This is a genomic window from Xanthomonas vasicola pv. musacearum NCPPB 4379 (genome assembly GCF_000277895.2).
GTDB classification, from domain to species: domain Bacteria; phylum Pseudomonadota; class Gammaproteobacteria; order Xanthomonadales; family Xanthomonadaceae; genus Xanthomonas; species Xanthomonas vasicola.
Map to the genome: position 1 here is coordinate 4,448,969 of NZ_CP034655.1, position 56,944 is coordinate 4,505,912.

Below are 56,944 nucleotides of genomic sequence, written 5' to 3' on the forward strand. Positions count from 1 at the left end.
TGACGACGGCCAGCGCCTTGCTGCCACCTAGCTGCTTGGCCAGGCGGTAGTTGTGGCGCAACGCCTCCAGATCGATCAACGCTTGCGCAGGACGCACTACGCGGCCTCCCGCTGCGGGCGGGCGCTGCGTGGCGACAGGTACCGGAACACGTCCAGACCTTCGGTATCGATCTCGGGCGCGCGGCCTTGCATGAGGTCGGCCAGGTAGCGCCCGGAGCCGCAGGCCATGGTCCAGCCCAGCGTGCCGTGGCCGGTGTTGAGGAACAGGTTGGCATACGGGGTGGCGCCGACCACGGGCGTGCCATCCGGGGTGGCCGGGCGCAGGCCGGTCCAGAACTCGGCCTGGGCCAGATCGCCGCCGCCTGGGAACAGGTCGTTGACCACCATTTCCAGGGTGGCGCGACGACGCGGATTCAACGACATGTCGAAGCCAGCCACCTCGGCCATGCCGCCCACGCGAATGCGATCATCGAAACGGGTGAGCGCGATCTTGTAGCTTTCGTCCAGCACGGTGGAGGTCGGCGCGCGCTGCGCATCCACGATCGGGATGGTGAGCGAGTAGCCCTTGAGCGGGTACACCGGAAGATGCAGACCGAGCGAGAGCAGCAGGTCGGCCGAATAGCTGCCCAGCGCCAGCACGTAACGGTCGGCGGTTTCGATGCGGCCATCGATCTGCACGCCAGTGACCTGGCCGCCAGCATGCTCCAGCCGTTCGATCTGCTGCCCGTAGCGGAACGTGACGCCTGCCTGCGCAGCCAGTTCGGCCAGGCGCTGGGTAAACAGCCGGCAATCACCGGTCTGGTCTTCGGGCAGGCGCAGCGCGCCAGCCATCTGCGCGCCCCCGCCGGCCAGGCCGGGTTCGAATTGCGCAATCTGCGCAGGGCTCAGCAGCTCGTACGGCACGCCGTACTGGGCCAGCACTTCGATGTCCTGCGCGGCCGCGTCGAGCTGCTGCTGGGTGCGGAACAACTGCGTGGTGCCAAGCTGGCGGCCTTCGAATGCGATCCCGGTTTCGGCACGCAATGCATTGAGGCAATCGCGGCTGTAGTCGGACATGCGCACCATGCGCGCCTTGTTCACCGCATAGCGCTCGGCAGTGCAGTTGCGCAGCATCTGGCTCAGCCACGCCAGCTGGCGCAGGTCGCGGGTGGGGCGGATCGATAGCGGCGCATGCTGCTCGAACAGCCACTTCACCGCCTTGCCGGGCACGCCGGGCGCGGCCCAGGGAGAGGTATAGCCGAACGACAGCTGGCCGGCGTTGGCGTAACTGGTCTCCAGCGCGGCGGCAGGCTGGCGGTCGACCACAGTGACTTCGCAACCGGCCTGCGCCAGGTACCACGCAGTGGTCACGCCAATGACGCCGCTGCCGAGAATGAGCACACGCATGTCGTTCTCCTGAAAAGGGCATTCCCCCACAACCAAGCGCTGAGGGGGACAGTTAGACGCAGTATATTGCGAGCCAGCCAGTGCCATTTCTGGAATCGGCGCGCCTTTGCAGTGAAACTTCCTGTCAAACCTTGCAGAAACAAACCCCATGACCACCCGCGCCCGCGAGTTGGACAAGATCGACCGCAAGATCCTGCGCATCCTGCAGCAGGAAGGGCGGATTTCGTTCACCGAACTGGGCGAGCGAGTGGGCCTGTCCACCACACCCTGCACCGAGCGCGTGCGCCGGCTGGAGCGCGATGGCGCCATCACCGGCTACTACGCGCGGCTGGACCCGCACTATCTCAAAGCCAGCCTGCTGGTCTTCGTGGAAATCAGCCTGGCCTACAAATCCGGCGACATCTTCGAAGAATTCCGCCGCGCCGCGCTGAAGCTGCCCAACGTGTTGGAGTGCCACCTGGTCTCCGGCGATTTCGACTACCTGCTCAAGGCGCGCATCAGCGAGATGGCCTCCTACCGCAAGCTGCTGGGCAGCACTTTGCTGACCATGCCGCATGTGCGCGAATCCAAGAGCTACATCGTGATGGAAGAGGTCAAGGAAACGCTGGCCTTGCCGATTGCCGATTGAGGCGGGGATGGGGGATCGCGGGTACTGGCGACACAGTGCGGGCAGCCCGCTAGCGGCGTCGGCCGGATGCTTGGGAGTCGATGGACAGGAGATCGCAGCGCCGCTATCAGCGCACCACACGCATACCATCGCCCGCCGGCACCGCGTCGTAGTAGCGACCGGTCTTGGTATCCAGCACCCGGTTGGCACCGGCCGGCTGCATGCCCTGCAGCAAGCGGCCGTTGCGATCGTAGATCATCGGCTTGGTGGGAGCCACCTGGCTGCCGGCAGGCGCGACAGGGGTCTGTGCCGGCCCACGTGTAGGAATGGTTGGCGCGACCGGGCGTTGCCCCAGCTGCGAGGGCACGGGTGCGGCGGAAGGCGCCGGCTGCAGCGTGCGCGGCGGCGCAACGGTGGGCTGCACCGGTGTTGGCGTGGTGATGGGTTGCAAGGTATTGGACGAGCGCGTCGTTGTGGCCGACTGCGCCAGCGCCGTACCGGCCAGTGTCAGCAAAACGCACAGCAGCACGCCGCGCGTTGAAGAATGGTTTGCCATGACAGGCACCGTAAGTGTTCGAGGGTTCTTAGTCGATGGGGGCGCGCACGTGCTGCGGCAATGCGCGCAACCGGCCGGGGGATGAACGCTTTCGCCAGGTCGTTGCGGCGCGAAGAATGTCACTACGCAGCGCAGTGGCGCACGCCAGCGCGTTTTTGCATGCAGCGATAACACCGCCGCAGCACCAGTTGATCGCGCTTACCGGTTAAACCACCGCGACAATGCCCACATCACTGGGACAGGCGCCGGCACCCCGCTGGCGAGCGCATGCGAGAGCCTCATGAGCCAGTTCGATCTGACCCCTCCCTCCCCCGCCCAACGCGATGCCTTGATCGCCGGGCTCAGCGATGAGGAACAGCGCGTGCTGCTGCACCATGGCACCGAGGCGCCGTTCTGCGGGGTGTTTTTGGACAACAAGCTGGACGGTGTCTACACCTGCCGGTTGTGCGGCCTGCCGCTGTTCCGGTCCAGCGCCAAGTTCGAGTCCGGAACCGGGTGGCCGAGCTTCTTTGCGCCCTATGACACTGCCCACGTGCGCGAGATCCGCGATACCAGCTACGGCATGATCCGCACCGAAATCGTCTGTGCACGCTGCGACAGCCATCTGGGCCACGTGTTCCCGGACGGCCCGCCGCCCACCGGCGAGCGCCACTGCCTCAACTCGGTCTCGCTGGGCTTCACCGAAAACGGCCAGGCCTTGCCCAACCCGCTGCACCGCGAAGGCGCGGAGGCGCAGCCGGCCTGATCGCACCGGGTAGTGGCACAGGCTACGGCCGTGGCGGCGCATGGGAGGCGTTGAACCACGTCGCCATGCGTTCTTGATCGACGCGTAAGGTGGCTTCGAGCACGCGCAGTTGCTTGATTTCCAGAAGTGCGGCCACACTCAGCCCAGGTTTCAGGCCCACCGCAACGCTGTAGGTTGTTCAGTGGCGCCCACGCAGCCCAGCCGGGTCCGGCGCTCCTAGCGTGCATGGGCAGCGCCGAGCCCCAGCCCTCGCTATTCCAACCGTCGCCAACACGGCGGCGACCCGATCCAGGCAGGAGTACGCAGATGCATTCGTCCTCATCCCTGATGCTCGCCGGCCTGCTGGCTGCCGCCCTCGCCGGCTGCAACGCAGGCACCCCGCCGTCGGCAACGGAGGCGGCCAAGCCCGCAGGCGCCCAGCCGGCCATAACCGACCGCCCCGATGTTCGCCCGCCTCTCGCTGGCACCGACGCCAGCGTCACCGGCCCGCTGCCGCGTCCCGGCAAAACGTCCGCTCCAACCGCGCCTGGTACCGGCCCGGCACTTCCCGCGCAGGCGGTGGCCTGGCGCTGCGGTCAGCGCCTGATCACCACACGGTTCGACGCGGCCGCCGATGCCTTAGAGCTGACGCTGGAAGACCGCAGGCTGCTCCTGCTCAGTGCCCAGGCGGCATCCGGGGCGCGTTTTGCCGATGCCCAAGGCAACCAGTTTTGGGAACACGTCGGCGAAGCGACCCTGGCGCTGGCGGGCGGCGAGGCGATCAAATGCGTGCATGAGACCGCCACAACAATCGGCTAAATGTTCAGTTACAGCGCACGTCTTCACGCCGCGCGCTTCAAGAATCGGCCGCGCAAGCCGAAACCATTAGCAACCCCAGTTTGCTTCCGGCTGCGCCATGCTCATCATCGTTGGCTTCATCGTCGTCATCGTCAGCGTCCTCGGCGGCTACGTGCTGTCGCACGGAAAGCTGGGCGCGTTGTGGCAGCCATACGAACTGATGATCATCGGTGGCGCGGCGTTGGGCGCGTTCCTGGTCAGCACGCCGGGCAAGATCGTCAAAGAAACCTTCAGCGGCATCATGGGCGTGTTCAAGGGCCCGCAGTACAAATCCGACGACTACAAAGACACCCTGAGCCTGATCTACGAACTGTTGAACAAGGCCCGCCGCGACGGCTTCATGGCGCTGGAAGACCATGTCGAAAAGCCGCAGGACAGCACTATCTTCGGCAACTACCCCAAGGTGGTGGCCGACCATCACTTGCTGGATTTCATCACCGACTGCCTGCGCCTGATGATCGGCAGCAACATCGAGCCGCATGAACTGGAACCGCTGCTCGAACTGGAACTGGAAAAACACCATCACGAAGCCCTGGCGCCGTCGCATGCGCTGAGCAAGGTTTCCGACGGTCTGCCGGGCTTCGGCATCGTGGCCGCGGTGCTTGGCATCGTGATCACCATGGGCGCCATTGGCGGGCCGATCGAAGAGATCGGCCACCACGTCGGCGCCGCGCTGGTCGGTACCTTCCTCGGCATCCTGCTGGCCTATGGCTTTGTATCGCCGTTGTCAGCGGCCATGGAAGCGCGTGCTGAGCAGGACGGGCGCATCTATGAAGCGGTCAAGACCGCGCTGCTGGCCTGCCTGCGTGGCTACAACCCGAAGATTGCGCTGGAATTCGCGCGCAAGACCCTGCCGTCCAATGTGCGTCCGAGCTTCGGCGATTTCGAAACGCACCTGAAGACGATCAAGTAGGGCCGCGGTCATGGCCGAGGCCAAATCCACCGTCATCATCCGACGGGTCAAGAAGGTGCAGGGCGGCGGCCATCATGGCGGCGCCTGGAAGGTGGCGTTCGCCGACTTTGTGACCGCGATGATGGCCTTCTTCCTGGTGCTGTGGCTGATGGCGGCCACCACCAAGGAACAGCGCGCGGCGATCTCCGAATACTTCCGCAATCCCAGCCCGCTGTCGGGCAAATCGCCGGCGCCCTCGCCCGGCATGAACGGCCCCGGCGGCGCCAGCACCTCGATGATCAAGCTCGGCGGCACCGCCGACATGGCCAAGGGGCAGAAGGACGAAATGGGCCGCAAGCGCGACAACGCCGCGGACACCACCGAAGACAGCCGCAGCAAGGACAAAAAGCGCTTGGAAGCGCTGATGCAGGACCTGAAAGAGGCCATCGACAAGAGCCAGGCGCTGGAGCCGTTCAAGGACCAGTTGCTGCTGGATCTCACGCCGGACGGCCTGCGCATCCAGATCGTGGACAAGCAGAACCGCCCGATGTTCGACATCGGCCGCGACCAGCTCAAGCCGTACACGGTGGCGATCCTGCGCGAGCTGTCCAGCTTCATCAATCAAGTGCCCAACCACATCAGCATCACCGGCCACACCGACACCACCGCCTACAGCAGCGATGCCGGCTATACCAACTGGGAACTCAGTGCCGACCGCGCCAATGCCGCGCGCCGCGCGCTGGTGGGCGGCGGCATGTCCGACGCCAAGGTGACACGCGTGGTGGGGCTGTCGTCGTCGGTGCTGTTCGACAAGATCGACCCGCAGAATCCGATCAACCGCCGCATCAGCATTGTAGTGATGACCCAGGACGCCGAAAACGCGGCCCTGGCCGGCGCGGACCAAGGCGTGGCGCTAGGCAAATCGGTGCACGATGCCGACACCCAGGTGCCGGATCTGAGCGGCGCTGCAGCCACCGGCACGGCCACCGTAGGGACGCCGGTCAAGCAAGCGGCGCCAACAGCGGCCTCGCCTGTGGCTGCCGTCGCGGCTGCTGTTCCTTCTGCGGCTCCGGCATCCACCGGTACTGCCGCGGCACGGCCGGCAGCACCGCGCGTGTCTTCCAGCGCGCAGGTGGCCTCTGCCGCCGCGCTCGCCAAAGCTGCCGAAGCAGCGGTGGAGAAGCAGTAATCCGGCGCGGGCAAGCGTGGAGGTGCAGGCCGCGCTTCGGGATTCGGGATTCGCCAGGAAATCGCCGCTGGAACATGCCTGCCGCTGTCCGGCTAGGCCCGCCGGTGGCGGCGCTTGGGTCGGGCCCGTGAAGACGCTGCACGCCCGGCGGCCGGTCATCTCCCGGTGCCAATTCCCGCCACGCATCGCATCGTGCGGCGCACGCTCTAGAATGGCCGCCCATTCCTAGCGTCGAGAACACCGTGTCCCGCAATTCCAAGGCCAAGCGCGACAAGCGCAAGAAGCAGCAGCCCAAGCGCCCCTTCGCCCGTCTGGGCCAGGCGCCCCAGGTCACCAACCATGCCGTGCTGCAGGACGCCGATGGCCGCGTCGTGGCGGCGATCGGTCTGCAGGGTGGCAGCGAGTGGATGTTGTCGATCGGCGGCCAGACCATGGGCAGCGCCGACAACCCGGTCCCGATGCTGGCCATGCTCAAGCACCTGGCCAATCTGCAGGAGGCCGAAGGCAAGACCATCTCGCTGGAATATTCGACCCAGCTGCAGCAGATGATCGACGACCTGGCCGCCGACGAAGGCCAGACCGCCGAGGAATATCTGACCAAGCTGGTGTCCGAGTTCCAGAACGCCGATGCGGATGAAGACGGCGACGACGACGGCGATGCAGAAGACGCTGCTGACGATGCCGGCACCGACGCCGTTGCGGAAGACACTACTACTGAAGACGCCAGTGCCAGCGCCGATGACAGTGCAGCCGACGCAGAAGCGAGCGACGACGCCGAGGGCGACAGCGCCGGCAAGAAGCCGAAGAAGTCCAAGAAGGCCTGACCCGGCCGATGGCTGTCTACGTCGACGATGCGGTGCACCTGTGGCGCGATCAGCGCTGGGCGCACCTGCTCGGCGATACGCTGGACGAGCTACATGCCATGGCGGCGCGGCTGGGCATTCCCCGCCGCGCCTTCCAGAACAAACTCAGCGGCGCGCACTACGACGTGCCCGCACCGCTCCGCCTTGAGGCGATTGCCCTCGGCGCCATTGCCATTTCCCGCCATACCGACCGCGCCTTGCTCAAGGCATTGATCGCCAATGCGCGAGCGCAGGCACGCGGCGAGCACGCATAAGCGGCGCCTGAAACGCACGCAAGCTGCGCGCCGTCACACGCGTCGGTACACCTGCCCACCCGCCAATCACACTCTCGCGTCGCAATGACAGACATACATTGCGTGCCGCGCGTGCGTGTGGTGTTGTACGACACCGTCGGCTCGCCACATTGCAACGTGGCTGGGAGAGTTGTCTTGTCCATCCGTGCTTCCACACCCGATGCAGACTGCCTGTTGTCCGTCGCCGTGTTGGAAGACGACGCGCTGTTGCGCGAGGACATTCTGGTTCCCGGGCTGCGCGACTTCGGCTTTCGCGTCAGCGGCGCCGGCACCGCCGGCGAACTGTATCGGCTGATGCTGCAGCAGAGCTTCGATCTGGTGGTGCTCGATCTCGGCCTTCCCGACGAGAGCGGGCTGAGTGTGGTGACGCACCTGCGCTCATTGTTCGCCGGGCTGGGCATCGTCGTGTTGACCGGCAATCGCGGTCGCAGCGACCACGTCCGCGCCTTGCACGGAGGTGCCGACGCTTTCCTGCGCAAACCGGCCGACCCGGAAATCCTCGCGCTGACCTTGCGCAACCTGGCGCAGCGCCTGCGCACGGCCAACATCGCCAACACGGCGCCCAGGCAAGCCTGGCGGCTGCAATCAGATGGCTGGTGCCTGTCGGCGCCGGACGGCACGGTGATGGTGCTGACGTCCATGGAGCGTTGCTTGATGCGCTGCCTGGATGCGCAGCGCGGCCAGGCGATCGAGCGCGAAACCCTGGTATCGGCACTGGAAGCCACCACCGGCGACTTCGATCTGCACCGGTTGGAAATGCTGATCCATCGTCTGCGCCGCAAAGCCGCGCGCATCGCCAGCGATCAGACGCCGGCACTGCCGCTGCTGTCCTCGCGCGGCATGGGCTATCTGCTGGCCGACTGAGGCGGTGCCGCTGCCAGCGGCAATTGCAGGCACAGACAGGCCCCGCCCTGCGGGCGGTTGCTCGCCGTCACTTGGCCACCGGCCGCGGCGACGATGCCTTGCACCACCGACAAGCCCAGACCGGTGCCCTTGCCGACCGGCTTGGTCGTGTAGAACGGCTCGAGAATCCGCGCCAGCAGATGCGGGGCAATGCCCGGACCGGTATCGCAGAAGCGCAGGCACACCGTGGCCTCGCGCAGCTCGCCCTCAATGTGGAACACGCCCTGCCCCTCCATCGCATCGCGCGCGTTGGCGGCGATGTTGAGCAACACCAATTCAAGGTCATCGCGATCCATCAGGACCCACAGCGGTGGCCCGGCGGCGATGCACTCCAGCCGGATCTCGTGCCCGAATAACTGACGCAAGGTGGGTTCGGCATCGCGCAGTGCGACGCGGGCATCGAACAAGGTCGGCAGGCCGGGTTCGGCGCGGCCGAAGTTGAGGATGCGGCGGCTGACAGTCAACGCGCGTCGCGAGGCGGTCTCGATGTTTTCCAGCGTTTTGAGCAGTGGCGCTTCGCCGTAACCCTCCAGCGCATCGCGCCGTTGCGCATAGCCGATGATCACGTTGATCAGGTTGTCGAAATCGTGCGCCACGCCAGCTGCCAGACGCCCCAGCGCCTCCATCTTCTGGGTGTGGATCAGTTGCTCCTGCACGCGTTCGCGCTCGGCCATTTCCTGCAGCAGACGGCGATTGAGCTGCTCCAATTCGCATCGGCGTTGCTCTGATTCGAGCAGGCTGTCGCGCAATGCAGCGATGGTGCGATCCAGGATCAGGGTGATCAACAGATAGGCACCGACGGTCACCAGGCCCAAGCTGATGTTGCCGCGCACCGAGCGCCAGGGCACCGGCCAGATCACCTGTGCAAGCACGCCCAGCAGTGCAGCGGCAGCCAGCAACAGGAACACCCGCCACAGCGCCTGCCGCCCCAGCACCATGCCGGCGAGCACCAGCGCCAGCAAGGGCATGGGGTTGGTCAGCAGGTCGTAAATGTCCACCCGCACATAGGTGATCAACACGCCGATCAGCGTCGCCGTCACATACGTACGCACCGCAGCTGCATTGTCGCCGCGCCGCACGTGCCATACACCACACGCCGCGCCTGCCGCAGCGAGCACGCTACCGACCAGGGCCAATAGCAGGTCCGTGTGGCTCAGCAAGCGCGCCGCGCCAGCCACGTAGAGAAACAGGCCGATATCGCCAGCGGTGTAGAGCACGATCGCCGCCAGCAGCACTTGCAAGAAAGGCGCATGCCGCTGGTCGCTGGCACTGGTGGCCACCGGCGGCTGTAACCAGCGCAGAACAGTGATGAGTTTCACAAGATTGGTGACAGACGACCTCGACAACTCCGGATGCTCACATCGGTGGTGAGTGGATGCAATCGTCGTTTGGTGACAGCCCCCAGGTGGCGTGACAAATTTTTGACGCACTTCGCGCATGCCGACAGAACTCCGCATCGACAGGGGATGTCTTGGGTTCGGGCCGCGCCAGTTGCTCCTCCCACCACTCCCCGGGGATATCGATGAGCTTCCTGCCTGACCATGCACTGGGCCCGCACCGCGCCCACGTCTGCGTTTTCCGCCCCACTGGCAGCACTGCCTGCATCGCACCACCACCGCGGCGGTCGCGCACACGCGCCATCCTCACGGTTCTGGTCGTGGCGGGTGGTCTATCTGCTGCACACGCCGCCACACCCGCGCGAGCGGCCGCAAGCCCGACCAGCCAGGCAAGCACTGCCGCCAACACGCCGCAGGACGGCGCCACGGCGCCAGCAGACGCGGCCGACGATATCGGCAAGCAATTGCAGATCGTCGGTGGCAGCGACCCGTCCGAAGACGTCGGCGCGTTCGCTGGCGAACCTTATGCGGTGGCCATCGGCGAGGCCAGCAATGCGCTCGGCGAAGGCGGCATCGCATTGGGTGCCGGTGCCACGGTGACGGCCAAGAACGCCATCGCCACCGGCTACGCAGCGTCAGCGAGCGGCGAATCGGCCGTCGCCATCGGCGGCACGACCGAGGTATTCGACTACAACGAGGCTGGCGAAATCATCGGCAGTCACCAGGATTCCACCGAGGCCAGCGGGTTCGGCGCGGTGGCGCTGGGCGGCGGCGCCAAGGCCACCGCGGCGCTGACGACTGCGGTGGGGAGCGGCAGCGAAGCGCGTAATGTGCAAAGCACAGCGCTGGGCTACCGTGCCCGCGCGTTCGAAGACGGAGCGACCGCGGTGGGCGGCTTGTCGGTGGCTTCGGGCTATCTGTCGACCGCCAACGGCTACTTCGCCCGCGCCACCGGCACCAGTAGCGTGGCGATCGGCAACACCGCCCTGGCCAGCGGGATCGACAGCGTGGCCATTGGCGGCGTCAGCACTGCCGCGGCGGCGGCCGGCAACAGCAGCAGCCTCACCGCGGCCACCGGTGTCGGCAGCGTCGCGCTGGGTGCCGGTGCGGTGACGCAATCCGATTACGCGATCGCCATCGGCTACAACTCCAACGTGTTCCCCAATCTGCCGGGCAACACCGATTCCGTGGCGATCGGCCACAGCGCCGGCTCGTTCGCCCCCAACACGGTCTCGTTGGGCGCCCATGCCCTGGCAACGGAGCAGGACGGGATCGCCGTGGGTCACAACAGCTCGGCCTTCACCGCCAGCAGCGTGGTCCTGGGCTCGGGCGCCGTCAGCTCCTGGTTCAACCCCAACAGCACCGCGCTGGGTGCGGCCACCCGCACCGACGGCGTCGATGCCACCTCGATCGGCTATGGCGCCAAGGTCGGCAACTGGGTGGACGATGCCTGGAACCGCGCTCCGGTCAGCGCAGTGGCGCTGGGTGCCTATTCGCACGCTACCCGCAGCTACAGCGTGGCGGTGGGCGATGTGGCATCCGGATTGACGCGACAGATCACCAGCGTGGCGGCCGGCACCGAAGCCACCGATGCGGTCAACAAGGGCCAGCTCGATGCGTTGGCTGCCGATGTGCAGGCCACCAGCGGCGTGGTGCAAGCCAACGGCGAGGGCACTGCCAGCGCCACCGGCGCGCGCAGCACGGCGGCCGGGGCCGGGGCCTCGGCCAGCGGCGCGCGCAGCGTGGCCGTGGCGGCGGGCAGTCGTGCCAGCGGCGCCGGCGCCAGCGCGCTGGGCGTGAACAGCAACGCCATCGGCGTGAACAGCACGGCAATGGGCTACAACAGCTTCGTGCGCCAGAGCGGCGTCAACGGCGTGGCCTTGGGTGCCAATGCCGGTGCCAGCGGAGCCGATTCGGTGGCACTGGGCTCGGGTTCGCGGACCTACGAGGCCGACACGGTCTCGGTGGGCAGCGGCAACGGTCGCGGTGGTCCGGCAACGCGGCGCATCGTCAATCTAGGCGCCGGCGCGATTGCAGACGGCAGCAGCGAGGCGGTCACCGGCGGACAGTTGTTCCAGTCGCTGAGCAACGCCGCCAGTTTCCTCGGCGGTGGCGCCGCCATCGGCGCACAAGGCGTGTTCGTGGCGCCCAGCTACGTGATCCAGGGCGCCAGCTACACCAATGTCGGCGCCGCACTGACCGCGCTGGACAGCAAGGTCAGCGCGCTGGATGGACGCATGGCGGGCACGACGTCGTTGCGGACGTCCGCGTTGCGCAGTGCCGGCGTGTCGGCAGTACTGGCGCCTGCAACCTCCACCGAGGGTAGCGATAGCGGGCTGCAGGGAACGTCGACTGCGGCGGGCGCCAGCACCAGCACCAGCACGGTGGCCGCCACGTCCACGGCGTTGGGGACCGCGGCAGTGGCCAACGATGTCACCGGCACGGCGGTCGGTGGCAGCGCGTACGCGCACGGCCCCAACGACACCGCGATCGGCAGCAATGCGCGGGTCAATGCGGATGGCAGCACCGCGGTCGGCGCCAACACGCAGATTGCTGCGGTGGCGACCAATGCGGTGGCGATGGGCGAAGGCGCACAGGTCAGCGCGGCATCAGCCACGGCCATCGGGCAGGGCGCGCGCGCCACCGCGCAAGGCGCTGTCGCACTGGGCCAAGGCGCAGTGGCCGATCGCGCCAACGCGGTCTCGGTAGGTAGCGCCGGCGCCGAGCGGCAGATCATCAACGTGGCCGCCGGCCGTTCCGATACCGACGCGGCCAACGTCGCCCAGGTCTCTACGGGCGACGCACGGACGTTGAGCTCGGCCAATAGCTATACCGACAGCCGCGTCTCGGCCCTGAGCGACAGTTTCAGCCAACTGCACGACGACAGCGTACGCCGCTTCCAGAACATGGATCGGCGCATCGACCGCCTCGGCGCGATGAGCGCGGCGATGCTCAACATGGCCATCAATGCGGCCGGTACGCAAAGCGAACGTGGACGCATCTCGGTCGGCGCCGGCTTCCAGAGCAGCGAGCATGCACTGTCGATCGGTTACGCCCGCAAGATCGGCGAGCGCGGCTCCTTCAGCCTGGGTGGCGCCTTCAGCGGCAGCGACTCCTCCGCCGGCCTGGGCTTCGGCGTGGATCTGTGAGCCTGCCCGCACGCATCGCCATCCCCTTCTTCTTGGAATTTCGCCCATGAATACCGCCTCTCCGCCGCTCCGGACGCTGTTACTAAGCGCCCTGCTCGCCACCTCCCCCTTCCAACTGCATGCGGCCAACGATCTGCTGGAACAGCGAGGCCTGGTCGATAACCCGGAGCCCGCCGGTTCACCCGCCGCCGGCCGCCTCATCGTCAAGTACAAATCCAACATCGGCTCCAACGCGCTGCGCGAGTCCATCCTGTCGTCGGCCGCGCGCCGCGCCAATGTGTTGCCTGTCAGCAGCAACGCCGGCCGTGGCGCGCCGATGGCCGCGCGTGTCCTGCGCACCACCGGCACCGGCGCCAGCGTGCTGCGCCTCACCCGCGCCATGAGCGCTGCCGAGCAAACCAAGCTGCTGACCGAATTGCGTGCCGATCCGGCAGTGGAATACGCGCAATTCGATCGCATGCTGCAACCGGTGCTCGACCTGGTTGGATCTGCCGCACTGCCGGTAACGGCGCGTGCAACGGCGCAGGACACCAATCCGGCAGTGCCCAACGACAAGCTCTACGCCCAGTATCAATGGCATATGCAAGACAGCGCGGGCGGGATCCGCGCGCCCAAGGCCTGGGAGACCTCCACTGGCAGCGGTGTGGTGGTGGCGGTGATCGATACCGGCATCCTGCCCGACCACCCGGACCTGAAGAACAACGACCACATCCTGCAGGGCTACGACTTCATCAGTAGTGCAATCGTGTCTCGTCGTGCCACCGACGACCGGGTGCCTGGCGCGCTCGACTACGGCGATTGGATGACCGATGACGCCCCCTGCCTGCAAAGCGCGCGCGTTAGCTCCTGGCACGGCACTCACACGGCCGGCACGATCGGCGAACTGACCAACAACGGCATTGGCGGCGTTGGCGCCGCGCACGATGCGCAGATCCTGCCGATCCGTGTGCTCGGGCAATGCGGCGGCATGAACTCGGATATCGCCGATGCAATCGTGTGGGCGTCGGGCGGACACGTCGATGGCGTGCCGGACAATACTCATCCGGCCGAAGTGATCAGTCTGAGCCTGGGCGGCCCCGGCAGTTGCGACAGCAATACGCAGCAGGCGATCAATACAGCCGTTGCCAACGGCACCACGGTGGTAGTGGCCGCCGGCAACAATTCCCTCAATGCGGCGCAATCCACTCCGGCCAACTGCAGCAACGTGATCACCGTGGGCGCGACCCGCATCACCGGTGGCATTGCGTACTACTCCAACTTCGGCTCGGTCGTGGACCTGGCGGGACCGGGCGGCGGCGAGAAGGAAGACACCGGTAACGGCGGTTGGGACGGGCTGGTGCTGTCGACCGCCTACAGCGGCACGACCACACCGACATCCGGCGAATACAACTTTCGCGGCTATGCCGGAACCTCAATGGCTGCGCCGCATGTCGCGGCCGTGGCTGCATTGGTGCAAAGCGCGTTGGCGAGCGCCGGCAAGACACCGCTGAGCCCATCGCAGCTGCAGGCGGTCTTGCAGCAGACCGCGCGCGCGTTTCCGGTGCCGCCGCCGGCAGCGACACCGATTGGCAGCGGCATCGTCGATGCGACCGCGGCGATGGACTATGTGCGAACCAGTTGCAGCGGCACCACCTGCAAGCCAGTGACCACCGCACTGAGCAACCGCACGCCGCTCACCGCGCAACGTGCCGGCGTCGGCGAGGAGCTTTTGTATAGCTTCACCGCCACCGCGGGGACGCCGTTGAACGTGCTCTCTTACGGCGGCGGCGGCAATGTCGCTCTGTACGTGAAGTTCGGCGCCGAGCCCACCACCAGCAGCTACGACCTGCGTTCGGTGCGTGCCGGCAATGCGCAGACCGTGCGACTACCCTCGCCACAGGCCGGCACCTACTTCATCAAGCTGGTCAGCGGAGACGGTGGTTTCAGCAATGTGTCCTTAATGGCCCGGCAGTGATCTAGCGAGCATCTCTCCAGCACGCCGGGCGTGGCGCAGAACGCGTCATGCCTGCCGTACGGCAACGCTGTTCTCATCCGCAACCGAGGATTTCGCTATGCAGAAACGTTCTGGATTTCATCGCGTGCCGTTGCATCTGGCCGGCCTTGCCGTTCTCGCTGGTATTGCCGCACCGGCCATCGCCGCGCCGTCGGCCACGCCGGCCGCACGTCAAACCGCCGCCCCACTCGCCCACCTGCCTGCGCAGCTGCGCAGCGCGCGCAAGCTCGGTGCGCTGGCACCCAGCACCGCGATCAGCCTGGTGATAACCGTGCCGTTGAAGGACGGCGCGGGCGCCTACGACTATGCAATGCGCGTCTCGCATCCCGGCGATGCGCTCTATGGCCACTATCTGACACCGTCAGAATTCACCGCCCGCTTTGGTGCGCGCGAGGACGACGTCGCCGCGGTCAAGGCCTTCGCGCAGGCGCATGGGATGCAAGTCAGCAGCGTCGGCGGCGCGGGCTCGTTGATCACTTTAAAGGCACCGGCGGCCACGTTCGCACAGCATCTGGGCGTGACCTTCAATCGCTACCAAGCCAGCGACGGCAAGACGTTCTTTTCGGCCGATCGGCAACCGCAGCTGCCCAGCGCACTGGTCGGCCATGTCGGCGGCATCGTCGGGCTGCACGACGCCGTGCGCTTCGCACCCCTGGCCATCCGCGCACCCACCCGTCCGACGGCACGCGCCGCGATTGCCGAACAAGGCGCCCGCCGCGGCCGGCCGGACGCCACCCAGGCCATCGGCCACGGCCCCAATGGCGGGCTGAGCCCGCAAGACTTGCGTCGTGCCTATGCCATTCCCGAGCAGCTGGCCGCAGGCAAGCTGGAGACCCTGGCGCTGTTTGAGGGAGGCGGCTTCCTGCCCGGCGACATCGCCACCTACATCAAGCAGTTCGGGTTGCCGAACGTGCCGGTGAAGGTGCGCAACGTCAATGGCTATGCCGGTGCGGTCAACGATGCCGGCATTGCCGGGGAAGCGGCGCTGGACATCGACATGGCAATCGCCGTGAATCCACAGTTGCGCCAGATCCAGGTTTACGAAGAAGGCGACGATCCGTTCCCGGTCGCACTGCTGGCGTCCTTGGGCGCCATGGCCGACGACAACACCGCGCAGACGGTCAGCATCTCCTATGGGATCGACGAGGAATCCATGGGCGACGCTGCGCTGGCCGCAGAAGGACAGGTACTGACGCAGATGGTGGCGCAGGGCCAGGGGGTCTATGTCAGTTCGGGCGATCAGGGCGCCTATGGGCGCAGCGGCAGCGGCCTGCATGTCACGGATCCCGGTAGCCAACCACTGGTGACCTCGGTCGGCGGCACAACGTTGTTTACCGGGCGCACCGGCGGCTACGGCGGCGAAGAGGCCTGGAACCTGCTGGGCGCAAACCTCGGCGCCACCGGTGGCGGCATCAGCAGCTACTGGCCACTGCCAGACTATCAGCTGATCACCGGCACCGATGGCAAGCCGGTGTCGATCGCTGCAGCGAACCAGGGCTCGTCCGCGCGCCGCAATGTGCCCGACGTGGCTGCCGTGGCCAGCCCCACGACGCCGGTGGCGGTCTATTCGGAGCTGGAGGGCGGCTGGATCAACGTGGGCGGCACCAGCGTCTCGGCGCCGATCTGGGCCAGCTTCATGTCCATCGCCGATCAGGCGCACCAGGCCGCCGGCCTGGGCCGCATCGGCTTCGCCAACCCGTTCCTGTATGAGGATCTTGAGGCCACGGTGTCCCTGGACACCAATGACGTGCTTGATGGCAGCAACGGCAATGCCAACCTGTATAACGGCGTGGCGGGTTTCAACGCCGGCCAGGGCTACGACAATGTCACCGGCCTGGGGTCGATGCTGCCGTCTTCGCTGCTGATCGATTCCTTACTGAACGTTCATGACGGCAGCACGCCCCCACCGAACCAGGCACGCGGTGTGCACGCCAGCACCACCGCCACGACGAGCACGGTGCAATGGACCGCCACCAACACGGCAACCGGCTATGCGATCGTCGCCCAGGACAACGCCACCGGTGCATACACCTCCTATGCGGTCTCGCGCAGCACGCGCTACACACTCGGCGGACTCAAGCCGAACACGTTCTACACGATGTATGTCGTCGCATTGAACAAGGGTGGAGCCACCGTGAGCTCGCCGGCGATCGTCAAGACCGCCAAGAGCTGACCTGCGCCGCAAACGCCGCCCTGGCCACGGCCCGGACGGCAGTCGTACCCAAGAGTTTGGAGCGGCTGACAAAACGTAGCGAGCGGCCGTCAGGTAGGCGTGGACGGCGCGGAGGAACGCAGTACGAGTGGTACATGCCGATTCCGAGCACTGGCCACGCCTGCCTGGCGGCTGCGCAGCAGTTTTGTGAGTTGCTCTTAGAACGGATCGCTGCCTGGGCGCAGATCCGCGCCCAGGATCGCTGCCAGCCGCTGCATGTCTTCGTCGTTGCGGCTGAGCGCCATCCAGCCGGCACGGTCGTCGCTGCCGGTATCCCAACACCACAGCGTGTAGCCGTATTCGCGCAGGCGGTCGTAGGCCACGGTCAGCAGTGCGGCGGTGTCGTTGGCGGCCAGGAAGTCGTCATCGTCGATGTCGCCGCCCCAGTCGATGCGCAAATTCCAGCGCGCGGCCAGTTCGTCGATCGCACTGATCAGCGTTTCGCTGTCGCTGCCATCGACATAGAACCCCGAGCTCCAATCGATAGCATCCTTCAGTGCCCACAACCATTCATCGCCGTCGGTCTCGCAGGCGCTCTCGCGATAGGCATCGAACTGGCGCAGCGCGGTTTCTTCGTCGCCCGGATTGATCAGCAGCAACAGGTTCCAGACCAATCCCTGATGGGTGTCCGGATCGTCGTCGTTGTCGGCGCTCAGGTCATCCGGCTCATCGTAGTCGGCGCTGTTGTCGGGCATCACGGTCTCACTTCCACAGATTGCAATGCCGAAGTGTGAGGCCTGATGGCGCGCAAGCAAACCGATTGACGCGCGCAACTGCGTCGCCGGGGGCTGGTCTTCACGGCGCAGGCCCGTATCCTGTGCGGCCGAAGACGGCTCTCCCGGCCGCCATGACGCCTTTCCCATGAGCGATACCCCTCCCGATCACCTGGCCATCGACGCGCGCAGCCCGTTCCATAATGCCGAGGCCCTCAGCCGCGGCGTCGGCGTGCGCTTCAACGGTGTCGAACGCGACAACGTGGAGGAATACTCGGTCAGCGAAGGCTGGATCAAGGTGCAGGTCGGCAAGGCGCGCGACCGTCGCGGCAACCCGATGACGATGAAGATCAAGGGCGAAGTGGCGGCCTATTACCTGGACACCAAGAACGGTGCTAAGCCGGCTGCCGAGTAAAAGCGGCTGATAAAACGACTTCGCGCCAGGCTGCTGCAGGCCGGCTGATCTGTGCCCTGCCTGCAGTGCCCTCGCCCGCCCGCCCATCGAAGATGGTCGGCGCATTGCTTTCAATAAAGCAGCCGGCCACCTGTGTAGCGCGGTGCCCTCGCCGCTTGCGGGACCGCTGGGGCCATGGATGCCGCCAGCGAGCCCCAGGGACGGGTTAACGGCGTGTCTCGCAAGCGGTGAGGGCAGCGCACGCGACCCACTCACGTTTGACCTGTGATTGCGACGGCATCCACCAGGATGCAGCCGACAAAACCAGGGCACTCACCAGTCAGGCCTTGAGCCGATACCCGCTGCGGAAGATCGCTGCCACCACGCCCAGGCACACCAACAGGAACAGGAACGTCATGCCGGTACTCACCGCGATATGCACGTCGGCCTTGCCGTAGAAACTCCAGCGGAAACCGCTGATCAGATACACCACCGGGTTGAACAACGTGACCTTCTGCCACAGCGGCGGCAGCATGTTGATCGAATAAAAACTGCCGCCCAGGAAGGTCAGCGGCGTTACCACCATCAGCGGAATCACCTGCAATTTTTCGAAGCCGTCGGCCCAGATGCCGATGATGAAACCGAACAGGCTGAAGGTCAGCGCGGTGAGCACCAGAAAGCCCAGCATCCACACCGGGTGCGCGATCTCGTACGGCACGAATAGCCGCGCAGTGAGCAGGATCAACAGCCCCAGCATCACCGACTTGGTTGCCGCCGCGCCTACGTAACCAATCACGATCTCCCACCACGCCACCGGCGCGGACAACACCTCGTAGATGGTGCCGGCCCAGCGCGGCATATAGATGCCGAACGACGCGTTGGAAATGCTCTCATTAAGCAAGGACAGCATCACCAGGCCAGGAATGATGAAGGCGCCGTAGCTGATACCGTCGACATCGCCCATGCGCGAACCGATCGCCGCGCCGAACACCACGAAGTACAGCGAGGTCGACAACACCGGCGAGGCAATCGACTGCGTGAGCGTGCGGAACGCGCGCGCCATTTCGAAACGGTAGATCGCCGCAATCGCATGTACGTTCATGCGCGCGCCTCCTGTTGACGTGCGCCATGCACCAGGTTGACGAAGATCTCTTCCAGCGAACTCTCGCTGGAATGCAGGTCCTTGAAGTCGATGCCCTGCTCATTGAGCCGGCGCAGCAACGCACCGATGCCGGTCTGCTCGGCCTGGGTGTCGAAGGTGTAGATCACACTGTTGCCATCGGCAACCAACTCCAGCGGCAGATCGGCCAGCGCGGCGGGTAGCGCCTGCAGCGGCGCTTGCAGGCTCAGTGTGAGTTGCTTCTTGCCCAGCTTGCGCATCAGCGTGTGCTTGTCTTCCACCAGCACCAGTTCGCCGCGGTTGATGACGCCGACGCGGTCGGCCATGTCTTCGGCCTCTTCGATGTAGTGCGTGGTCAAAATAATGGTGGTGCCCTGTTCGCGCAGCCGCCGCACCATCTGCCACATGTCGTGCCGCAGCTCCACGTCCACACCGGCAGTGGGCTCGTCCAGAAACAGAATGCGCGGCTCGTGGGCGAGCGCCTTGGCGATCAGCACCCGCCGCTTCATGCCGCCGGACAGCGTGGAAATCTTGTTGTTGCGCTTCTCCCACAGCGACAACTCGCGCAGGATGGTTTCCAGATACTGCGGGTTGGCCGGCTTACCGAACAGGCCGCGGCTGAAACGCACCGTGGCCCACACCGTTTCGAACGCGTCGGTGGCCAGTTCCTGCGGCACCAGGCCAATGCTGGCACGCGCGGCGCGGTAGTCGCGCACGATGTCGTGCCCGTCGGCCAGCACGGTGCCGGTGCTGGGGTTGATCAACCCGCAGATGATGCTGATCAAGGTGGTCTTGCCGGCGCCGTTGGGGCCGAGCAGCGCAAAGATCTCGCCGCGCTGGATTTCAAGATCCACCTGTTTGAGCGCCTGGAAACCGCCGGCGTAGGTCTTGCTCAAGCCCTGGATGGAAACGATCGAAGTCATGGGTCTGGCACTGGGACGATAAGCGCCACAGGGTAGGCGTGCGCCGTGACGATGGGAGTGGGTTAGATGGGATGCTGTCTCCCGACGTGCATCGCACGTAGGCCAACACGCAGGTCAGCCGGAGCGCGGAGCGCGCCATGCAAGATAGGCGTCAATACGAAAGCGCCATCGCGCGCAGGCGCGCTCCTGCACAACGACGGCCCCGGGCTTTTACGATTCCCCATTCCCGAATCCCAATTCCCGCGCGTCAGCGCGCTCAAGCACGCTTACGCGACTCGATCAGATCCAGATTGCGCACCAGCCGTCGCGACAAGTCGTCGGAAATCTCGCGCCGTCGAGCCAGCTTGAACAGCTCATTGCGCTCGGCCACCAACGCCGCATGCCGGAACTGACGCAGTGCCTTTTCGTAGGCAACCGCCTCTTCCGGATCGGTCTCGGCCATGTCCACCGCGCCGAGCTTGCGCTGATAGCGCTGACTCACCTGGTTGGCCGCCGCGTTGTAGCGCTCGGCATGTTTACTGCCGTCCACCAGCCGCTGCCGCAGTTTTTCCACTGCATCCAGCGCTGCCTGCGAAGCGGCTTTCACCGCCAGGTCTTCCTTGAGTTGCTCGTCTTCTTCTTCCGGCAATTCCAGCCCGCGCAACAGGCGCGGCAACGCGATGCTGGCCACCAGCAACGACACCAGGATCACCGATGCGGCCAGAAAGATTGCCAACTGGCGGGCCGGGAACGGCGAGCCATCCTCCAGCATCAATGGCAATGTGAGCACGCCGGCCAGGGTGATTGCACCGCGCACGCCGGCCAGCGACACCGCCACCACGATCCGCCACGGCGGGCTGACATGCGCTTCGCCACGCCGTTGCGCCTTGAAGATGTTCCAGCGCAGCGACAGGAACACCCACATGAAGCGCAACGCCATCAAGCTGGCGCTGATGGTGGCCACGTACACCGCCAGCCACCACGGATTGAGGTGCCCGGCCTCCTGCACGCTGCGCACTGCGCCGTCCAGAATGCCCGGCAACTGTTCGCCCAGCAGCACGAAGATGATGCCGTTGAAGGTGAACTGCACCGTGTCCCATACCGCCGAACGCTGCAGGCGCATGTTCCCCGGCGCGTTACCCGCCATTTCCACGTAACTCATGGTGATGCCGGCGGCCACCGCGGCCAGAATGCCCGACGCATGGAAGGCCTCAGCCAGCAGATACGCAGCGAACGGGGTGAGCAGGTTGACCAGGATCGCCGAACCGGGTTCCTCGCCGAAGTGCCGCCAGATCCAGGCCTGGATGCGGCTCAGCCCGAAGGTGGTGGCCACGCCCAGCGCCAGCCCGGCCAACGCCACCCACAAAAAGGTCAGCGAGGCGGTAGCGATGGAGAAGGTGCCGGTGAGCACCGCGGCCACCGCGAACTGGAAACACACCAGGCCGGAGGCATCGTTGAGCAGCGACTCGCCTTCCAGGATATGCATCAGGCGCTTGGGAATCGGCACCTTGGAGGCGATCGACGATACCGCCACCGGGTCGGTGGGCGAGATGATTGCCGCCAGCGCGAATGCCACTGGCAGCGGCATCGCCGGGATCAGCCAATGAATGAAGAAGCCGGCGCCAACGACGGTGAAGATCACCAGCCCAAGCGCCAGTTCCAGGATCGCCGCCTTGTCGCGGAACAGGCCTTGTTTGGGAATGCGCCAGCCATCCAGAAACAGCAGCGGCGGCAGGAACAACAGGAAGAACAGCTCCGGTTCCAGTTGGTGCCCCGCATCGAACACCCCGGAGACCACCGCGCCTAGGGCGATCTGGACCAACGGCAACGGCAGCGAAAAAGGCAGGATGCGGATGAGATAACCGCTGGCCGCGACCGCCAGCAACATGGCGAGGACGACATCGATCGAATGCATAAAAACCCGGAATGAAAGAACGGCCGCACGTACGGCATCAAATATTGCGACGCACAACAACGCGCCTACCGGACCATACCGTGTTGCACACGGTGATGAAACCACCGCACTGCTTGGCCGGTCGCCACACATCGGCGACCCGGCATGCCTGTTGCGGTTCGGTTCAATCGGCTTGCGCCGATACGCTGGCCGATGGAGACAGGCGCACCAACGCTGCCGAAGCGTGCAGGCTGTAGCAAACCGATGGCGGACCTGCGCGACGGCCGCTACTGCAGCTGTAGCGGCAACGCCCGGCTACGACGCGGCTGGAGCTTTTTCGCAACGGCGGGCGGCATCGTCGGCACGGGCAAGTTTTTAACGGCTAGAGAGACCGTGACCTCTCGATGCGATCGAGCCGAGCGGATCCGCAGAACGCTGCGCATCGCCGTCGTGTTTCCTCGAAAGCTCCGATGGATGCATCGCGCTAGGGCCACGTGGGCTGCACGATCGCATACGAGACGCGAGGTTCGGGTTCGGGGTCGGTCACGCTGTTGGTCCAAGCCTGCATTAACCGGCTGGCCACGCGATGCCGCCCTCACCACCCCAAACGCAGTAATAAATGTCAAAACGACGTGATGCATCAGGCCGTTTCGGGGACGCGTATTGACGCTACGGTTGCCATCCAGGCGATCGCCAACCCAAAGGATCGATGCCTCATGAAGACTTCATTGCAGTCGCTTGCCATTGCCACCGCCATTGCCCTGACCAGCGCCATGGCCCCCGCCTACGCTGCGTCCAATCCGAAGGTGGGCGGTGCGCCGATGCTGGTGACCAAGGACATTGTCGATAACGCGGTCAACTCCAAAGACCACACCACGCTGGTGGCTGCCGTCAAAGCCGCCGGCCTAGTCGACACGCTGAAGGGCCCGGGCCCGTTCACCGTGTTCGCACCGACCAACGCGGCCTTCTCGGCACTGCCGGCCGGCACCGTCGATACCTTGCTGAAGCCCGAATCCAAGGCGACGCTGACCAAGGTGCTGACCTATCACGTGGTTGCCGGCAAGGTGGATGCCGCCTCGCTGATCGCCAAGATCAAGGCCGGCGGCGGTAGCGCCACGCTGACCACCGTGCAGGGCGAGCCGCTGACCGCAAAGCTCAATGGCAAGAAGGTCACCATTACCGACGTCAAGGGCAATACCGCCAACGTCACCATTGCCGATGTCATGCAGAGCAATGGCGTGATCCACGTGGTGGACAAGGTGTTGATGCCGTAACTGCCTGCAGTCGCACTGCAACGCGTGCTTACTGACGCATGCACGGTGCCATCGGCGGAATGCGGTTTTTCCCGTCGATGGCGCAGTGGCGTTATGCAGGAGCGTGATCGCATCAGAGGCGCTAGCTGAAGCGGTTGGCAATCCATCGCGCAGCCGCCGTGCAACCGTAGAAGGCCTTCGACATCGACATGGAAGACGTCTTAGCCATGTCGATGTGGGGCACCTATGACGCAACACCTGATGATTGCCCGGCATGTTCTGTTCGCCACTGTTGCTCGGCACATGCGTGCAATGGATACGCAGTGCATCCGCGATGCACATCGGTGCACGCAAGATGTAGTTCAACCCTGCTGCGCGTTGCTGGCGCCAGCCTCCAGCCATCATCACCCAACCGCGAAGCGGCGGCGATGGAGTCACCGGCGTGCCGGTGGCCCCGCTTGGCGTCCTGATTCTCCGACACCGTGCGCGCGCCGTTGCACGCGTATTCTTTTGCCTGTCTCGCGCGTCACCTTTTTCTCTCGAGCGAACGTTCCTGCGGCTGCGGCGGGTCCAGCAACCGACGCAGATCTTCGACAAATCCGCGATAGCCTTCTTCGCGTGCATCCGTCGATGGCTGCCGCAATACCCAGGATGGATGCACCGTCGTCAAGACCGGTGTGCCATCTTCCAGGCGCTGCCACTGCCCGCGTTCCTGCATCAATCGGAAGCTACTCCCCAACACTGCCTGCGCCGCAGTCGCACCGAGGCAGATGATCTGTGCGGGACGCAATTGCGCGCGCTCGGCCTGCAACCACCCACTGCATGCCTGCACGTGCGTACGCTCCGGGTTGCGGTGCAGCCGCCGTTTTCCGCGTTGTTCGAAACGGAAATGCTTGACCGCATTGGTGACATAGAACCTTTCGCGATCGACACCCAGCTCGCCCAACGCCATGTTGAACAGGCGCCCTGCGGGCCCGACAAACGGCCGCCCGCTCAAGTCCTCTTCATCGCCCGGCTGCTCGCCGATCACCATCACCGATGCATCGTCGGGCCCTTCGCCGAACACCGTCTGCGTTGCCGGTTGCCAGAGTTCGCAACGCCGGCAATCGCGTGCAGCGCTGCGCAACTGCGCCAGGTTTTGGGTTGCCACGTCGGGCATGGGCGCCGGCGCCACCGGTACCCGTCGCCGTACTGGCTCAGGCGCGCGTTCGGCCATTTCGCGCACGCGCACGCCGGCTTCGCGAATGAGCTCCGGCAGCAACGCGGCTTCGGGCAGGTTCTTCCAATATTTCTGCGGCATCTCCTGCCGCATCATGGTCGGGTTGAGCCGCGCCGGATTGAAGATATGTGCGTAATAGGTGCGCCACAGTGCTTCCTGTGCATCGTCGGCCGGCACCTGCGTGCGCACCGCACCTTCGCCGAAGTTCAGTGCCTCGCCATCCCAACGCACGCTGCGGTACGGGGTCAAGATCGCCCAACGCATGCCGGCAAAACGCCGCGCAAAAAACGGCGCCACCCGGTCCACGATCCAGTGCTCGGGCTCGAACCAGGCAACGAAGTCTTCTTCTTCCCCGGGCAGCCGGCGAAAGCGCACGAAGGCCTTCATCTTGTGCGTATCGCGCTGCACCGCCTTCTGCCATTGCCGTAGCCGGTGCACATCCACATCGGTGGCGCGCTCCAGCAATGCTTTTTCGCCAGAAGCGATCCGCCACAGCAATCGATACAGCACGGCGTGCCGCTGCGGGTCGCGATGACACAGTACCGATGCGGCCAGCTGCATGAAGTCTGAAGAGACGCGCGGTGGCGGCACTGCGGCCGGCAACTCCAGCAGCCCCTGCCCCATCAACAGCCCGCCCTGCGCACCACCATCCCAGGCCACATCATCCGGCCCTGCCTGCGCGCACCACCCCGCCCGTGCCAACGCACGCCACGCTTCAAAACTCCACGGTGGTTCCACCTCAGCGCTGAACATAACGAGTCAGTCGAACAGACTTGCCTGCCTAGGCGCAGGCGCCAACTGCGCACGCAACCTGACCGGATCGTCCAGCCGTTGCCGCGGATGATGATCGAGCACGCTGACGAACGGCAGCAGCTTTTTCATCGGCACGCGCAGCCGCGCCAGGTCGCCGACGCGCAAGCGCGCATGCCGGCGCGACAACAACAAACGCTCCACGTTGCGCGTGCCCAGGCCCGGCACACGCAGCAGCATCTCGCGCGGCGCGGCATTCAAATCCACCGGAAACCGCTCCGGGTTGCGCAATGCCCAGGCCAGCTTGGGATCCACGTCCAGATCAAGCATGCCACTGGATTGCGCCGGTGCAATTTCTTCCACGCTGAACTCGTAGAAGCGCAATAACCAGTCGGCCTGATACAACCGGTGCTCGCGCTGTAGCGGCGGTGCCTGCAGTGGCAATTTGGACGAAGCATCCGGGATCGGGCTGAAGGCCGAGTAGTACACCCGGCGCATGCGGTAGTTGCCGTACAGATTGTGGCTGGTGTCCAGAATGCTGCGGTCGTTGGCATCGTCGGCGCCGACGATCATCTGTGTGCTCTGCCCGGCCGGTGCGAAGCGTGGTGGCTTGGCCCGGCGCACTTTCTCGGCTTTGCGTTCGAGCTGATTTTCTTCGATGCGCCAGCGCAGCTCGCCCATGGCCGAGCGGATGCCGCCCACGCTTTTTTCCGGCGCCAGCAGCGTCAGGCCCTGCTCGGTGGGCAACTCTACGTTGATGCTCAGGCGATCGGCGTAACGCCCGGCAGCGGCCAGCAACTCTGGCGTTGCATCGGGAATGGTCTTGAGATGGATGTAGCCGGCGAAATGGTGCACCTCGCGCAGCTGCCGCGCCACTTCCACCAGCTGCTCCATGGTGTAGTCGGAGTTGCGGATGATGCCGCTGGACAGGAACAGGCCTTCGATGTAATTGCGCTTGTAGAAGTCCAGCGTGAGCGTGACTACTTCTTCCGGCGTGAAGCGCGCGCGGCGCACATTGCTGGACACGCGATTGACGCAATACGCGCAATCGAAGATGCAAAAATTGGTCAGCAGGATCTTCAACAGCGACACGCAACGGCCGTCGGGCGTGTAGGAGTGACAGATGCCCATGCCCTCGGTGCTGCCGATGCCACCGGTGCCCAACGAATTGCGCTTGTTGGCGCCGCTGGAGGCACAGGAGGCGTCGTATTTGGCGGCGTCGGCGAGGACGGCGAGCTTGTCGAGGATTTTCACGCGGGCAGCATGCAACGGCGGCGTCTCAGCCTATGAGATTGGCCTGCACCTGTTCGTGAATGCTTCAGAGCGCTGTGGGCTTGGCGTGGTGCCCGTCGCGCTCGCGCAGGACGGCATGACACCGACGACATCCATTCCAATCACCCGACGACACCAGCACTGATCAGCGCCGCGGCACATTGAGCAGCTACCAAAACGTAGCAGGCAGTCGTCGGATGGTGCGGACGGCGCGCAGGAACCGCAGCGTACAACTGGCACCTGCCGCACAGAGCACCGACCGCGCCCGCATGGTGCATGCGCAGTCGTCTCTCAGCTGCGCTTGGTTCAAAGTTCCGACGCGCCCGCCCTGGCTTCCAGCGCTACGCCGCCACCGGGTCGGCCACTGCTGCATGCCCATCGAAGCGATAGAGATCCATCGCCAGAAACCCCGCATCGATACCGGCGTCGATGCGCTGCGCGCCCAGCCGGTCGTCGCCGGCCGCGCCCATCGCCACGTACAACGGCAGGAAGTGTTCGTCGCTGGGATGCGCGCGTTCGGCATGCGGTGCCTGGCGGCGGTAGTCCAACAGCGCGGGGACGTCGTTATCCAGCAGTTTGCGCTCGATCCACTCGATGAAGGGGCGCACATACGGCGCTTCGCGCTCGGCGCTGTAGCCGTGGCGGAAGTCGTGCAGGTTGTGGGTGATGCTGCCCGAGCCGATCACCAGCACGCCGTCATCGCGCAACGGCGCCAGCGCGCGGCCCACTGCGAACTGGTGCGCCGGACCAAGCTCGGGCTGGATCGATAGCGACACCACCGGGATGTCGGCGTCCGGATACAACAGGCGCAGCGGCACCCAGACGCCGTGATCGAAACCGCGCTGCGGGTCCAGGTGCGGATGCAGGCCGGCCTGCTCCAGACGGCGCATGATCTGATGCGCCAATGCCGGCTCGCCGGGCGCCGGGTACTCCAGCTCGTACAACGGTGCCGGGAAGCCGCCGAAATCGTGAATGGTGGGCGGCCGTACCGCACCGCTGACCAGCGGGCGACGGCCCAGCCAATGCGCGCTCGCCACCACAATGGCGCGCGGCCGCGGCAAGGCCTGCCGCAAGTCGGCCAACCGCTCGCCGACCTGCCCCGGCTGCAGCGCAGTCATCGGCGAACCGTGCGAGATGTACAGGGAGGGCAAGCGGGTCATGGACGCTCCTTGATGGATGAAAACAGGCTCAGCGCGGTGGCTTCAACGCGAATGCGCCGTCGCCGAGCAACGCCTGCACGATCAGCAACACCGTCCATAACGCCGGGTATTCCCAGCCGCCACCCGGATTGGAAAAACCAAAACCGTTGGCACCATGCACGCTGACAATCGTGCCCAGCAAAAGCGGCACGCCCAGCAGCGCGACCCAGCGCGCATGGATGCCCAGCAACAAGGACACGCCAAGGCCGAGTTCCAGCGTCATGCTGATGTACGCCAATGCAGCGGGCAGGCCGAGCGAGTGGAAATACGCCACGGCACCGGCTGGGGTGAAGACCAACAATTTGGTCAGACCATGCACCAGAAACAGTACGCCCAGGCTGATGCGCAGCAAGGCAGTGCCATAGGCGGCGGTACGTGGAGATGCGAGGGCAGTTGTCATGGGACGAACTCCGGTGAGGACCAGCACAGCCTATTCCTTACAAAAATCTGATAAATACGTGTGCCTCAGATAATTTATTTCACTAAAGGTAACAATCGGAGCTGCCATGGATACCCTGGATGCGATGCGTGTGTTCACGGCCGTGGCCGAGCGCAGTGGTTTCAGCGCCGCCGCCGAGGCATTGGACCGCTCCACCGCCAGCGTCACCCGCCAGGTGGCCGCGCTCGAACAGCGGCTCGGCACGCGCCTGCTCAACCGCACCACCCGTAGGGTCAGCCTGACCAGTGCCGGCAGTGCGTACTACCAGCGCTGCCTGCAGCTGCTCGCCGACCTGGACGACCTGGAGGCCACCATCGGCGCGCAGGCGCTTGAGCCGGCTGGCGTGCTGCGGGTGAACGCACCGGTGAGTTACGGCATCGAGCGACTTGGCGCATTGCTGCCCGGCTTCCGCGCGCGCTATCCGCAGGTGGAGCTGGACCTGTCATTGTCCGACCGCCTGGTCGATATGGTCGAAGAAGGCTTCGATGTCGCCATCCGTATCACCCGCCAGCCGGCGCCGATGCTGATTGCACGCCAGTTGGGCAAGGTACGGATGCTGCCGTGTGCATCGCCGGCCTATTTGGCGCGTGCGGGCACGCCGCAACACCCATCGGACCTGGCCGGCCACGAATGCCTGCTCTACCACTACTCGCCCAGCGGCGATGAGGTGCGCTTTCAGGGGTCGCAGGGCGATATCGACGTGCGCCTGCATGGCGGCCTGCGTGCAAACAACGGGCATGTGCTGAACGCTGCCGCGCTGGCCGGGCAAGGTATCGTGATGCAGCCGGATTTCCTGGCCGAACCGCATCTCGCCGCCGGGCGCCTGGTGCGCATTCTTCCCGAATACACGCTTGCTGAAATTGGCATCTTCGCGGTCTACACCAGCCGCAGCCACCTGGCGCCGAAGGTGCGCAGCTTCATTGATTACCTGATCGAGTGCATGGCCAAGCCAGCACCCGGTTGAGCGCTGTAGGAATGCCAAAAAACACCTCGCGCATCTGGCACGTGCATGCAATCGCAACCGCACGTCAGCAGGCAGGCTACGCGGGCCGATGCCGATTGACAGATACGCACAGATCATCATCGCTCCGGCGTGACTGACGCAGGCTGATAAGCGCCCCCGATTGCACGCAACACCACCGCACGCGCATCACGGTTCACACGCCCCAGCAAATGATCGCGGCAACAGTTCGTCCCGTGCGTGGTCATTCTGCTGTCGTGACCGGTGTGCGCACAATCCGCTTCCCTCGTTCACCCGGAGTGTCCATGAGCAAGATCGCCATTGTGTATTTCAGCGGCTACGGCCACACCGTCAAGCAGGCCGAAGCGGTGCAAGCGGGCGCAGCCAGCGTTGGCGAAGCCACGCTGTACCGCATCGACCAGGACGGCAATCTGCCCGATGACGCCTGGGAAGCCATCAGTGCCGCCGACGCCATCATCTACGGCAGCCCCACCTACATGGGCGGGCCGGCGTGGCAGTTCAAGAAATTTGCCGATGCCAGCTCCAAGCCATGGTTTGCGCAGGCGTGGAAGGACAAGATCGCCGCCGGCTTCACCAACTCGGCGTCGGTGAACGGCGACAAGTACGCCACCATCCAATACTTCTGGACGTTGTCGCAGCAGCACAGCCAGGTCTGGATCGGTACCGGGCTGCTGCCGGCCAACACCAAGGCACATGGCCCGCAGGACATCAACTGGACTGCCGGGTCGGCAGGTGCGCTGGCGATTTCGCCGTCGGACGCCTCGCCAGATGAAGCGCCGCGCAGCGGCGATCTGGAAACGGCCAAGCTGCTCGGCAAGCGCGTTGCCGAATTCGCCGCCAAGCTCAAGGGCTGATCGCAGCTCACAACAGCCCGCGCAGTTCGGCAGCGTTGCCTGCCGAGTTGCGCGGGCTGTGCGTTAGCGCGTGGGCCACATCGCGCTAACGCACCGCCCGCCATTGTTCCCGCACCTTTTGCTGCACGGAGTCCCCACCATGCAAACCCGCACGCTTGGCCGTTCCGGCCCCACCGTTTCGGCCCTCGGCCTTGGCTGCATGGGCATGAGCGCGTTCTATGGCGACCGCAGCGACGAGGCCACTTCGATCGCGGTGATCCACCGCGCGCTCGACCGTGGCATCAGTCTGCTCGACACCGCCGACATGTACGGCCCGCACACCAATGAAGTGCTGGTCGGCAAGGCGATTGCCGCACGCCGGCACGAAGTGTTTTTGGCCACCAAATTCGGCATCAAGCTCGACCCCAACGACCCATCGGTACGTGGTATTGATGGCAGCCCGGCCTATGTACAGTCCGCCTGCGAAGCCAGCCTGCGTCGGCTGGGCGTTGAACATATCGACCTGTATTACCAACACCGCGTGGACCCCACCGTGCCGATCGAAGACACCGTCGGTGCGATGGCGCGCCTGGTCGAACAGGGCAAGGTGCGCTTTCTCGGTTTGTCGGAAGCGGCCGCAGCCACCATTCGCCGTGCGCATGCGGTGCACCCCATCACCGCGGTGCAGACCGAATATTCGCTGTGGTCGCGCGAGCCGGAAGATAACGGCGTGTTCGCCACGGTGCGCGAACTCGGCATCGGGTTCGTGCCGTACTCGCCGCTGGGGCGCGGGTTTTTGACCGGGGCGTTCTCGTCGCCGGAGGATTTCGATGCCGACGATTACCGCCGCCATTCGCCGCGTTTTCAGGGCGATAACTTCACCCGCAACCTGCAGCTGGTGGAGCAGGTCAAGGCAATCGCTGCCGACAAGGGCATCACGCCCGGGCAATTGGCGTTGGCCTGGGTGTTGGCGCAGGGCCAGGACTTGGTTCCGATTCCCGGCACCAAGCGGCTGGCGTATCTGGAAGAAAACATCGCAGCGCTGGATGTGGCACTGATGCCGGACGAGCTGGCCCGTATCGATGCGATCTTCCCGGCGCAGGCTGCGGTCGGCACGCGCTATCCGGAAGCGATGATGGGTGCGGTCAACCGCTGAGCCGCGTCGCCTGATCGTCGTCTTCGCAGTGCCGCAGTGATCGCTGCGGCACTGCGTTAATGCCGGTGGAGCTTGCTGCGCACCAGTGCCGCCATTCAAAACATCACGCGCGCGATAAATAGGTAAGCGTCGGGTCGCAGCGCTTGTTTGAGCGCGGGCATTGGTGCTGATCGCCCTGCTCACATCCTCGCGGCGCTGCACCTTGCACACTGGCTGCAGCTCACATGAACCACGCCCCATGCTGTCCTTCGTGATTCCAGCACATGACGAGGCTGCCCTGATCGGCGACACGCTGCAGTGCCTGCATGCCTGCGCGCAAGCCATGCAGCTGGACTATGAAGTGATTGTGGTAGCCGATGCCTGCGAAGACGCCACTGCGGACATCGCACGCAGCCATGGCGCACAGGTGCTGGAGGTGCAGCTGCGCCACATCGCCGCCACGCGTAACGCCGGTGCGCAGGCCGCGCAGGGCGAACGCTTGCTGTTTCTGGATGCCGACACCTTGATCAACCCGCAGGTCGTTGGCGCCGCATTGGCTGCGCTCGATGCCGGCGCGGTAGGCGGCGGTGCGCGAGTGCATCTGCAGGGCACGCGCGTGTGGTCCGAGCGCATGGCGCAGGCGTTGTTTGGTTGGTTTTTTCGTGTTTCCGGCATTGCGCCCGGATGCTTTTTGTTTTGCACAAGGGTGGCATTCGTCAGCGCCGGCGGCTTCGATACGCGTTACTACGCCGGCGAGGATGTGGCCCTCAGCCGGGCGCTGGCACGCTGCGGCCGCTTTGTGATCTTGCGCCAGACCGTGCACACCTCCGACCGCAAGCTGCGCAGCTTTTCCAAGCGCGAACACCTGGCCCTGCTGCTGCGGTTTCTGTGGCGCGGGCGACGCATGCTGCAGACCCGCGATGCACTCGGCTTCTGGTATCAGCGCCGGCGCTGAACCGAGCGTGTCCGCAACACCACGATCCGCTATGGAGCCTGCCCTCCAAGCAGCATCTGGAACCGCATGCCACTTACACTGTGCTGTCCGTTCCGGTTATCCGAGTTGCGCCGCATGGCTTCTTTGCATCGCCCCGTCCTGATCGCTGCCATGTCTGCCGCGCTGCTGACCACCGTTGCGTGCCACCGCGATGGCGCGACACCGGCCGCGAGCACGCAGCCAACGCCGCCCCCCAGCAAACCCAAGCTCGGCGATTTCGGCTTCGATATGGCGGGTATGGACCGCAGCGTGGCGCCGGGCGACGACTTCTTCGGTTACGCCAGCGGCAACTGGGTCAAGACCACGCAGATTCCGCAAGACCGCTCCAGCTTCAACAGCTTCACCTCGATCGCCATCGAGACCGAGCGGCATAGCCGTGACATCATCGAAGGCGCTGCCGCCAACGACCGCGTCACCGGCGAAGACAAGCAGATCGGCGACTACTACGCCGCCTACATGGACGAAGCCAGCATCGAGGCCAAGGGCGTGCGCCCGGTACAGCCGGAACTGGATGCGATCGCCAAGCTCGACGACAAGCAGGCCTTGGCACGCACGTTGGGCGGCCAGCTGCGCGCCGATGTGGATCTGCTCAATTCCACCAATTTCTACACCGACCGCCTGTTCGGCCTGTGGGTGTCGCAGGACCTGCATCATACCGGCCGCTACGCGCCCTATCTGGTGCAAGGCGGCCTGGGCATGCCCGAGCGCAGTTTCTACCTGGATGGCGGGCGCATGGCGCAGCTGCGCGAGGCCTACCGCGCGCACATCGTCACGCTGCTGGAACTGGCCGGCATCAGCGATGCGCCCGCGAAGGCCGAGCGCATCCTGGCATTGGAAATTGCCATGGCACGCGTGCACGCCACCCCGGAGCAGACCAACAACGTGCAGGCAGGCGCAAATGCCTGGAAACAAGCCGATTTCGCGCGCAATGCTCCCGGCCTGGACTGGGCGCTGTTCTTCGAGGCAGCCGGGCTCAACGCACAGCAGGATTTCATCGTGTGGCAGCCGCGCGCAGTGAGCGGATTGTCGGCGCTGGTGCAGTCCGAGCCACTGCAGACCTGGAAGGATTATCTGAGCTTCCGCGCCCTGGATCGTGCTTCGCCGTATTTGTCCAAGGCCTTCGCCGACGAGCGCTTCGCGTTCTACGGCACCACGTTGGAGGGCACCCCGCAGCAGCGCCAGCGCTGGAAACGCGGCATCGACGCGACTAACGCCGCATTGGGCGAAGCGGTTGGCAAGCGCTATGTGCAGAAGTACGTCAGCGCGCAGACCAAGACGCGTGCCGAAGAGATGGTCAAGAACATCATCACCGCGTTCGGCAAGCGCATCGATGCACTGGAGTGGATGACTGCCGAGACCAAGCAGCACGCCAAGGCCAAGATCGCCGGTTTGACGGTGGCAGTCGGCTACCCGGACACCTGGCGCGATTACAGCGGGCTGGACGTGCGTCGCGACGATGCGCTGGGCAATGTGGAACGCGCCCAACTGTTCGAGTACCGCCGCAACCTGGCCAAGCTGGCCAAGCTGGGCAAGGCAGTGGATCACCGCGAGTGGTACATGCTGCCGCAGGAAGTCAACGCGCTGAACGTGCCGCTGGAAAACCGCCTGATCTTCCCGGCGGCAATCCTGCAACCGCCGTTCTTCGACCCAGCCGCCGACGATGCGGTGAACTATGGCGCGATCGGTGCGGTGATCGGGCACGAGATCAGTCATAGCTTCGACAACATGGGCGCGCTATTCGACGAACACGGCGAGCTGCACAACTGGTGGACGCCGCAAGACCTGAAGAAGTTCCAGAGCGCCGGCAGTGCGTTGGCCGCGCAGTTCAGTGCCTACAAACCGTTCGATGACTTGTCGCTCAACGGCAAGCTGACGCTAGGCGAAAACATCGCCGACGTTGCGGGCCTGGCCACGGCATACGATGCCTACCAGTTGTCGCTGCAGGGCAAGCAACCGCGAACCATCGACGGTTTCAGCCCGGATCAGCGCTTTTTCCTCGGCTTCGCACAGGCATGGCGTGGCAAGTACCGCGATGCGGCACTGCGCAATGTGGTACTCACCGACGTGCACGCGCCGGGCCGCTTCCGCGCGCAAACCGTGCGTAATCTGGATGCGTGGTATCCCGCCTTCGATGTGAAGCAGGGCCAGCAGCTGTATCTGCCGCCGGAGCAGCGGGTCAAGATTTGGTAGGTGTTGGTGTGCCACTGGCTGCAGCGCAGTTCTTCGACGTCATGGTCGATCTGGCGTTGACGCCAGTACATCTGGTGCGACAGCTGTCAGCCCATAAATGATGAAGCTACCGGGAAGGTCTCTTCTCATGCCGCTCGCCACTTTTGGACTGCCCTGGAACCCGGCCCCGCCACCCATCACGCGCTGTCAGGCCACTCCAGCAACATCGCCGGCGGCAACTCCATGCGTCTGCACGCGCGCGCAGACAGTCCGTCGCGCAAGGCCGTGCGAAACAGCGGCGACATGCTGCGTAGCAGACGTGCCGATGCGCGCGCCTGTGCGCGTTGCGTGGTGCTCCGGCCGAGCATGTCGCTAGCCCAACTGGGCAACAAGGCGGTGCCAGCACCGAGAAACACGCCGCGCGACAAGCCTGCCGCGGGCACCGGTAGCTGGATGCTGGTGAGGATGTCGAGCACTTCGCGCGAGCGCGCGTCCATGCGTAACTCTCCGAGGACCGATGCGAAATACGCATCCACCTGCGCCTCGCTGGCGGGCACGTCGGTTGCGCCTAGCGCCTCGGCAACGCGTCGCGCTTCGTCGTAATAGCGGTCGGCGATGGCAGCAGGCACATCACGGCAATAACGCCGGCATCCCTGTAAAAACCCATAGGCTTCGGTGACATGCACCCAGGTGAGCAACTGCGGGTCGTTGGCGTCATAGGGCACGCCGTCAGCAGTGTGGCCGCGGATATGCGAGTGGATGCTGCGCACGCGGGCAATCAGCTGCTCGGCCTCCGCACGCGGAGCGTAGGTGGTGCCGGCGACGAAGTTGGTGGTGCGCCGCAGCCGCCCGATCAAATCGGTGCGGAAGTTGGAATGGTCGTAGACCCCGGCCAGCGCACGCGGATGCAACAACTGCAACATCAATGCGCACAAGCCGCCGGACAGCATGCCCGGAAATTCGGAGTGGATGCGCCAGGTGATGCTGTCTGGCCCAAAGATGCCGGGATCGCCCAGCGGCTGATCGTATTCGATCGTGCTCTGTCCACGCGGAAACGCGTTGAGCACCCAGCGGTGGATCTGTTTGGCGGCGGGGGCAGTGAGGGTACGCAGGACGGCTGACATGCCGCAATCATACCCAGGTCATCTGCAACGCCGGATCAGCGCAGCGCCAACCAGGCATCTGCTCGTACGTGCGCGATGGCGACTGCATCGACTGACAGTCGTGGTGAGGCCGCGGGGTTGCGGGGCGGTGGCCTGGCATCTGTACGGCGCATCGATCAACCAGTCACGCACAAATCCCATTGCTCCCCTAGCGGGCTCGGCATTGCATAAACGGCCTGCCTCATCCCTTTCACCATGCCAGCCAAGATGGCGTACCCCCTCCTCGCACGTGGCGATTGCCGCAGCGTCAGGTGTGCAGTGCAGCAAGATCGGGGATGGAGCGCAGGCAGGCTTCAGCGGCCACGCAGTAAATCCAGCTGAATTCAGCGATTTGTGCGCGCATGCCCAAATTTGCGCGGCCACAACTTGGCCTTGGGCATTGCCATGTACAGCGAAAGTGCTAGAACTAAGACCGTCCGACAACGCGCTGCATCGCCAGCGCGTTTCGGGTGCTCCAGGGCACCGGCCGCGGCCAGTGCAGCAAGTCGTTCGTACCAGCCATCCGTCAGGAGCTTGTCATGATCGCTTTGTTTCAGGGTTTAGGCCTGCTATTGCAGGACAACGCACTCCATCGGCTCCCCTTCGACGAGCAGGTCGCGCATTGGCGCGACAAGACCGACGAGCAGCTTGACAAGGAGCTCACGTTGCTCAAGGTGGCCAAGAAACAGTGGGTGATCGCCTCGATCATCGGCTGGCAGGCGATCTCGCTGGTGTTGCTGGGGGTGATCACGCATCAGCTCTGGCAGAACGACTACCACCTGACCTTCAGCCGCGTGGTGATCATCTTCACCTCGTGGGTGTCGATCCTGTTCGTGATGTGGTACATCGCCGACCTGTTCGATCACAGCGCCGGTTTCGAACGCTGGCTACGCGCCTTCAACAGCCGCGCGCGGGTAACGCCGGATGCCGATTCGGTTGAGTGCGTTGCCGATGCGCTGGACATGACGCGCCGCTACCCGGAAGTGCTGCGCTACAAGCAGGAGGTAAGCTCCAAGCGCGAACTGCGCCACGAAGACATCGTCAACATGCGCGAAATGGGCCGGCTACGCCGCTATACCGAACTGCTGCGCGACCTCGACCGTTTTGATGGGGCGCCACGGTTGGTGGTTAATTCCTAACCAGCGCCGATATGCCGCTGCAGTGAAACTGCTGACGCAACAACACTCCACCTGCAGCGGTTTTTCGCTGCAACCAAAAACGGCCGGTGCACAGTGCACCGGCCGTTTTGTTTTATTCCCAGCCGCTGCTGCCAGCCGGTTTACGGTAACTAACGCCGCCTAATAGAGCACCCGAACGTGCAAGCAATCACGCCTGCGCAACCGCCTTCTCCACCGACGGGGTGCGCCAGCCGCTGCGCACGCCCCAGATGTAGAACACCACGCCCACTGCGGCGACCACGGCCAGATCGGTGCCGTAGCTGAGATAGCCGTGGCCGCCGAAATCGCTGCTGCCAGCCCAGGACAGCAACGCGATCATCGGCAGGTAGCAGATCATCCAGGCAGCGCCCTTGAAGTTGCGGCGCAGGTCCGGCCAGCCTTGCTTGGCTTGGTAATAGCAGTACACCGGCAACGCCACGACCATCAGCAGGATGATCTCGCCGGTCAGCGGCCAGCGCGCCCAGTACAGCAGTTCGGTGGCCATCACGAAGGCCACGCCGGCCAACACCGGCAGCGCGGCGATGCGCAGCGGGCGGTGAAGTTCCGGCGCATGGCGGCGCAGCGCCATCGCGCTGATCGGGCCGGTGAGGTAGGAAATGATGGTGGCCACAGAGATCACCGCCGCCAGCGTGCCCCAGCCGCGGAAGAAGAACAGGAACACGAACGACACCGCCAGGTTGAAGAACATGGCCATGCGCGGCACGCCCCAGACCGGGTGCAGCTTGCCCAGCGCGGCCGGCATGGTGCCGTTCTTTTCCATGCCGTAGACCATGCGCGCGGTGGTGGCGGTATAGGTGATACCGGTGCCGCTGGGGCTCACGAACGCATCAATGTACAGCAGCATCGCCAGCCAATGCAGGTTGACGATGATGGCCAACTCGGCGAACGGCGAGCGGAAATCGATGCCGTGCCAGCCGGCCTTGGCGAGCAGATCCGGCGGCACGGCGCCGATATAGGCCACCTGCAGAATCACGTACACCACCGTGGCCAGCGCGATCGAACCCAGCACTGCGAACGGAATGCTGCGGCCGGGGTTGCGCGCTTCGCCGGCCAGATTCACCGGGCTCTGGAAGCCATTGAAGCTGAAGACGATGCCGGCAGTGGCCACCGCCGTGAGCACCGCGGCCAGGTCGAGCACGTGCGCATCGCCGTGGATGCCGACGCTGAAGTTTTCGGTGTGGAAGCCGCTGGCGATCAGCGCCACGCCGGTCGCGGCCGGCACCACCAGCTTGAACACCGTGATCAAGGTATTGGAGCGCGCGAACAGCTTGACGCTCCAGAAATTCAGGAAGAAATACACCAGCACCAGCAATGCCGAAATCAGCACGCCCGGCACCGACAACTCGCCTGCCCCACCAGGGGCCTGCACATACAAGCCTTGCGCCCAGGCCCACGGCCAGGAGGCCATGTATTGCACCGAGGCCTCGGCCTCGACCGGAATCACCGAGACGATGGCGATCCAGTTGGCCCAGCCGGCAATGAAGCCGACCAACGAGCCGTGCGAGTAATGGCTGTAGCGCACCATGCCGCCGGATTCGGGGAACATGGCACCCAGTTCGGCGTAGGACAGCGCGATGGTGGTGATGATCGCCGCGCCCAGTACCCAGGCCCAGACGGCACCGGGACCGGCCAGCCCGGCCGCGCGCCAGGCGCCGAACAACCAACCGGAGCCAATGATCGAGCCCAGGCCGGTAAGCATGAGGGCGAAGGGGCCAACGTCGCGGCGTAGCGAGTGTTCGGACATGAGAAGCCTGGCAGTGAGGCGCCGTGAACCGGCAACAAGCCGGTAATGATCGCAGAAGCGACCGCTTGTCGTCAGTGCCTATTCAGGCTTACTAGAGTTTCTGTCGGCTGGCCCTGCGCCGCCCGGCGCACCCGTACACGTCGCCCCGATGTTGCTTAGCCGTGGCAATCGGCCCGTGGTGCCGCGGTATCCACGCAGGTATGCGCTTGGCCGGAGACGCCGCGCAATTCGCGTACCTGCCCTGGCGTCAGCGCAAAACTGTCCAAGGTCTTGCGGGCGCAGGCGGGTGCGCTGGCGGTGTCGCCGGGGTTGCGGGTCGCGCACTGCTCCTGGTAGATCAGGTAGTAGCAATGGCCGGAATTGCTGGCCAGGCAATGCACGTTGGTCGTGGTAGCAGTGGTCAGCGTCTTGCTGAAGATCACATCGTGGCCATCGCTGGTGGCACGGGTGATCGAGGTGGTGCCATTGCGTTCGTGGCAGCCGGCCAGCGCGAGCAGGCAATACAGCAGGGAGGCGATCAGGCGCATGGGAAATCCTTTCATTGATGCGAACGGGGGAATCAGAGCGGCAGGCACCGCAACTGCGCAGACCCCAGATGGATGCGGACGCTGCGCGGAAATGGATGGGCCACTCACGCTTGCACTTCGGGGTTGCGCGTGCCGTCCGCACTTGCCTGACGACCGCCCGCAACGTCGTGCTCACCGCACTACATGCCGCGAAACAGGCTCATGAACGGCTGGCTGACCGTGAGCATTTCGCTGCGGCCGCGCAGCGCCAGCCGGCCCCTGCCGGTGTCGTCGCGTACGACCGAGGCCACTGCTTTCATGTTGACGATGGTCGAGCGGTGGATCTGTTTGAACACGTGCGGGTCCAGCACATCCAGCAGTTCGCGCAACGGCGTGCGCAATACCGCTTCGCCGGCGGCGGTCATCACCGTGGTGTATTTTTGATCGGCCTGGAAATACGCGACCTCTTCCAGCGCAATCAAGCGCGTCTCGCGGCCGCTGCTGGCGGTGAGCCAGGCCAGCGGCGGTGCAGCGCTGGTAGCAACCGGGCGTGCCGACAACTGCTGCAGCAGGGCCTCCAACAGCGCGCCATCCGGCTGACCGACAGCGGTGCGTTGTTGCACGCGCCGCCAGGTGGCCTGCAGGCGCTCGCGGCTGATGGGTTTGAGCAGGTAGTCAACTGCGCCGTGTTCGAACGCGTCGATGGCGTATTGGTCGTAGGCAGTGACGAACACCACCTGGCTGCGCGGGCTGACTTCGCGCATCGCACGTGCCACCTCGATGCCGGTGAGGCCGGGCATGCGGATATCCAGGAACACCACGTCCGGCTGCTGCGCGGCGATGGTCTCCAGCGCACTGGCACCGTCTTCGCAGTCGCCCACGATCTGCAGCTGCGGGCACACCTCGGCCAGCAACGTCAGCAGCGACTGCCGCAGCAATGCCTCGTCTTCGGCAACCACGGCGCGCAGCGCGCTCATGCCTGCACCTGTGGGGCGTGCGCGGCCGCGGTGGGTACCGGCGGCGGTGAGGGTGCAGCAACCAACTGCGCCGGCAGCGGCAGACTGATCGTGGCCGCCACGCCGCTGGGAAAGTTGGACACGATGGCAAAGCTCGCCTTGTCGGCATAGATCAACTTCAACCGCTCGCGCAGGTTCTTCAGGCCGATGCCGGTGCCCCGGCTGTGCGTGTTGAAGCCCTGGCCATCGTCGGCAACAGTGAGCGTGGCGTGGTCGTCATGGCGACGCGCCAGAATCCATACGGTGCCGCCGCCGGGCTTGGCTTCCAGCCCGTGCTTGATCGCGTTTTCCACCAGGGTCTGCAACATCATCGACGGCAGCGGCAGCGAACGCAGTTCGTAGGGCACTTCCACCTGCAAGGCGAGCCGCGTGCCCATGCGGATGCGCAGGATCTCAAGGTAGGCCTGGGTGCGTTCGAGTTCTTCGCCCAGGGTGGCGATGGCACCGTCGGCGCTGGGCAGCGAGCTGCGCAGGTACTGGATCAAATGGCCGATCATGATGTCGGCGCGCGGCGGGTCGGTGCGCGCCAGCACCTGTGCGCTGGCCAGCGTGTTGTAGAGAAAGTGCGGCTCGACCTGCGCATGCAGCAGATTCAGCCGCGCCACGGCCAGTTCCTTTTCCATCACCGATTGCTCGGCGGCGGCTTGCTCGTCGCGACGCTGCTCGCCGACCCGGCGCACTACCGCACGATTGATCGCTTCGGCGTTTTCGTAATTGCTGCCTTCGTCTACCGCAAACAGATCCACCCAGGCGCCAGCGTCGGGCTCGCACAACACAGTGACGCTGCTGGTGCCCTGCCCCGGCCCGATCGTCGCCAGGATCTGGTTGTGGGTGATGGCAAAGCGCGCGAACACATTCCAGCGCGACGGCTGGCGTCCCTCATACGGGTCGATGCGGCGCACCTTGGCGCGGATCAGCAGGCTGCCCGGCGCGCATTCGATGTCCTGCACACGCGGCAGCGCACGCACCGCCTCATCCATCACCGCAAAGCTCGCCTGCACATCCAATGGCACTTCGATCTGACGGCGCTGACGGGTGGACAAGGTAGTGTGATCCAGCCGATCGGCGATCAGGCGAACCCGCCGCACATGGGTGATCGAACTCATCAATGCCAGCGTCAGCAAGACCATGCAGGCCAAAGCGAAGATCGGGCCGATGGAGCCGAACAACTGCGCCCACATGATCCCTGCCACCACCAACGCGGCGGCCCAGGCGAACACGATACGCACGATCAGGAAGACGCTGGCGGACACGGATGGCAGCTCGTTGGGATGGGACGCGGCGAGCATAGCCGGCGCGCGCCACGACCGAAGCCCCGGGGGGACGAATGGCCGCCAACGCGGCATCAAGCGCCAGGATTGCGGTGCGAAACCGTGGCGCTGCGGCGCAGGCAGCGGAAGATGCGCGCGCTATGCTGGCGCTTGCCGGTACTGCGCACACAGCGTGCGGGGGCCGGCCGCGGTGGATCGTACGTGGCGCGAAGGCAATAGCGTGCGGTCACCCAGGCATGGCTCGCCGCAACGTGGCGAGCACACCTCACCCATCACAGCAGCTAAGGGAGTTGCATGCACCGTCGTCATTTTCTACGCAGCGCCGGTGTTGCGCTAGCGGCCGCTTCCACCGCGAGCTGGGCAGCAACCGACAAAGCGCTCGCCATTCCGCGCACCGCGCTGCCGGTGACGCCGCCGGGTGCTTCGCCTGCACCGTTCGCGGCGATGCCGCCATTGGCGCCGATGCGCGCTTCGGTCGATCGCATCATCGCCATCAACGGGTGCACGCGCCCGTTCCGTGCGCAGGGGCCGCGCATCGAAGCCGAGCGCATCGGCTGCAAGACCGTGGTGCACAACTACGGGCATGGCGGCAGCGGGTGGTCGCTATCCTGGGGCGCAGCCGAACAAGCGCTGCGGCTGGTGCGTGCGGCCGACCCCGCTGCGCGCGAGTTGGCGGTGATCGGCTGTGGTGCGATCGGCCTGACCACCGCCCTGGCGGCGCAGCGCGCCGGCTTGCGTGTGCGTATCTACGCGCGCGAACGTCTGCCGGATGTGCGCTCGTTCTACGCCACCGGCGTGTGGTCACCGGATTCGCGCGTGTGCACCAGCGAATACGCCACTGCCGATTTCAAGACACGCTGGGAAGAGATGGCGCGCACGTCGTTTCGCCGTTATCAAACCTTGCTGGGCCTGCCCGGCGAGCCGATCGAATGGCGCGATGGCTACGTGCTTTCGGATGTGCCGTTCGATCAACCTGTCGCTTCGGCCGAAGCGCATGAGCCGGACTATCCGCCGCTGGAGCGCGAACTGATCGATGATCTTGGGCCGGCCTCGCAACCGATGGCGGCCGGTAGTCATCCGTTTCCGGTGCCGTTCGTGCGCCGCTACAGCCAGCTCACTTTCAACCTCAGCGCGTATGCGCGGCTGTTGATGGAGGACTTTCTGCAGGCAGGCGGCGAGCTCTACACGCGCGAGTTTGCGCACCCGCGCCAATTCGGCGACCTGCGCGAGAAGATTCTGATCAACGCCACCGGTTACGGTGCGCGCGCCTTGCTGGGCGATGAGAGTGTGATTCCGGTGCGCGGACAGACAGCGCGCCTGATTCCGCAACCGGAAGTCACCTATGGGCTGGTCTGGCGCGGCCACAATCTCAACGTGGTGCCGCGGCGCGACGGCCTGCTGGTGCAAGCGCAAGGCGCACACGACTTCAATAATGCCGACGGCACGCCGGATCGCGCAGCATCGGAAGCGGCGGTGCGCGAGCTGGCGAAGCTGTTCGCCACAAGTTGAGCGGTGTGCACGCGTTGATGGCCTGCGTGCGGATTGCAGAAGGCTGTGATTGCTTGCCGTGATGTGCAGTGGCGTCTGCCAGACGCGACCTCTTCAGATGCTCAGGCCGGGCCGACCACTGCGCCTGCGCTGATCGTCGGAACATCGATACACCTAAGCGCAGCTATAACACCTGTGCACGGCGCAAGCGAACCGCAGTGCACGCGGAGTACATGCTGCACTGCGCACCAGCCGCACCCGCCCGGCGGTGCGTGCATTCGTTCTGTTAGCGCTCTAAATGGCGCGCTGCATCGCCACGCTAATGATCTTCCAGCGACGCCTGCAATGCACTGGCTAGTGCGGCATCGCCGCTGACCAGTGCTTCCCAGCGCAAGGTCACGCCTTTGCGCTTGCCCTTCTCGACCAACTTCAAACCTTGCGGATCGATGATCAAGGTGTATGCCTGCTCGCCGATCTGCAGTTCGCGACGTAACGGTTTGTCCAGCGGCGTCATCGCACGAGTCTCCCAGAAAGTTCGATCACTGTTGTAACCCATCGGCGGGGACCGTTGCAGGACGTGCAGCGATGCGCAAGCAACAACACCGCGGTCATACAGCCGCGATCGCTGTTGTCGGCGAACGCGCCGCCTTGCCTTCAATGCAAACGCAGCGAGTGCGGCCTGCGCTACGGCACAGGTCGCCATCGCATTGGGATCACCGTTTCCACCAATCCTGCTAACACTCGCAGGGCTAGCATAGCGACCACGCGGTACTGCCTGGAGATTCAAGCGACGACGGCGGTGCATTTCGGACAAGGTCAGGTGATGTGCTCGCACTACTGCTCTGCAGCGGAGTGATACGCGTCTTGGCGTTTGCGAAGTCATCGTCGGTGTGTAACGGCACGCTTGTGTCACGCGAACGCATCAAGGCCTCGCCATCAACATGGCGGACCGCAGCAACCCACCTCTGACCACCCCAAAGGAGCCACACATGGCGATTAAGACTGTCGAAGAACTCTTCATCCACGAACTGTCGGACATCTACAGCGCCGAGAAGCAGCTGACCAAGTCACTGCCACGTCTCGCGCGTGCGGCCACCGAGCCGAAACTGAAGCAGGCCTTCGAAACTCACCTGGAAGAAACCCAGGGCCAGATCGAACGGATCGACCAGGTTGTCGACGTGCTGGGCATCAAGCTCAAGCGCATCAAGTGCGCGGCGATGGAAGGCCTGGTGGAGGAAAGCCGCGAGGTTATCGACGAAATCGAAGCCGGCCCGGTGCGCGATGCCGCACTGATTGGTGGTGCACAGAAGGTGGAGCATTACGAAATTGCCTCGTACGGCACCATCGCTGCGATGGCCAAACAACTCGGTTATGCCGATGCATTACCGCTGCTGCTGGCCACGCTGGAAGAAGAAAAAGCGACCGACGAAAAGCTGACCCTGCTCGCCGAGCAAGGCGGCAACGAAAAAGCATCCAAGGCCAGCAAGGCGGCCTGAGTTACCGCGCAGGGCGGCCCGCCGCCCTGCGTTGCTTGCAAATCTCTGCGGGCAATCCCCCGAAAGCCAATGCCCCACGTTTCTGCCCGCTCCCTGAGTGGTCGTAGTTGCCGGGCGCCAGCCATGGAGCACCACCCATGTTCATGCATAACAAGCGTTTGATGTACACCGTCCGCGTTGCCCAGCCCAATCCGGACCTGGCCACGTTGATGCTGGAACAGTTCGGCGGACCCCAGGGCGAACTTGCCGCTGCAATGCGTTATTTCACTCAAGCATTAGGTGAAGACGATCCGGGTCGTAAGGATTTGCTGTTCGACGTTGCCACCGAAGAGATCAGCCATCTGGAAATCATCGGCTCGATCATCGCCATGCTCAACAAGGGTCCCAAGGCAGTGCTCTCCGAGGGCATGGAAGAAGCCATGGAGATGCGCAACATGACCCAGAACAGCACCAGCCACACCCAGCAGATTTTGTATGGCGGTGGTCCGGCGCTGGTGAATTCCAGCGGCGTGCCGTGGACGGCTGCGTATGTCGACAGCATCGGCTGCCCCACCGCCGACATGCGCTCCAACATCGCTGCCGAAGCGCGTGCCAAGCTGGTCTATGAGCGCTTGATCAACGTCACCGACGATCCGGGCATCGTGGATGCATTGCGCTTCCTGATGACGCGCGAAGTGGCGCATCAGAAGTCGTTCGAAAAGGCCTTGTATTCGATCGAGCCAAACTTCCCGCCGGGCAAGCTGCCAGGCGACCCGCGCTTCACCGACAAGTACTACAACACCTCGCAGGGCGAAGGCGACATGGTCGGCCCGTGGAACGCCGGCGAGCAGTGGGAAGTGGTAGCAGACCGTGAGTTACAGGCCGCAGTGGATGGGGGCGATGGTTCGGCCACGGTGGCACTGGATGCCACCCAGACTGCGGCACTGGATGCCATGTCCGAGCGCCTGCTCTCCAATCCCGAGCTGGATCGCGTGACCGGCGCAGACCTGGGTGCAGGCCCGGGTGCTGGCTCTACCACCGGCGATATCCAGCGCTAGGAGTAGCCAACAACACTACTGCGCAGCCGCGCGTCGTTTTGTTAACCGTTCTGAACCCGATGGGTGTCCTCGCACCTATCCCCAGCCCGGGGCGAGCACGCTCCGGGGTTTTTTATTGCTTTGCACAGGAGTTGGTATGAACGACAAATCCAGACTCGACACGCACGACGAACGTCAATCCGCTTATCGCGGCAACGGCAGCGACGCGTCCGTCGATGGCCAAGGCCGCAACGACCCATCGGCTGTACAGACCGGCGACGCACAGCCACCGCGCGACGGCACGCCGGAAGCGTTCAATCAACGCGGTCATGGCCATGGCGGTAGCTTGGGTGAAGGCGAGCCCGACGGCCACCCGGAGCGCGATGGCAGCACGCAGCCCAACTTTGGCCAGAGTGGTACGTACGGCAAGCAGCAGCACATCGAAGCGCAGCAACGCGCTCTGGATGACAACACTGATGAAACAGAAAATCACTAGGCACGGGCACGATCACGTGCCTTGTGTCTGCGAGCTAAGCTTGCTTGTGCGTGATGCTGCTGGCCATCACCTAGCAATCAAAATCAAGCGACATCGCTGAAACGACAAAGGGGCCTATGGGCCCCTTCTCCTTGTTGCATAGCAAGCGTGCTCAGGCGCGCGCGACCCGCGCTGAGGGCGCTTCGTTTGCCCACTCCGGTCGTACGCCTGCAGCCGCAGCGCAGCGCTCCAGTCGCCAAGGCGTGAGATGGCGCATCGCTTCGGCGCCGCCCATGTGTAGCCACTTGCTCAGATCGGCATCAATACACAGCGGCCGATGTGTGGGCATGCTCGCCGACGAGGCGACCAGCAGTGAAAACCCCATCTGCAAGCGTCCGCCGATATCCATTACGTTGCGCAGCCCAGCTGCATACACTGCGCTGCCGTCCTGGCTCAACCATGTGGCAGCAGTGGTGCCGTCCGCTGATGCGGTACAGACAAAGCCGCACAGCGGAATCGCGCAGCGCTGGGTTTCCCAGATGGCCAAGTCCACGCCACCTAGCCAACTCGGTTCCTGCAGATGGATCGAGCGCTGCTGCCCCGGTGCGCGCCGACCGAACGTGGCGCGCTCCTCGCGTTTGCCACCACGGTCGGCGACGAAAATATCGGCATCGGCACCTACGCCGACCTCGACCCATGCATTGCTCGCCACGCGGGCGGACAACTGAAGAATGCGCGTAATCATGATTACTCCACTGTGTGCATCTCAATGACTCCAATGGTTACGCACAATACGCGCCAAGTTTTTGACTTTTGTAAAGGGTGGCGCTGCAAGCATTTCACGCGGCGTCAGTTGTGGCGCAGGCATTGGGAGCGCCGATTAGGTCGCAGGATCTGCACCGTCGCGCAGTATTTTCCGTGAGCTGCGCGTGTGCAGTGCCGTGCAGCCTATGCACATGCAGCAGAGGCTGCTGCAATACGCAAACGCTGCATCGTTCACGTGTTTCAGGCGGCGCTACGCTGCTCGATGTTTTGCTTTGATAGTCGCGTACGCCTTCATCGCGCAAAGCGGTTTGCATCCTCTCGATCATGTGCATCGCAACAGTGCCGCAACGCACTCATGCATCCGCGCCGTTGCTTCAGCACATCGCGCGCACGCCGCTCACTCAACGTCATGCGCGCTGATTCAACCGTTTACCGGATTGAGCGGCAGCTGGATCTCGCATTCCAGCCGCGTGTCGCTGAGCTCGTAACGCGTCTGCGCGCCGTGGCTGTATGGCAAGGCTTTTTCGATCAGGCGACGGCCGAAGCCGCTGGCTTCGTCGCGGTCGTTGCGCAGCTGCTGGCTGGCACCTTCTTCGATCCACAACAACACCAGCCGCGCCGGTGTGTCGCTGCCGGACACTACCTCCCAACGGATCGACAAGGTGCCGGTGTCCACCGCCAATGCGCCATGCTTGAGTGCATTGGTGGCCAGTTCATGCAGCGCCAATGCCAACGTCTGCACAGTAGACTTGCGCAGCGCCACGTTCGGGCCTTCCACCACAATACGTTCTTGGTCCGGCTCTGCTCCCAGCGCGTCCAGTTCCATGCGCAGCAATGCACCGATGGTGGTGGGCATGTTGTCCGATTGCGACAGCAGCCCTTGCACGCGCGACAACGCCGCGAGCCTGTCGTCGAACTTGACCGCGAACTCGGACATGTTCTGGCTGGTCTGCACGGTCTGCTTGGCCACCGATTGCACCACGGTGATCAGATTGCGCGTGCGGTGCTGCAGCTCAGCCACCAGCACGCCCTGTTCTTCCTGCAGGCGGCGCAGGTTGTCCGATTCGGTGGAGGTGCCCAACCACTCCAGCACCTGGCCGCGTTCATCGCGCACCGCTGCGCTGCGTGTATGAAACCAGCGGTAGCCATGTTCAGCCGTATTGAACAGGCGATGTTCGATATCCAAACCGGCACTGGAACCACTCTCCAGCCATGCGTTCATGGTCAATGCGCGATCGTCCGGATGCACCGCCTGCAACCAGCCCAGTTCCAGACTCTCAGCATCGCTTTGGCCGGTGTAGCTGGACCATTGCGGGCTGGACCAGGTCCAGCGGCCGCCATCGAGCGAGCGCCACACCAGCTGCGGGATACCTTCCATCAAGGTGCGCAGGCGTTGCTCGCTGCTGCGTAGCGCACGCTCGGCGCGCGTGAGCGGGGTGACGTCCATGAAGGTCAGCACCGCACCACCGATGAAATTGTCCACGGTGCGATACGGCAGTACGCGCACCATGTAGCGCGCATGCGTGGTGGGGTTTTCGACCTCGCGATTGAGCACGGCCAGGGTGCGAATCACCCGGCGCGCATCGTCTTGCAGTTCGTCGTAATCCACATGCAGCTTGATATGGCTGATCGGGCGCTGGATGTCGCTTTCCACCAGCGGCAGGATGTCGGTAACGGCCGGGGTGAAGTTGGTGACGCGCAATTCGTTGTCGAGGAAGATGGTGGCGATCTGGGTGCTTTCCAGCAGGTTTTTCAAATCGCTATTGGCATGCGCCAACTCCTGCACGCGATGGGCCAGTTCGCCGTTGACGGTGGTCACTTCCTCGTTGACCGATTGCAGCTCTTCCTTGGAGGTTTCCAGCTCTTCATTGGCGCTCTGCAGTTCTTCGTTGAGCGACTGGTATTCTTCGTTGGAGGACTTGAGCTCTTCGTTGGTGCTTTCCAACTCTTCGATCATCGATTGCAGGCGATCGCGGGTGATGCGCAGTTCGTTTTCCAGCACTTGCACATGACCATCGTCGTGCACGCTGTCGTGTGGCGCGGGCAGCTCCACCGGTTCGCGCGCTTCTACTTCCTGGAACAGCACTACGTAGCCGCGCGGCACCTCAGAGTCGGCGGTCGGCTCGACGAACAGGTTCACCGCCCAGGTCGCCGCATCTTCGTGCACCTGGATGCCCTTGACGTGCACCGGTGAGCGGTCGCGTTCGGCGCGGCTGAGCGCGCTGCGCAAGTCCAGGCGCAAATCGCGATGGATCAGGTTGAGCAGGTTGAGGCTGGGGGTACCGCCGCCAGGGCGGATGAAGCGCCCCGCATGCGACGAGAAATGCAGCACCTCGAATTGCTCGTCCAGCACCGCATACGCTGGCGCGTAACGGTCGGCGATGCGCTCGCCAACGCGCACCAATGCGCTGCTGGGGCTACGCTGGCGTATCGGTGAGGCAGTCGCCCTTCCAGCAACCACAAGTTGCATGATCGGAAAGGTCGCGTGCACGTTGCTGTCGGCATCAATGCGTTGGAAGACCCGAAAGCTTCGCTCAACCGGGGTGAACAATTGCGCGTGCCGCGAGACGTTTTCCGCATTGCCCAGGAACAGATAACCGCCCGGACGGATGGCGAAATGAAAGATCGGGATCACCCGATTCTGCAATTCGGCATCCAGATAAATCAGCAGATTGCGGCACGACACCAGATCCAGCCGCGAAAACGGCGGGTCCTTGACGATGCTGTGCTGGGTAAACACGCACAGCTCGCGCAGCTCCTTGCTCACCACATAGGTGTCGCCTTCCTTGACGAACCAGCGCCGCAAGCGCTCTGGCGCAACTTCACCGACGATGCTGGATGCATAGCGCCCCACCCGCGCAGTGGCCAGTGCACGCCCGTCGATATCGCTGGCGAAGATCTGGATGCGTGGCGCGGTGTCCAGGGTTTCGGCGTGTTCGCGCAGCAGCATCGCCAGCGAATAGGCCTCTTCGCCCGTGGAGCAGCCCAGCACCCAGATGCGCAGGCTGTCGCCGGTGTGTTTGCCCTGGAACAGCCGCGGAATCACCTGTTGCTCGAGGAATTCGAACTCGCGGCGGTCGCGAAAGAACTTGGTCACGCCGATCAGCAGGTCGTTGAACAGCTGCAACGGCTCGTCGAAACGATTGCGCAATACTTCCAGATACTGCTCCAGCATTCCCACTTGCGCCACCTGCATGCGCCGTTGCACGCGGCGCAGAAAGGTGGCGCGCTTGTAGCCATGAAAATCGTGGCCGGTGGCGTTGCGCAGGATGGCGGCGATCTGGCTGAGCTTGTCGCTCTCGTTGCCATTGCGCACCCCCTTTGGCTCCGGATGACCGAAGCCATGATGGCGTTGCATGTGCGCGGCGATACGCGCAGCCACTTGTGGCAGCGGCAGGATGTCGTCGGTGATGGCGGCCGGGTTGCTGGCGCTGCGCAGGTCCAGCCCGTGCAGTGCGGCATCGTCCACGGCCAGCGCCAGACCGCCGCACTCGCGGATCGCCGCGGTCCCCAGCGTGCCGTCGCCATCGAAGCGTCCCATGATCAGGCCGATCACATTGCCGTCCTGGTCGTGTGCCATCGAGACGAAGAAGCTGTCGATCAGCCCGTGGTCGCTCTCGCCCCCCGGCAAGGCGCGCAGACGGATGCGCCCTTCTTCCAACGTAACGACCGTATCGGCCGGCGGCAGATAGAAGCGCCCCGGTTGCAGCCGGTCACCATCATTGGGCACCGAGAGCAGGGTGGCCTGCCTGCCAAGCAGTTCGCGCAAACGCGCCTGGTCCAATAATTGTCGGTCGCGCAGCAGCAGCATGATGGCCAGATTCGAAGCGCCGGCAACCGCATCGAGCAATTCTGCAAGGCGATCCGCGTCCATGCCGGCGGCGCCCACGCCAAGCACGAATAAGGGCGGCTGCGTGTTCGCATCCGTGGCGATGTCGTTGGTGGAAGTTTCGTCGTCGGTCATGGTGGGACTATCGTCGCAGCGCTGGGTTCAAGCGCAATCGGTGATGATCGCGCAAAGCACTGCGCACTGTCATGCAGCAGCTGCGCAATGCCGGCAGAATTGCAGAGACCGGTCTTGGAAGCGTCTGCTTACGCGCCGCGTTAACTTGCGTTGCGCGCACCATGCGCACGCGCGTCGTCGGATGCGCCACCGCTCTGGAGCCTGTCATGCACAACACTGCACTCACCGGCCGCCGCATTCTTGTGGTCGAGGACGATTACCTGCTGGCCGAATCGCTCAACGACTTGCTGCTGGAAGCCGGCGTCAGCGTCGTCGGCCCGGTGGGCAATGTGCCCGATGCGCTCTCGCTAGTGGTATCCGGTCAGGCCATCGATGGCGCGTTACTGGACGTCAATTTGCGCGGCCAAGCGGTGTTTCCGGTCGCCGATGCGTTGATGGAGCGCGGCGTGCCCTTTTCGTTCTGCTCCGGCTACGACCGGTATACGTTGCCGCCGCGCTTTGCACATCTGTCGTACTGCATGAAACCCTATAACCCGCGCACGATCACCACCTTGCTCAGTCACCAGACCTAGCCGGCCAATCACTGATCGGTGTTTGCGCCAGGCGCAGTATCACCGGGACGCTCGCTGGCCTGCTGCAGGGAGCGCTCTTCTTCGCCAAGCTGATTGAGCAGCTCGACTGCAGACTGATGCGCGGTGCGCAGCGTTTCCAATGGCTTGGATGTTTCGGTGCGCAAGGCGTACAACGCAAAGCCCATTACGTTGAGACGGTTGCGCAACTGGTGCAGCAGCTCGCGCCGCTGCCCACGCGGTGCGTCAGTCACTACGCATCCTTGTCGCTGAGCCGGTTGTGCAAGGTACGCACGCTAATGCCCAGTTCGCGCGCAGCGGCCTTCTTGTTGAAGCGCGTGCGCGCCAGTGCGGATTCGATCATGGCGTCTTCGGCCTGACGCATGGTCCAGCCGGCAGGAATCAGCAAGCCGTCTTCGTCGGCCTGCGGTACGGCCTGCTCCACATCCGGGGCGCTCACCAGATCGCCATCGGAACGCAGATACAGATAGTGGATAAACGAGCGCAGCTCGCGCACGTTGCCCGGCCAGGTGTGGTACGCCAGATAGCGCAGCAGCGACTTGGTCGGCAATTTGCGTTTGCCGTACTTGACGTTGAGCTCGTCGATCACGCGCAGCCCCAGCAGGCGCGCGTCGCCGCGGCGCTCGCGCAGTGGCGGCACCTGGATCGGGTATTCATTGAGACGGTAGAACAGGTCTTCGCGCAGCACCGCCTGCTCGCGCTGCACGTGCTGATGGGTGGCTGCCACCACGCGCGCGTCCAGCGCGATTTCTTCGTTGCCGCCCACGCGCATGAAACTACGCGATTCGATCGCCCGCAGCAGATAGACCTGCAGCCGCTTGGGCATTTCGCCAATTTCGTCCAGGAATAGCGTGCCGCCTGCGGCCTGCTCCAGAAACCCGGCGTGCCGACGGTCGGCGCCGGTGAAGCTGCCGCGTTCATGGCCGAACAACTGGCTGGCCAGTAACTCTTCCGGGATGGCGCCGCAGTTGACGGGCACGAAGCGGCCGCTGCGGCCGGACACGCGGTGGATGGCGCGCGCGACCAGATCCTTGCCGGTGCCGGTTTCGCCGGTCACCAGCACATTCAAATCGGTCGGCGCCACACGCACGATTTCCTTACGCAGCATCACGATGCTGTCGCTATTGCCGACGATGCCCAGGTTGCCTTGTTGCGCTTCGCGCAGCCCGCCGAGCACACGCTCCAGGCGTTCCGGCGCGAACGGCTTGGTCAGGAATTCGCTGACGCCGAACTGCTGCGCACGGCCCTGGGTTTCGCGCGCGTAATCGCCCGATACCACGACGATCTGGGGGGTGTGATCCGGGTCGAGCCGTTCGATCAGATCGAAACCGCTGCCGTCTGGCAGGCCAACATCCACCACCAACAGGTCGGGAAAGTTGCTGTCCAGCCAGCGGCTGGCTTCGCCAAGGGTGTGGATGCCCTTGGCGTGGAAGCCGCTATCGGTGGCGAGTTCAACCACCTGATCGCAGAACTCCACGTCGTCGTCGATGATGGCGCAGGAAAGACGGTCCATGAGCGCTTCTGTCCGCAATGACTGGTACATGTTCAGTTGAGAATTGTGACGGCCGCGCGAAATGCGCTGACACACCACGTCGGATTTGCATGCTGCTGTCACGGTCTGTGGATGGTGTGGCGCCCTTTTCCCAAGTCGAGCCCGCCGTGACGGCTGGGGGCGAAGTACGCATGGAAGCGCTCGATTGCGCTAGTGCCAAGCGTCATGGTCGCGGTCGGTTGCCGTCTCGAGAATGCCGAAACGCCAAAGAGTGCAAGGTTTGCAGCGGCACTCACACCAGTCCGAGGGCAGGTGCTGTGTTGGTCAAGCGCTGGTTCAGCTCGCTTGCGGGTGTGCATCGGTGCCAGGATATCAGCCGGGGCTGACGTAAGCCGACTCCGCCGTGGCGCCGCATGAACCCGTCAGAAAACCGCGTCGGGTCCGCTGGGTTACCCACAGCCTACGCACTGACTGTGGAGAGAGCGTGCAAAGCACGCTCACGCACTTCTCCGGCGGGGCCACCAACACTCGCCGCTTACAGCGAAACGAGGTGTCTTATGCACGCAGTCTCCGCGCCCGTGCAGGCCGATGCGCAAACGGAGCTGGACTACTGGCGCGGCGAGCACCGCCGTGGTCAGCTTGGCTATCACGCCTTCGACGGTATTCCGGAAGGCACGATCCGCGCGGTTTGCGCGGCGTATAACGCACGTCTCCACTTGAGCGACGCAGAAGCGATCAAGGCAGTGCGCGACGCTTTATGCCTCACCCCGGGTTCGATGAATGCCGTGCTCGCAGATTGGCTGGCGCCGCGCTGCCTGCGCCATTTACGCGGAGCGTGATGCCGACCACGGTTGTGTTCGCTTGATCAGCGCAGTGCACGCTTACGTCGACTGCCGGATGTGCCTGGTGCGCGGCACCGGTGCGCACGGTGCGCTCGATCACTCTTTTCCGCGCGTGATGCGCGCAGGCTTGTCGCCACCTGCTGTGTGCGCCACAAGGCGATGAACAGCATTCGCTGCCAATTGCGCCTGCTCGCACACGCTACTGTCGCCAGTTGCGCTTGTCGTCGCCCGGCTGGTGCCCATGCCGCAGACGCTGTGCTGGCAGGGCCGCACACCGCCAGGCGTTAGGAGAGACTTGTGGAAGCGCTGCTGCTATCCCGTATCCAGTTTGCATTCGTCATTTCCTTCCATGTGCTGTTTCCGGCCTTCACCATTGGTCTGGCGAATCTGCTGAGCTTTTTGGAATGGCGCTGGCTGCGCACCCACGACCAAGCCTGGAAGCGGCTGTACTTTTTCTGGCTGCGGATCTTTGCGGTGTCGTTCGGCATGGGCGTGGTCAGCGGCATCGTGATGGCGTTTCAGTTCGGTGCCAACTGGCCCGAGCTGAGCCGCATCGCCGGCAGCGTGATCGGCCCGCTGCTGAGCTATGAGGTGCTCACTGCGTTCTTTCTGGAAGCCAGCTTCTTGGGCGTGATGCTGTTTGGCTGGGGCCGCGTGTCGGAGCGCTTACATTTTTTCGCGACCTGCATGGTGGCAATCGGTACGCTGGTGTCCACGTTCTGGATCCTCTCGTCCAACAGCTGGCTGCACACCCCGCGCGGCTACGCGATCTTCAACGGCATCGTGCAGCCGGTCAGCTGGATGCAGATCATCTTCAACCCGTCGTTTCCGTATCGTCTGGTGCACATGGCGTTGGGCTCGTTCATCACCACCTGCTTCGTAGTTGGCGGCGTCGGCGCGTATTACCTACGCAAGGGGCTTCACCTGGATGCCGGCGCACGCATGTTGCGCTTGTCGGTGGCATTTGCCGCCATCGTGCTGCCGATCCAGATATTGGTGGGCGACCAGCACGGGCTTAACACGCTGGAACATCAGCCGCTCAAGGTCGCTGCGATGGAGGCGCACTGGCATAGCGAGAGCAAGGGCGCCGGCGTGCCGTTGGTGGTGTTTGCATTGCCCAACGCCGAGGCCGAGCGCAACGACTACGAGGTGGCCATCCCGCGCCTGGGCAGCCTGATCCTGACCCATAGCGCCGATGGCGACATCGCACCGCTGACCTCGGTACCGCGCGATCAACGGCCGCCGGTGGCGCCGGTGTTCTTCGCCTTCCGCATCATGGTGGGCCTGGGCATGGCGATGCTGTTGCTGGCCTGGATCTCGGCCATTGCCTGGTGGCGTGGGCGCCTGCACGCCAAACCGCTGATCCTGGCCTGGAACGTCATGCTGCCCGCCGGATTCATCGCATTGGTGGCCGGTTGGTTCGTCACCGAGATCGGGCGCCAGCCATGGGTGGTGTACGGGCTGCTGCGCACCGCCGATGCGGTTGGCCCGCAGTCGCCGGTGACGGTGGCGGTGTCGCTGCTGATGTACGTCTTGGGCTATGCCTTCGTGTTCGGCTTCGGCATCTTTTATCTGACCAAGCTGGTACGCGCCGGGCCGCAAGCCAGCCGCGATGGTCCGGATGTGGCAGGTGGCGAACACACGCCGGCACGTCCCCTGTCTGCGGCAGATACATCACTGGAACAGGAGAACACGCCATGGAACTGAGTTACTGGTTGCCGGTGGTGTGGTTCGGCGTGATCGGCTTCGGCGTGCTGATGTACGTGGTGCTGGACGGCTTCGTGCTCGGGCTGGGCATGCTGGCACCGTTTGCGCGCGACGAGCAGGAGGTGGATTTGATGATGAATACCGCTGCGCCCATCTGGGACGGCAACGAGACCTGGCTGGTGCTTGGCGGCGCTGGTCTGTTCGCTGCGTTTCCGACCGCATATGCGGTGATTCTGTCTGGCCTGTATCTACCGGTGCTGTTGATGGTGATGGCGCTGGTGTTCCGCGGCGTGGCCTTCGAATTCCGCTTCAAGGCGCAGCGCTCGCGTCGGCTGTGGACATTGTCGTTCATTGCCGGCTCCATCCTGACCGCTTTCGCACAAGGCATCATCCTGGGCGCGCTGGTGGAAGGCATGCCACTGGAAAACGGGCGCTACATTGGCGGTGTGTTCGGCTGGTTCAGTCCGTTCACCATGCTTACCGGTGCTGCGCTGGTGTTCGGCTATGCGTTGCTCGGCAGCACCTGGCTCATTCTCAAAACCGAAGGCCGCACCCACACGTTGGCGCGGCAACTGACCAAACCGCTGGTGGGTGTGGTGGTGACCTTCGTGGTGCTGGTCAGCGCGTGGCTGCCGTTCTTGAGTTCGCATGTAATGGCGCGCTGGTTCGAGCACGGCAATTTCTGGTGGCTGTCGCCGATTCCGCTGATCACCGCGGTCGTCGCGCTCGCGCTGTGGCGTAGCAGCGACAGCTCGCGCAGCGACGCCTCGCCGTTCCTGCTGACCCTGGCGATATTCGTGCTGGGCTTTATCGGCTTGGTGCTGGGCATGTGGCCATATTTGGTGCCGCCGAGCTACACCATCTGGCAGGCCGCATCGCCGCCGTCGTCGCAAATCTTCCCGATGGTCGGTCTGGTGGTGCTGCTGCCGCTGGTGCTCGGCTATACGGTGTGGTCGTACCGTGTGTTCCGCGGCAAGATCGCGGCCGACGTCGGTTATCACCATCACCACTAAGCGATGGTGCCTATATCAAAACGCGTGCGAGATACGATGCGCCTGTAGATACAGTGATGCAGACGGACAGCGCCCGCATCTGCGGGCGCTCTAGTAATGCTGCTCATGGGCTTCAGCGTTTTTCCGAGCCATCCGGCCGCTCATAATCGTGCTCGGGATCGGCCTTGTTCACGTCACGGTCTTCGTCAGGCATGTCGTGCACCTTCCATTCGACATCCTCATTGCGACGCTCCTGCGGGGTAAACGGCTTCTTCTGGTCGTCTTCAGGGCCCCAGGGCTTTTTCGGTTCGTTGCCCATGCTCGTCTCCTGCATATTCGTGGTGACACAACGCTAGTCAGGCCTGCATTGCAACATGGTGAACGAAGCCGGGTGATGGCGTGAACATAGGTGTTGATGGTCGGCCTACGTTGAAGAGCGGATGCCCGGCCGCATCCGCTTCGCGGCTGCGCAGTTGGCTTGATCGCCCCTCTACCCGCCCGTTTGCGAATGCGGCGCTTCTACCGGCTTGGACTGCGGCGAATCCTTTTGCCGCAACCAGATGGTCAACACCACCAACGAGAACACCGCCAGGAATTCGCTCTGCCAGTTTTGCATCGATTCGAACCAGAACGATGCGCTGGTAAAATGCTCGAAAATCGTGATAGGTGGCAAACCTTTCTGCGCACGCTCCAGCAGCTCCAGCCGCCAGCTCCCAACCAGGTGCAGCACGAAGCTCATCAGGAACAACGCCCCGAACGCGATCGCCAGCGAGTGGTCGTACAGACGCCGCCATATTCCACCCGCGCGCACCGGCCAAGGGGTGATTCCCGGCTTGATCTCAGTCGTCTCTTCAGCGGGATCAAGCGGACGCGATTCGGCTGAGCCCACCTGACGCAACTTCACGGTGAGCAACACGTACATGTCCATCTGCAGGAATTCGCTCTCCCAATTCTCGAACAGGGCAGAGATGAAATGCGGGCTGTGCAGATACGCAGACAGCAGCAGCGTCGGTTGCCCTTGCTCGCGCAA

52 protein-coding genes and 2 other RNA genes (2 of these 54 cut by a window edge) are annotated in these 56,944 nt (G+C 64.3%); 27 read left to right on the top strand and 27 right to left on the bottom strand.

What is annotated here, in order from left to right; genetic code table 11:
- Nucleotides 1–97: the 5' end (the start) of an alanine racemase gene (gene alr, locus KWO_RS20485; RefSeq protein WP_010377641.1), read on the bottom strand. The gene continues 1,004 nt to the left of window position 1, outside the view; 97 of the gene's 1,101 nt are visible here — the first part of the coding sequence; its start codon is at nt 95–97; its stop codon lies beyond the left edge, outside the window.
- A complete protein-coding gene (locus KWO_RS20490) occupies nt 97–1,386 on the bottom strand; it encodes a D-amino acid dehydrogenase (protein WP_010372121.1) in 1,290 nt (429 codons plus the stop codon). Before KWO_RS20490 ends, alr begins: the two co-directional genes overlap by 1 nt.
- 148 nt (nt 1,387–1,534) lie before the next feature.
- On the opposite strand from KWO_RS20490, the gene KWO_RS20495 reads away from it, so the two are divergent.
- Entirely contained in the window at nt 1,535–2,014 is a 480-nt protein-coding gene (locus KWO_RS20495) for an Lrp/AsnC ligand binding domain-containing protein (RefSeq protein WP_010372124.1), read from the top strand.
- A gap of 106 nt (nt 2,015–2,120) precedes the next feature.
- Here the strand turns inward: KWO_RS20495 and KWO_RS20500 are convergent, their stop codons facing one another.
- Entirely contained in the window at nt 2,121–2,549 is a 429-nt protein-coding gene (locus KWO_RS20500; protein WP_010377638.1) for a superantigen-like protein SSL4, read from the bottom strand.
- Between the two features lie 280 nt (nt 2,550–2,829).
- Here KWO_RS20500 and msrB point away from each other — a divergent pair, with 280 nt between their 5' ends.
- The gene (gene msrB, locus KWO_RS20505; RefSeq protein ID WP_010372135.1) at nt 2,830–3,294 is read left to right on the top strand and encodes a peptide-methionine (R)-S-oxide reductase MsrB; all 465 of its coding nucleotides are present in this window, start codon (nt 2,830–2,832) and stop codon (nt 3,292–3,294) included.
- Between the two features lie 22 nt (nt 3,295–3,316).
- Here msrB and KWO_RS22705 read toward each other — a convergent pair whose 3' ends face one another.
- The gene (locus KWO_RS22705; protein WP_010372138.1) at nt 3,317–3,454 is read right to left on the bottom strand and encodes a hypothetical protein; all 138 of its coding nucleotides are present in this window, start codon (nt 3,452–3,454) and stop codon (nt 3,317–3,319) included.
- A 146-nt stretch (nt 3,455–3,600) separates the two neighbouring features.
- Between KWO_RS22705 and KWO_RS20510 the strand changes: the two genes are divergently transcribed.
- The 6 genes from KWO_RS20510 (at nt 3,601) to KWO_RS20535 (ending at nt 8,232) form a co-directional block, all read left to right on the top strand.
- Entirely contained in the window at nt 3,601–4,092 is a 492-nt protein-coding gene (locus KWO_RS20510; RefSeq protein WP_010377635.1) for an MliC family protein, read from the top strand.
- Between the two features lie 97 nt (nt 4,093–4,189).
- Complete coding sequence (motA, locus tag KWO_RS20515; RefSeq protein ID WP_010377633.1) at nt 4,190–5,044, top strand: flagellar motor stator protein MotA; 855 nt, start codon at nt 4,190–4,192, stop codon at nt 5,042–5,044.
- A gap of 10 nt (nt 5,045–5,054) precedes the next feature.
- Nucleotides 5,055–6,212, top strand: a complete 1,158-nt coding sequence (motB, locus tag KWO_RS20520; RefSeq protein WP_010372148.1) for a flagellar motor protein MotB — start codon at nt 5,055–5,057, stop codon at nt 6,210–6,212.
- A 242-nt stretch (nt 6,213–6,454) separates the two neighbouring features.
- Complete coding sequence (locus KWO_RS20525; protein ID WP_010372152.1) at nt 6,455–7,036, top strand: hypothetical protein; 582 nt, start codon at nt 6,455–6,457, stop codon at nt 7,034–7,036.
- A gap of 8 nt (nt 7,037–7,044) precedes the next feature.
- Nucleotides 7,045–7,329: a DUF4031 domain-containing protein gene (locus KWO_RS20530; RefSeq protein ID WP_010372155.1), complete on the top strand. Its 285-nt coding sequence runs from the start codon at nt 7,045–7,047 to the stop codon at nt 7,327–7,329.
- 213 nt (nt 7,330–7,542) lie between these two features.
- Entirely contained in the window at nt 7,543–8,232 is a 690-nt protein-coding gene (locus tag KWO_RS20535) for a response regulator transcription factor (protein WP_017112818.1), read from the top strand.
- Here KWO_RS20535 and KWO_RS20540 read toward each other — a convergent pair.
- On the bottom strand, nt 8,214–9,590 hold the full coding sequence (locus KWO_RS20540) for a sensor histidine kinase (RefSeq protein ID WP_010372160.1): 1,377 nt from the start codon (nt 9,588–9,590) through the stop codon (nt 8,214–8,216). The two genes, KWO_RS20535 and KWO_RS20540, sit on opposite strands and share 19 nt — an antisense overlap.
- A 203-nt stretch (nt 9,591–9,793) precedes the next feature.
- Between KWO_RS20540 and KWO_RS20545 the strand changes: the two genes are divergently transcribed.
- The 3 genes from KWO_RS20545 (at nt 9,794) to KWO_RS20555 (ending at nt 16,923) form a co-directional block, all read left to right on the top strand.
- On the top strand, nt 9,794–12,757 hold the full coding sequence (locus KWO_RS20545; protein ID WP_017113609.1) for an adhesin: 2,964 nt from the start codon (nt 9,794–9,796) through the stop codon (nt 12,755–12,757).
- A 46-nt stretch (nt 12,758–12,803) separates the two neighbouring features.
- The gene (locus tag KWO_RS20550; protein WP_010367223.1) at nt 12,804–14,711 is read left to right on the top strand and encodes a S8 family serine peptidase; all 1,908 of its coding nucleotides are present in this window, start codon (nt 12,804–12,806) and stop codon (nt 14,709–14,711) included.
- 97 nt (nt 14,712–14,808) lie between these two features.
- The gene (locus tag KWO_RS20555) at nt 14,809–16,923 is read left to right on the top strand and encodes a protease pro-enzyme activation domain-containing protein (RefSeq protein WP_010379771.1); all 2,115 of its coding nucleotides are present in this window, start codon (nt 14,809–14,811) and stop codon (nt 16,921–16,923) included.
- Between the two features lie 63 nt (nt 16,924–16,986).
- On the opposite strand, the gene KWO_RS20560 is transcribed toward KWO_RS20555, so the two are convergent.
- Both KWO_RS20560 and KWO_RS20565 read right to left on the bottom strand, forming a co-directional pair.
- Nucleotides 16,987–17,059, bottom strand: a non-coding RNA gene (locus tag KWO_RS20560) — sX9 sRNA.
- A 61-nt stretch (nt 17,060–17,120) separates the two neighbouring features.
- Nucleotides 17,121–17,657: a DUF6630 family protein gene (locus tag KWO_RS20565; RefSeq protein ID WP_010379770.1), complete on the bottom strand. Its 537-nt coding sequence runs from the start codon at nt 17,655–17,657 to the stop codon at nt 17,121–17,123.
- A gap of 166 nt (nt 17,658–17,823) precedes the next feature.
- On the opposite strand from KWO_RS20565, the gene KWO_RS20570 reads away from it, so the two are divergent.
- Complete coding sequence (locus KWO_RS20570; protein WP_010367231.1) at nt 17,824–18,090, top strand: DUF3297 family protein; 267 nt, start codon at nt 17,824–17,826, stop codon at nt 18,088–18,090.
- Nucleotides 18,091–18,409: 319 nt separating this feature from the next.
- Here KWO_RS20570 and KWO_RS20575 read toward each other — a convergent pair whose 3' ends face one another.
- From KWO_RS20575 to KWO_RS20585, 3 genes are all read right to left on the bottom strand, one after another.
- A complete protein-coding gene (locus KWO_RS20575) occupies nt 18,410–19,171 on the bottom strand; it encodes an ABC transporter permease (RefSeq protein WP_010367232.1) in 762 nt (253 codons plus the stop codon).
- Nucleotides 19,168–20,112, bottom strand: coding sequence for an ABC transporter ATP-binding protein (locus tag KWO_RS20580; protein WP_010367233.1), 945 nt, complete (start codon nt 20,110–20,112; stop codon nt 19,168–19,170). Before KWO_RS20580 ends, KWO_RS20575 begins: the two co-directional genes overlap by 4 nt.
- A 256-nt stretch (nt 20,113–20,368) precedes the next feature.
- Entirely contained in the window at nt 20,369–22,006 is a 1,638-nt protein-coding gene (locus tag KWO_RS20585) for a Na+/H+ antiporter (protein ID WP_010367234.1), read from the bottom strand.
- 695 nt (nt 22,007–22,701) lie between these two features.
- Here KWO_RS20585 and KWO_RS20595 point away from each other — a divergent pair.
- Entirely contained in the window at nt 22,702–23,259 is a 558-nt protein-coding gene (locus tag KWO_RS20595) for a fasciclin domain-containing protein (RefSeq protein WP_010365456.1), read from the top strand.
- Between the two features lie 505 nt (nt 23,260–23,764).
- Here KWO_RS20595 and KWO_RS20600 read toward each other — a convergent pair.
- The 5 genes from KWO_RS20600 to KWO_RS20620 all read right to left on the bottom strand — a co-directional run bounded on the left by KWO_RS20600 (nt 23,765) and on the right by KWO_RS20620 (nt 28,078).
- Entirely contained in the window at nt 23,765–25,210 is a 1,446-nt protein-coding gene (locus KWO_RS20600) for a UdgX family uracil-DNA binding protein (RefSeq protein ID WP_010379756.1), read from the bottom strand.
- A gap of 6 nt (nt 25,211–25,216) precedes the next feature.
- Entirely contained in the window at nt 25,217–26,461 is a 1,245-nt protein-coding gene (locus KWO_RS20605) for a putative DNA modification/repair radical SAM protein (RefSeq protein WP_017112838.1), read from the bottom strand.
- Nucleotides 26,462–26,646: 185 nt separating this feature from the next.
- A non-coding RNA gene (locus KWO_RS20610) (sX9 sRNA) lies at nt 26,647–26,721 on the bottom strand.
- A 99-nt stretch (nt 26,722–26,820) separates the two neighbouring features.
- The gene (locus KWO_RS20615) at nt 26,821–27,639 is read right to left on the bottom strand and encodes a DODA-type extradiol aromatic ring-opening family dioxygenase (RefSeq protein WP_010379755.1); all 819 of its coding nucleotides are present in this window, start codon (nt 27,637–27,639) and stop codon (nt 26,821–26,823) included.
- Between the two features lie 28 nt (nt 27,640–27,667).
- On the bottom strand, nt 27,668–28,078 hold the full coding sequence (locus tag KWO_RS20620; protein WP_010379754.1) for a DoxX family protein: 411 nt from the start codon (nt 28,076–28,078) through the stop codon (nt 27,668–27,670).
- A gap of 106 nt (nt 28,079–28,184) precedes the next feature.
- Between KWO_RS20620 and KWO_RS20625 the strand changes: the two genes are divergently transcribed.
- The 5 genes from KWO_RS20625 to KWO_RS20645 all read left to right on the top strand — a co-directional run bounded on the left by KWO_RS20625 (nt 28,185) and on the right by KWO_RS20645 (nt 34,251).
- Nucleotides 28,185–29,081 carry a LysR family transcriptional regulator gene (locus tag KWO_RS20625; RefSeq protein WP_010365440.1) on the top strand — a complete coding sequence of 299 codons (897 nt, stop codon included), beginning with the start codon at nt 28,185–28,187 and terminating at the stop codon, nt 29,079–29,081.
- Between the two features lie 302 nt (nt 29,082–29,383).
- Nucleotides 29,384–29,953 carry a flavodoxin family protein gene (locus KWO_RS20630; protein WP_010379753.1) on the top strand — a complete coding sequence of 190 codons (570 nt, stop codon included), beginning with the start codon at nt 29,384–29,386 and terminating at the stop codon, nt 29,951–29,953.
- 139 nt (nt 29,954–30,092) lie between these two features.
- Nucleotides 30,093–31,088: an aldo/keto reductase gene (locus tag KWO_RS20635; protein ID WP_010379752.1), complete on the top strand. Its 996-nt coding sequence runs from the start codon at nt 30,093–30,095 to the stop codon at nt 31,086–31,088.
- A 238-nt stretch (nt 31,089–31,326) separates the two neighbouring features.
- Nucleotides 31,327–32,022: a glycosyltransferase gene (locus KWO_RS20640; protein WP_010365433.1), complete on the top strand. Its 696-nt coding sequence runs from the start codon at nt 31,327–31,329 to the stop codon at nt 32,020–32,022.
- Between the two features lie 150 nt (nt 32,023–32,172).
- Nucleotides 32,173–34,251 carry a M13 family metallopeptidase gene (locus KWO_RS20645; protein WP_026113186.1) on the top strand — a complete coding sequence of 693 codons (2,079 nt, stop codon included), beginning with the start codon at nt 32,173–32,175 and terminating at the stop codon, nt 34,249–34,251.
- Nucleotides 34,252–34,427: 176 nt separating this feature from the next.
- Here KWO_RS20645 and KWO_RS20650 read toward each other — a convergent pair whose 3' ends face one another.
- Nucleotides 34,428–35,354, bottom strand: a complete 927-nt coding sequence (locus tag KWO_RS20650; RefSeq protein WP_010365430.1) for an oxygenase MpaB family protein — start codon at nt 35,352–35,354, stop codon at nt 34,428–34,430.
- Between the two features lie 488 nt (nt 35,355–35,842).
- Between KWO_RS20650 and KWO_RS20655 the strand changes: the two genes are divergently transcribed.
- Nucleotides 35,843–36,511: a hypothetical protein gene (locus KWO_RS20655; protein ID WP_017112839.1), complete on the top strand. Its 669-nt coding sequence runs from the start codon at nt 35,843–35,845 to the stop codon at nt 36,509–36,511.
- Nucleotides 36,512–36,698: 187 nt separating this feature from the next.
- Here the strand turns inward: KWO_RS20655 and KWO_RS20660 are convergent, their stop codons facing one another.
- From KWO_RS20660 to KWO_RS20675, 4 genes are all read right to left on the bottom strand, one after another.
- Nucleotides 36,699–38,294, bottom strand: coding sequence for an APC family permease (locus KWO_RS20660; protein WP_017112840.1), 1,596 nt, complete (start codon nt 38,292–38,294; stop codon nt 36,699–36,701).
- 155 nt (nt 38,295–38,449) lie between these two features.
- Nucleotides 38,450–38,821, bottom strand: a complete 372-nt coding sequence (locus tag KWO_RS20665) for a hypothetical protein (protein ID WP_010379745.1) — start codon at nt 38,819–38,821, stop codon at nt 38,450–38,452.
- 179 nt (nt 38,822–39,000) lie between these two features.
- The gene (locus KWO_RS20670; RefSeq protein WP_010365419.1) at nt 39,001–39,777 is read right to left on the bottom strand and encodes a LytR/AlgR family response regulator transcription factor; all 777 of its coding nucleotides are present in this window, start codon (nt 39,775–39,777) and stop codon (nt 39,001–39,003) included.
- On the bottom strand, nt 39,774–41,069 hold the full coding sequence (locus KWO_RS20675) for a sensor histidine kinase (protein ID WP_026112424.1): 1,296 nt from the start codon (nt 41,067–41,069) through the stop codon (nt 39,774–39,776). Before KWO_RS20675 ends, KWO_RS20670 begins: the two co-directional genes overlap by 4 nt.
- Before the next feature lie 312 nt (nt 41,070–41,381).
- On the opposite strand from KWO_RS20675, the gene KWO_RS20680 reads away from it, so the two are divergent.
- Nucleotides 41,382–42,596 carry an FAD-dependent oxidoreductase gene (locus tag KWO_RS20680; protein WP_010379743.1) on the top strand — a complete coding sequence of 405 codons (1,215 nt, stop codon included), beginning with the start codon at nt 41,382–41,384 and terminating at the stop codon, nt 42,594–42,596.
- A gap of 298 nt (nt 42,597–42,894) precedes the next feature.
- Here KWO_RS20680 and KWO_RS20690 read toward each other — a convergent pair whose 3' ends face one another.
- A complete protein-coding gene (locus KWO_RS20690) occupies nt 42,895–43,089 on the bottom strand; it encodes a hypothetical protein (protein WP_010379742.1) in 195 nt (64 codons plus the stop codon).
- A 475-nt stretch (nt 43,090–43,564) separates the two neighbouring features.
- On the opposite strand from KWO_RS20690, the gene KWO_RS20700 reads away from it, so the two are divergent.
- The 3 genes from KWO_RS20700 (at nt 43,565) to KWO_RS20710 (ending at nt 45,583) form a co-directional block, all read left to right on the top strand.
- Complete coding sequence (locus KWO_RS20700; RefSeq protein WP_010365408.1) at nt 43,565–44,071, top strand: YciE/YciF ferroxidase family protein; 507 nt, start codon at nt 43,565–43,567, stop codon at nt 44,069–44,071.
- Nucleotides 44,072–44,208: 137 nt separating this feature from the next.
- A complete protein-coding gene (locus tag KWO_RS20705; RefSeq protein WP_010365405.1) occupies nt 44,209–45,108 on the top strand; it encodes a manganese catalase family protein in 900 nt (299 codons plus the stop codon).
- Nucleotides 45,109–45,244: 136 nt separating this feature from the next.
- Entirely contained in the window at nt 45,245–45,583 is a 339-nt protein-coding gene (locus KWO_RS20710; protein ID WP_010365402.1) for a hypothetical protein, read from the top strand.
- Nucleotides 45,584–45,734: 151 nt separating this feature from the next.
- Here the strand turns inward: KWO_RS20710 and KWO_RS20715 are convergent, their stop codons facing one another.
- Nucleotides 45,735–46,307, bottom strand: coding sequence for a hypothetical protein (locus KWO_RS20715; protein ID WP_010365400.1), 573 nt, complete (start codon nt 46,305–46,307; stop codon nt 45,735–45,737).
- 441 nt (nt 46,308–46,748) lie between these two features.
- Nucleotides 46,749–50,291, bottom strand: a complete 3,543-nt coding sequence (locus KWO_RS20720) for a CheR family methyltransferase (protein WP_010365398.1) — start codon at nt 50,289–50,291, stop codon at nt 46,749–46,751.
- A gap of 206 nt (nt 50,292–50,497) precedes the next feature.
- Here KWO_RS20720 and KWO_RS20725 point away from each other — a divergent pair, with 206 nt between their 5' ends.
- Nucleotides 50,498–50,863 carry a response regulator gene (locus KWO_RS20725; protein WP_017112841.1) on the top strand — a complete coding sequence of 122 codons (366 nt, stop codon included), beginning with the start codon at nt 50,498–50,500 and terminating at the stop codon, nt 50,861–50,863.
- 8 nt (nt 50,864–50,871) lie between these two features.
- Here the strand turns inward: KWO_RS20725 and KWO_RS20730 are convergent, their stop codons facing one another.
- Together KWO_RS20730 and KWO_RS20735 are read right to left on the bottom strand one after the other, a co-directional pair.
- A complete protein-coding gene (locus KWO_RS20730; protein ID WP_010365394.1) occupies nt 50,872–51,114 on the bottom strand; it encodes a hypothetical protein in 243 nt (80 codons plus the stop codon).
- Complete coding sequence (locus KWO_RS20735; RefSeq protein WP_010365392.1) at nt 51,114–52,394, bottom strand: sigma-54-dependent transcriptional regulator; 1,281 nt, start codon at nt 52,392–52,394, stop codon at nt 51,114–51,116. The genes KWO_RS20730 and KWO_RS20735 overlap by 1 nt, the downstream gene beginning before the upstream one ends.
- Nucleotides 52,395–52,930: 536 nt before the next feature.
- Between KWO_RS20735 and KWO_RS20745 the strand changes: the two genes are divergently transcribed.
- The 3 genes from KWO_RS20745 to cydB all read left to right on the top strand — a co-directional run bounded on the left by KWO_RS20745 (nt 52,931) and on the right by cydB (nt 55,935).
- Nucleotides 52,931–53,212: a hypothetical protein gene (locus KWO_RS20745; RefSeq protein ID WP_010379738.1), complete on the top strand. Its 282-nt coding sequence runs from the start codon at nt 52,931–52,933 to the stop codon at nt 53,210–53,212.
- Nucleotides 53,213–53,512: 300 nt separating this feature from the next.
- A complete protein-coding gene (locus KWO_RS20750) occupies nt 53,513–54,922 on the top strand; it encodes a cytochrome ubiquinol oxidase subunit I (RefSeq protein WP_010365385.1) in 1,410 nt (469 codons plus the stop codon).
- On the top strand, nt 54,913–55,935 hold the full coding sequence (cydB, locus tag KWO_RS20755; RefSeq protein WP_010365384.1) for a cytochrome d ubiquinol oxidase subunit II: 1,023 nt from the start codon (nt 54,913–54,915) through the stop codon (nt 55,933–55,935). The genes KWO_RS20750 and cydB overlap by 10 nt, the downstream gene beginning before the upstream one ends.
- Before the next feature lie 112 nt (nt 55,936–56,047).
- On the opposite strand, the gene KWO_RS20760 is transcribed toward cydB, so the two are convergent.
- Together KWO_RS20760 and KWO_RS20765 are read right to left on the bottom strand one after the other, a co-directional pair.
- Complete coding sequence (locus KWO_RS20760) at nt 56,048–56,233, bottom strand: hypothetical protein (RefSeq protein WP_010365383.1); 186 nt, start codon at nt 56,231–56,233, stop codon at nt 56,048–56,050.
- 171 nt (nt 56,234–56,404) lie between these two features.
- On the bottom strand, nt 56,405–56,944 hold the 3' portion of the coding sequence (locus KWO_RS20765) for a DUF6766 family protein (protein ID WP_010379736.1). It continues 102 nt past the right edge of the window; only the last 540 of its 642 coding nucleotides appear in the window; its start codon lies beyond the right edge, outside the window; it ends in the stop codon at nt 56,405–56,407.

Excerpts from the sequence above, each read along its gene's own strand:
- KWO_RS20490 (WP_010372121.1), bottom strand. The coding sequence starts at position 1,386 with ATGCGTGTGCTCATTCTCGGCAGCGGCGTCATTGGCGTGACCACTGCG.
- KWO_RS20495 (WP_010372124.1), top strand. The coding sequence starts at position 1,535 with ATGACCACCCGCGCCCGCGAGTTGGACAAGATCGACCGCAAGATCCTG.
- KWO_RS20500 (WP_010377638.1), bottom strand. The coding sequence starts at position 2,549 with ATGGCAAACCATTCTTCAACGCGCGGCGTGCTGCTGTGCGTTTTGCTG.
- msrB (WP_010372135.1), top strand. The coding sequence starts at position 2,830 with ATGAGCCAGTTCGATCTGACCCCTCCCTCCCCCGCCCAACGCGATGCC.
- KWO_RS20510 (WP_010377635.1), top strand. The coding sequence starts at position 3,601 with ATGCATTCGTCCTCATCCCTGATGCTCGCCGGCCTGCTGGCTGCCGCC.
- motA (WP_010377633.1), top strand. The coding sequence starts at position 4,190 with ATGCTCATCATCGTTGGCTTCATCGTCGTCATCGTCAGCGTCCTCGGC.
- motB (WP_010372148.1), top strand. The coding sequence starts at position 5,055 with ATGGCCGAGGCCAAATCCACCGTCATCATCCGACGGGTCAAGAAGGTG.
- KWO_RS20530 (WP_010372155.1), top strand. The coding sequence starts at position 7,045 with ATGGCTGTCTACGTCGACGATGCGGTGCACCTGTGGCGCGATCAGCGC.
- KWO_RS20545 (WP_017113609.1), top strand. The coding sequence starts at position 9,794 with ATGAGCTTCCTGCCTGACCATGCACTGGGCCCGCACCGCGCCCACGTC.
- KWO_RS20550 (WP_010367223.1), top strand. The coding sequence starts at position 12,804 with ATGAATACCGCCTCTCCGCCGCTCCGGACGCTGTTACTAAGCGCCCTG.
- KWO_RS20555 (WP_010379771.1), top strand. The coding sequence starts at position 14,809 with ATGCAGAAACGTTCTGGATTTCATCGCGTGCCGTTGCATCTGGCCGGC.
- KWO_RS20565 (WP_010379770.1), bottom strand. The coding sequence starts at position 17,657 with ATGCCCGACAACAGCGCCGACTACGATGAGCCGGATGACCTGAGCGCC.
- KWO_RS20570 (WP_010367231.1), top strand. The coding sequence starts at position 17,824 with ATGAGCGATACCCCTCCCGATCACCTGGCCATCGACGCGCGCAGCCCG.
- KWO_RS20575 (WP_010367232.1), bottom strand. The coding sequence starts at position 19,171 with ATGAACGTACATGCGATTGCGGCGATCTACCGTTTCGAAATGGCGCGC.
- KWO_RS20580 (WP_010367233.1), bottom strand. The coding sequence starts at position 20,112 with ATGACTTCGATCGTTTCCATCCAGGGCTTGAGCAAGACCTACGCCGGC.
- KWO_RS20585 (WP_010367234.1), bottom strand. The coding sequence starts at position 22,006 with ATGCATTCGATCGATGTCGTCCTCGCCATGTTGCTGGCGGTCGCGGCC.
- KWO_RS20595 (WP_010365456.1), top strand. The coding sequence starts at position 22,702 with ATGAAGACTTCATTGCAGTCGCTTGCCATTGCCACCGCCATTGCCCTG.
- KWO_RS20600 (WP_010379756.1), bottom strand. The coding sequence starts at position 25,210 with ATGTTCAGCGCTGAGGTGGAACCACCGTGGAGTTTTGAAGCGTGGCGT.
- KWO_RS20615 (WP_010379755.1), bottom strand. The coding sequence starts at position 27,639 with ATGACCCGCTTGCCCTCCCTGTACATCTCGCACGGTTCGCCGATGACT.
- KWO_RS20620 (WP_010379754.1), bottom strand. The coding sequence starts at position 28,078 with ATGACAACTGCCCTCGCATCTCCACGTACCGCCGCCTATGGCACTGCC.
- KWO_RS20625 (WP_010365440.1), top strand. The coding sequence starts at position 28,185 with ATGGATACCCTGGATGCGATGCGTGTGTTCACGGCCGTGGCCGAGCGC.
- KWO_RS20630 (WP_010379753.1), top strand. The coding sequence starts at position 29,384 with ATGAGCAAGATCGCCATTGTGTATTTCAGCGGCTACGGCCACACCGTC.
- KWO_RS20635 (WP_010379752.1), top strand. The coding sequence starts at position 30,093 with ATGCAAACCCGCACGCTTGGCCGTTCCGGCCCCACCGTTTCGGCCCTC.
- KWO_RS20640 (WP_010365433.1), top strand. The coding sequence starts at position 31,327 with ATGCTGTCCTTCGTGATTCCAGCACATGACGAGGCTGCCCTGATCGGC.
- KWO_RS20645 (WP_026113186.1), top strand. The coding sequence starts at position 32,173 with ATGTCTGCCGCGCTGCTGACCACCGTTGCGTGCCACCGCGATGGCGCG.
- KWO_RS20650 (WP_010365430.1), bottom strand. The coding sequence starts at position 35,354 with ATGTCAGCCGTCCTGCGTACCCTCACTGCCCCCGCCGCCAAACAGATC.
- KWO_RS20660 (WP_017112840.1), bottom strand. The coding sequence starts at position 38,294 with ATGTCCGAACACTCGCTACGCCGCGACGTTGGCCCCTTCGCCCTCATG.
- KWO_RS20665 (WP_010379745.1), bottom strand. The coding sequence starts at position 38,821 with ATGCGCCTGATCGCCTCCCTGCTGTATTGCCTGCTCGCGCTGGCCGGC.
- KWO_RS20670 (WP_010365419.1), bottom strand. The coding sequence starts at position 39,777 with ATGAGCGCGCTGCGCGCCGTGGTTGCCGAAGACGAGGCATTGCTGCGG.
- KWO_RS20680 (WP_010379743.1), top strand. The coding sequence starts at position 41,382 with ATGCACCGTCGTCATTTTCTACGCAGCGCCGGTGTTGCGCTAGCGGCC.
- KWO_RS20690 (WP_010379742.1), bottom strand. The coding sequence starts at position 43,089 with ATGACGCCGCTGGACAAACCGTTACGTCGCGAACTGCAGATCGGCGAG.
- KWO_RS20700 (WP_010365408.1), top strand. The coding sequence starts at position 43,565 with ATGGCGATTAAGACTGTCGAAGAACTCTTCATCCACGAACTGTCGGAC.
- KWO_RS20705 (WP_010365405.1), top strand. The coding sequence starts at position 44,209 with ATGTTCATGCATAACAAGCGTTTGATGTACACCGTCCGCGTTGCCCAG.
- KWO_RS20710 (WP_010365402.1), top strand. The coding sequence starts at position 45,245 with ATGAACGACAAATCCAGACTCGACACGCACGACGAACGTCAATCCGCT.
- KWO_RS20715 (WP_010365400.1), bottom strand. The coding sequence starts at position 46,307 with ATGATTACGCGCATTCTTCAGTTGTCCGCCCGCGTGGCGAGCAATGCA.
- KWO_RS20720 (WP_010365398.1), bottom strand. The coding sequence starts at position 50,291 with ATGACCGACGACGAAACTTCCACCAACGACATCGCCACGGATGCGAAC.
- KWO_RS20725 (WP_017112841.1), top strand. The coding sequence starts at position 50,498 with ATGCACAACACTGCACTCACCGGCCGCCGCATTCTTGTGGTCGAGGAC.
- KWO_RS20735 (WP_010365392.1), bottom strand. The coding sequence starts at position 52,394 with ATGGACCGTCTTTCCTGCGCCATCATCGACGACGACGTGGAGTTCTGC.
- KWO_RS20745 (WP_010379738.1), top strand. The coding sequence starts at position 52,931 with ATGCACGCAGTCTCCGCGCCCGTGCAGGCCGATGCGCAAACGGAGCTG.
- cydB (WP_010365384.1), top strand. The coding sequence starts at position 54,913 with ATGGAACTGAGTTACTGGTTGCCGGTGGTGTGGTTCGGCGTGATCGGC.
- KWO_RS20760 (WP_010365383.1), bottom strand. The coding sequence starts at position 56,233 with ATGGGCAACGAACCGAAAAAGCCCTGGGGCCCTGAAGACGACCAGAAG.